The following is a 55,467-nucleotide window of genomic DNA, read 5'->3' on the forward strand; positions in this document are numbered from 1 at the left end:
GCGTGCTGGCGCCGGGAGAGTTGCCGTTGCGCAAGTTGTCGTGCCAATTGAGTGAATGCGTCGAGGTGGGTGGCGATGTATGGCGGGTGCGCCTGCGTGCACCGGCCGGCAAGGCGGTGCGTTACCACGCCGGGCAATACCTGATGATCGAACGCGAGAACGGCGAGAAGTCCGCGTTTTCCCTGGCCTCGGCCCCCCACGCCGGGCGCGAGCTGGAGCTGCATGTGCTGGCCCGCGAGGACAGCGCGCGCACGTTGCTGGAGCAGTTGCAACGCAACCAGATGGCCCGCATCGAGCTGCCATTTGGCGACACCCACCTGGCCGAGCTGCCGGATGGGCCGCTGGTGTTGATCGCTGCTGGCACCGGCATGGCGCAGATGCACAGCCTGATCGAACATTGCCGCGCGTCCGGCTTCAAGCACCCGGTGCACCTGTACTGGGGCGTGCGTCGCCCGGAAGATTTCTACCAGATCGAACACTGGGAGCAGTGGCTGCAACTGCCCAACCTGTTCCTGCACAAAGTCGTCAGTGACCTGTGCGGCTGGGAGGGGCGTTGCGGGTTGTTGCATGAAGCCGTGTGCGAAGACATCACCGACCTCAAGTCGGTACACGTCTACGCCAGCGGTTCACCGGCCATGATCTACGGCACGTTGGACGCATTGGTCGAGGCTGGTATGGATGCGCACCAGATGCGTGCCGATGTGTTTGCCTACGCGCCACGTCCCTAAAGACGAGACCCCTTTGTAGGAGCCGGCTTGCCGGCGATTGCGTCCTGATGAGTTGCGCAGTGCTCACTGGCCTCATCGCCGGCAAGCCGGCTCCTACAGGAGACAGTTTTAGAATCGTACGCCGGTCGTGACCATCGCCGCATTGAACCCCAGCAACACCAATTCCGCCGCCACTGGCCCGTAATGCGCGCCCACCGACGGAATGATCACCGGCGCCACGCCGAAACGGTTCAACGGGATCTTGTCGCGGTACTTGCCGCGATAACCCTGGATCGCCCCGCCCGTCAGCTTCAAATACACCGGATAGTCGGCCATGTCGTAGCGTTTTCCCACATACGCATAGTACGAGCGCTGCCGGAACGAGTTGCGGAACGTCGCCCCGCCATACACAAAACCTGAGGCTTCATTGCGCTCCAGGCCAATCAAGTCCTGGTTATTGTTGTGCTCGGGGTCGGGCGCAAAATGCCGGGTGTAGACGCTGGTTTGCGCGTACCAGAAGCCTTTGTCGTCTTCGGTGACCGGCGCTTCGCCTGCCAACGCGGTGGTGGCCTGGGCCAGGAACAGCAGGCCAGGCAATCGGAATTTTTTCATGGGTGCGACCTCGATAGTCGATGTGATGGGCGGCTAGGTGGGTCGTGATCTGTGCGCCATTTTGACGGCTAGGCGTGTTCCCAGGCTGAACCGGGGCTGAAAGTAGCGGGATTGGCCGATGCAATCCTGACGAATGGGCCGTTTTGCTTATGCATTCGCTTATGCTTTAAAGGTATTTAATTTGTTACATAAATATCCTTAAGCTATATCGCAACGGACTACCGACTCAATCACAACCACCAATAACTGACCGCCACCGCCCGCCAGCCGGATCGATCGTATGAACTCAGGACACGACGTTCTGGTTTTTGATTCAAGGGGAGCGGTATGGGGAGCTACAAGCAACACGCGCTGTACTCGGCGATTTTGTCGGCCAATTTGCTGACCGCCGTGAGTTTCAATCCAGTCTTCGCGGCCGAAACGCCCGCCACCGACGCACCCAAGCTCGACACCGTGATCGTTACCGGCACCCGCGCCCAAGAGCGCACGGCGAGTGCGTCGCTGTCGCCGATCGATGTGATTTCCGGCGACACCCTGCGCAGCACCGGCTCCGATGAGCTGGGGGCGGTGTTGGCGCGGCTGATTCCGTCGATCAACTTCCCGCGTCCGAGCCTGGTGGACGGCGCCGAACTGGTGCGCCCTGCGCAGTTGCGTGGGTTGTCGCCGGATCAGGTGCTGGTGTTGGTCAATGGCAAGCGCCGCCATACCAGTGCTTTCGTCAACCTGGGCGGGGCGGTGGGCCGTGGCTCGGCCCCGGCGGACTTGAATGCGATCCCGCTGTCGGCAGTCGACCATATCGAAGTGCTGCGCGATGGTGCGTCCGCGCGTTATGGCTCCGATGCGATTGCCGGGGTGATCAACGTGATCCTCAAACACGCCGACCATGGTGGTTCGATCTCCTCCAAGTTCGGCGAGTACAAGAAGGGCGACGGCATCCAGCGCAACCTCAGTGGCAATACCGGCGTGGCACTGGGTGACAACGGCTTTATCAACCTCTCGGCCGAAGGCGCCGACAACGACTACACCAACCGTGCCGGCAAGGATTTGCGCCCAGCCAGCGTAGGCTCCACGACCTACGGCCAGCAGGTGTTTCGCCAGGGCGAACCGGCCACCAATGAAGGCAAGTTCCAGTTCAACTCGGAATATTCCTTCAACGATGCGGCCGAGTTCTACACCTTCGGCGGCTACAGCAAGCGTCGCGGCGAGACGGCGGCGTTCTACCGGGCGAGCAATGCCTCCAACAATATTCCGGCGCTTAATCCCAATGGCTATCTGCCGCTGATCAAGGGCAACCTGGAAGACACTTCGCTGGTGGTGGGCCTGCGGGGGCTGTTGGCGTATGACTGGCATTACGACCTGTCGGCCAACTACGGCAAGAACCAGTACGAGCTGAGCACCGAAACCATCAACACGTCACTGGGCCTGGCCACGCCGCGCAAGTTCGACAACGGCACCCTGAGCAACGACCAGAAACAAGTCAGCCTGGACCTGTCCCGAGAATTCGACGTGGGCTTCCTGCCGTACCCGGTCTCCGTGGCTTTTGGCGGGGAATACCTGCGCCAGGGCTATGAGATTGAAGCGGGTGAGCCGGCGTCCTACTACCAGACCGGCAGTTCGGGCCTCGGTGGTTTCCGTGATGCCGACGCCGGCAGCAGTTCACGTCACAATTGGGCGCAGTACCTGGACCTGGAAACCAACTTCACCGAAAAACTCAGCGCTTCGGCTGCCGTACGGCATGAGGATTACAGTGACTTCGGTTCCAATGTCAGCGGCTCGCTGTCGGCCCGCTACGACTTCACCCCGCAGGTGGCCTTGCGCGGTAGTATTTCCAACGGTTTCCGCGCGCCGTCCCTGGCTCAGCAGAACTTCGCGTTTACGTCGTCGCAGTTGATCGGCAGCGACATCCGCGAGGCTGGTACTTTCCCAGCCTCCAGCCAGGTCGCACGCCTGCTGGGCGCAGAGGACCTGAAGGCCGAGAAGTCGCGTAACTACAGCCTTGGTCTGGTACTGGAGCCCGCCGACGACCTGACCGTAACGGTGGACGTGTACCGCATCGACATTCGTGATCGCATCAGCCTGTCGTCCAACCTCAACCTGGACCCGGCAACCCAGGCTTATCTGCGCGCCAATGGCGTGGGCAACATCAACTACACCACTGCCCGCTACTTTACCAACGCCACCGATACCAGCACTGACGGCGTCGACCTGGTGGCCAACTACCGTTACCAGTTCGATAACGGCATCCGCTGGAACAGCACCGTGGGCTACAACTACAACCACACCAAGGTCACGGACGTGAAGCCCAACCCGGCCATCCTCGACAGCCTGGGCGCCAATCTGGTGCGCGTGGACCGTCGCGAGAAGAGCGGTTTGCTGGGCGATACCACGCCTGAACACAAGCTGAGCCTGGGTAACGACTTCACCTTCGGCAATTGGGCGCTGCACAGCAACCTGGTGCGCTATGGTGAATTCACCAGCTACCAGGCCGACAAGGCCAACGACCAGACCTTCAAGGCGGCCTGGGTGTTGGATTTGTCGGCGGACTACAAGTTGAAGAACTGGACCTTCACCCTCGGCGGCGACAACGTCACCGATAAATACCCGGAAAAGGTCAATGCCTTCGCCAGCAGTGGTGGCAATTTGGCCTATAGCACTTTTTCGCCGTACGGTTACAGCGGCGCGTTCTATTACGGTAAAGTTGCCTATAACTGGTAATACACAGGAGACCTAAGCGATTTGCCATGACCGTCATTGAATCCGATCTTTTGCAATTGGCTTACCCTCCGCGGCTCGATCTTGGGCCGCAACTCACTCACGAACAGTTGATGAGCTCAATGCAGGCCACCATGGCCCAGCACAAGGGTGGGCCGGTCTGGCTTTTCGCTTATGGTTCGCTGATCTGGCGCCCTGAGTGTTCGTCCACCGAGCGGATGCGGGCACGGGTCCACGGTTATCACCGGGGCCTGTACCTGTGGTCCCATGAGCATCGTGGGACTCCGGAAATTCCAGGGTTGGTCTTTGGGCTGGATCGCGGCGGTTCCTGCAGCGGGTTTGCCTACCGCTTGCCGGAGGATCAGCTGGAGGCCTCGCTCTACGCCTTGTGGCAGCGCGAGATGCCTTATCCTTCTTACCGGCCGCATTGGCTCAGTTGCCGTCTCGAAGATGGCAGCACGGTGCAGGCGTTGGGATTTGTCTTGGAGCGGCACTTGCCCAGCTACGCCGGCAACTTGCCCGATATCGTGCTGAACCATGTGTTGCAGAGTGCTTGCGGGCGTTACGGTACCACTCGCGATTATGTCGAGCAGACCGTCAATGCCCTGCGTAGCCACGCCATGCCAGATAAGAACCTGGAGGCGCGGCTCAAGCGTTGTGCAAAGGGTGGCTCAGGCGCTTAACGCGCCGAGCTGACGCTGTTGGTGTGCCACAGCGTTGGGATCAGGAAGGCGATGGCCAAGATGCACGCGCCAATCAGCAGCACGAAACCGCCGTCCCAGCCGAAATGGTCCACGGTGTAGCCCATGGCCGCACTCGCCGCCACCGAACCGCCCAGATAGCCGAACAGACCGGTGAAGCCCGCAGCGGTGCCGGCGGCTTTCTTCGGTGCCAGTTCCAGCGCCTGCAGGCCGATCAGCATCACCGGGCCGTAGATCAGGAAGCCGATGGAGAACAGCGCGATCATGTCGACCATCGGGTTGCCTGGCGGGTTGAGCCAGTACACCAGGGTCGCCACGGTTACCAGCGCCATGAACACAATGCCGGTCAGGCCACGGTTGCCACGGAAGATCTTGTCCGACATCCAGCCGCACAGCAGTGTGCCTGGGATACCGGCCCATTCATAAAAGAAGTACGCCCACGAGGATTTATCCACGGTGAAGTGCTTGGCTTCTTTCAAGTAGGTCGGCGCCCAGTCCAGTACGCCGTAGCGCAGCAGGTAGACGAACACGTTGGCGAAGGCGATGTACCACAGCATTTTGTTGCGCAGCACGTACTTGACGAAGATTTCCTTGGCGCTGAATTCGTCTTCGTGGCTGGCGTCGTAGCCTTCCGGGTAGTCGTTCTTGTACTTCTCGATAGGCGGCAGGCCCACCGATTGTGGGGTGTCGCGCATGGTGATGAAGGCAAAGGCCGCCACCAGCAGGGCCACAGTGGCCGGTACGTAGAAGGCTGCGTGCCAGTCGTTGAACCAGGCCATGCCCAGCAGGAACAGCGGGCCGATCAGGCCGCCGCCGACGTTGTGCGCCACGTTCCATACCGAAACCACGCCGCCGCGTTCTTTCTGCGACCACCAGTGCACCATGGTGCGCCCACTTGGCGGCCAGCCCATGCCTTGGGCCCAGCCGTTGATGAACAGCAAAATGAACATCATGGTCACGCTGGACGTCGCCCAAGGTGCGAAACCGAAAATGAACATCACCCCGGCGGAAACCAGCAGGCCGAAGGGCAGGAAGTAGCGTGGGTTGGAGCGGTCGGACACCAGGCCCATGAGGAACTTGGACAGGCCGTAGGCAATCGCGATGGCCGACATCGCCAGGCCCAGCTCGCCGCGGGTGTAACCCTCGTCGATCAAGTAGGGCATGGCCAAGGAGAAGTTTTTGCGCAGCAGGTAGTAACCGGCGTAGCCGAAGAAAATACCGGCGAAGATCTGCCAGCGCAGACGTCGGTAGGTACTGTCTATTTTTTCTTCAGGCAGGGGCGCCTGATGGGCGGCAGGACGAAAGAAAGCAAACATTCAAGAGCTCCAAATTTCTTGTTTTGACTGCGGATGCGAATGTTACAGTTTCGTTACCGAAAATAGCATCGCCTCTTATCTGCAAACACAGGAAATGAGAGCAATTGCATGTTCTCTTACGAACATGTCGCGAATAGATAAGTGATGGTCGTAAATAGATCTGTAGGAGCGGGCTTGCCGGCAAGCCGGCTCCTACAGGGGAAGGTCAGCGAGTCTGGACGACGACCTTGCCCACAGCCCGCCGCTGCCCCAGGTCATTGATCGCCTGGGCGGCTTGTTCCAGCGGATACACCTGCGACACCAGCGGCTTGAGCTTGCCTTCACCATACCAACTGAACAACTGCTGGAAATTCGCCGCATTATCCTGCGGCTGGCGCTGGGCAAACGAACCCCAGAACACCCCGACCACCGCCGCACCCTTGAGCAGCGCCAGGTTCACCGGCAGCTCCGGTATGCGCCCGCTGGCAAAACCCACCACCAGCAGGCGGCCGTTCCAGGCAATGGCACGGATGGCCTGGTCAAACAGGTCGCCACCCACTGGGTCGTAGATCACATCGGCGCCGTTGCCGTCGGTGAGGCGCTTGATCTCGTCTTTCAGGCTGGCTTCGCTGTAGTTGATCAGCTCATCGGCGCCGGCGGCCTTGGCCACTGCGAGTTTGTCGGCACTACTGGCGGCGGCGATTACCCGCGCGCCCATGGCTTTGCCGATTTCTACGGCGGCCAGGCCCACGCCACCGGAGGCGCCGAGCACCAGCAGGGTTTCGCCGGGTTGCAGGTTGGCGCGTTGTTTCAGCGCGTGCATGGAGGTGCCGTAGGTCATGCTGAAGGCGGCTGCGGTGTTGAAGTCCATGCTCGGCGGGATCGGCAGCACGTTGTAGCCGGGCACCGCGACCTGCTCGGCAAAACTGCCCCAGCCGGTCAGCGCCATCACCCGGTCACCGACTTTGAGGTGGCTGACCTTTTCCCCGACTTCACTGACCACGCCCGCCGCCTCACCACCCGGCGAAAACGGGAAAGGCGGCTTGAACTGGTACTTGCCCTCGATGATCAGCGTGTCCGGGAAGTTGACCCCGGCGGCATGCACGTCCAGCAGGATTTCGTTCTTCTTGATCGCCGGGCTGGCGATCTCTTCCAGCACCAGGGTTTCGGCGGGGCCGAAGGCTTTGCACAGCACAGCTTTCATCGGACTATTCCTTTTGGCGTCGTGGCCGATAAGTGTAGGAGGGTACGCTCGTGGGTCAACGAGCATGCCCGGGCCTGATAAGCCGCCATAAGCTTGTGCTCTGCCTTGCTAGCGTTATGCTACCCGGCAACCGAATGTGAGGAATGAACTGTGAAAGCGTGGATCCTGTTGATGCTGGCCCTGACGTTGCCGATGGCGGCCCAAGCCGAAGAAGCCAAAGAAGGCGAGGCGCCGAAGGTCAGCTATATCAGCCTGAGCCCGCCATTTGTGGGCAACTACGGCCTGGATGGCACGGCGAAACTCAAGGTGTTCAAGGCCGACATCGCCCTGCGCGTGACCGGCACCGAAGCGGCTGCTGCCGTCAAAGCCAACGACGCGTTGATCCGTAATCAGCTGGTGGCGCTGTTCACCCAGCAGACCAACGAGGCCATGAGCACCGTTGAAGGGAAAGAAAAACTGCGCCAGGAAGCCCTCAAGCAAACCCAGCAAGTGATGAATGACGAGACCGGCAAACCGGTGGTGGAAGATCTGCTGTTCAACAACTTGATCATCCAGTAATCACCAATAGGGTGCGGTTTCAGGAAGCCAGGCTCTTCCTGAACCGCGCCAGTGCCACTGCAAAGAACACCAACCCAATCCCCGCCAGCGCCAGCAAGTCCGGCCACACCACGCTCACGCCCGCATCGCGGAACAGAATCGCCGCGCTCAAACTCACAAAATGCGTCGACGGCGAGCCCTGCATCACCCACTGCAACCACTCGGGCATGCTGTCCAACGGCGTACTGCCGCCGGAGAGCAGCAGCATCGGGATGATCACCGGGATTGCCAGCAGGCCGAACTGCGGCGTCGAGCGGGCGAGGGTGGCGAGGAAGATGCCCAGTGCGGTGCTGGCAAACAAGTACAGCGCCGTCACCAACAGAAACAAACTCAGTGACCCGGCCAGCGGCACGCCGAGCAAACCTTTGACCACCACTTCCAGTGACAGCCAAGTGCACAGCACCACCACCAGCATGTTGCTCCAGATTTTCGCCAGCATGATTTCCAGCGCTGTCAGCGGCAATACCAGCAGATGGTCGAGGGTGCCGTGTTCGCGTTCACGCAGCAGCGCGGTGCCGGTCAGGATAATGGCGAGGATGGTGATGTTGTTGACGATCTGGATCACCGCCAAAAACCAGCCACCCTCCAGGTTGGTGTTGAACAGCGCGCGAGTCGTGAGCAGGGCGGGCGTCTGGCTGGCGGCGGCTTGCCCGCTGTAGGTCAGCAATTCCCGCTGGAAAATCCGCCCGATGTAGCCCGCGCCCATGAACGCCTGGCTCATGGCCGTGGCGTCCACGTTCACCTGCACGCCGGGTTGGCGACCGGCCAACAGGTCAGCCTGGAAGTTCGCCGGCACATTGATCACGAAGGTGTATTCGCCGCTGTCCATGACCCTGTCCAACTGGTCATAGGCCAACGGCGTGGGGGTTTGAAACTCGGGCGGCTGCAGCGCCTCGGCCAGTTGCCGCGACAGCGAACTGTGGTCTTCATCGACAAACGCCACGCTGGCGTTATGCACGCCGATCACCGAGCCGGCGGCGGGCATATAGATGGCGACGGTGAAGGCGTAGAACAGAAACAGCAGCAATACGCTGTCATGGCGCAGGCTGGTCAGTTCCTTGATCCCCAGGCGCAGGATATGCGCGAACTTATGCATCAGGCCTCCTGCTTCTTGAGCATGACCAGGCTTAGCCCGGTAAACCCGACAAAGAACCCGAACAGCGCCAGGCATTGCGGCCACAACTGACGCAGGTCCAAGGCCTTGGTGAAGGTGCCCACGGCGACATCCAGGAAGTGCCCCGCCGGAAACAGCATGCCCATCAACGCCGCTGCGCCTTCCAGGGACGAGCGTGGCACGATCAGTCCGGAGAATTGAATGGTCGGCAGGCTGGTGATGATCATGGTGCCGAGGATCGCCGCGATCTGAGTGCGGGTGAACGCCGAAATCAGCAGGCCCATGCTGGTGGTCGCCAGCACATAGAGCAGGCCGCCGAACGCCAGCGTCAGGCCGCTGCCCTTGAACGGCACGCCGAACAGCCAGCGGTTCATCGCCACCAGTACTGCCAGGTTGACCAGGCTCACGGCCAGGTACGGCGCCTGTTTGCCGAGCAGAAATTCCAGGCGCGTCAGGGGCGTGGCGTAGAAGTTGGTGATCGAGCCCAGTTCCTTCTCGCGCACGATGCCGAGGGCGGTGAGCATCGCCGGGATAAACGCCAGGATCAGCGCCATCACACCGGGGCCGATGGCATTCACGCTGACCACGTCTTGGTTATAGCGAAAGCGCGTTTCCAGCTTGGCGGCCGCTGGGTTGTTGCGCGGCAGGCTGCTCAATTCGGCCAGTTGCTGCAGGTTTTCCTGGTGCACGGCCTCGACATAGTTGCGGCTGGTTTCCGCGCGAAACGGCATCCCGCCATCGAGCCAGGCGGCCACGCTGGGCTGGCGGCCGGCGTAGAGATCGCGGCCAAAGCCGGGTGGTATCTCCAGGGCCAGTTTGATTTCCGAACGTTGCAGGCGCCGGTGCAATTCAGTTGAGTCCTGAATCGGCGGCTGCTCGGCGAAATAGCGTGAACTGCGAAATGCCTCCAGGTAGGCGCGGCTTTGCGGGGTCTGGTCCTGGTCGTAGACGGCGAAGGCGAGTTTTTCCACATCCAGGGAAATGCCGTAGCCGAAGATCACCATCATGAACATCGCGCCCAGCAACGCGAAGGCCATGCGCACCTTATCGCGCAGCAGCTCTTTGCCTTCGCGGCTGGCCACGGCCAATAGGCGGGCCAGGCTGAAGCCGCGTTTGCTCACGGGAGGGGCACTGGTTTCGCTGACGGTGGCGGCGGGCGCAGTGGGCTCCGGTTCACCCTGTGCTTGCTCCAGGCAGGTGACGAACGCGGCTTCCAAGGTGTCGCCCTGGAACTGCCGCTGCAACGCATCCGGCGTATCGCAGGCGAGCACCTTGCCCGCGTGCATCAGGGAAATGCGGTCGCAGCGCTGGGCTTCGTTCATAAAGTGCGTGGACAGGAAAATCGTCACACCTTGTTCGCGGGACAGCTCGATCAGCAATCGCCAGAAGTCATCCCGCGCCGCCGGGTCGACGCCCGACGTAGGTTCGTCGAGGATCAGCACTTCCGGGCGATGCAGCACCGCCACGGCCAATGACAAACGCTGACGCAAGCCGAGCGGCAGCTCGCCGGACGGTTGTTCGGCCACGTCACCGAGGTCGAAACGCTGGATCAGCTCATCAATGCGCGGGCCGCTGTCTGCCTTGGGCAGGTCGAACAATTGCGCATGCAGCACCAGGTTCTGGCGCACGCTGAGTTCGCCATACAACGAGAAGCTTTGCGACATGAAACCCACGCGCTTGCGGGTCGCGAGGTCCTTGGCGTCCACCGGATTGCCCAGCAGCGTCGCACTGCCCTCGGTGGCGGGCATCAGGCCGGTGAGCACCTTCATGGTGGTGGTCTTGCCGCAGCCGTTGGAGCCGAGGAAGCCGAATATCTCGCCGCGGCCAATGGCGAAGCTGACCTTGTTCACGGCGGTGAAATCGCCGAAACGCAGGGTCAGGTCGTGAGCTTCGATGGCGATATCGGCGTTGTCGCTTTGCCTCGCTGGAATCACCAGCGGCTGGTTATCGTGGGCGCTGTCGCCCTGGAAGTGGGTGAAGGCTTCGTCCAGTTTGCCGCTGGCTGTCGCGCCCGCCAATTCACGGCTCAGGCCGTCCGCAATCAGCTTGCCGCGATCGAGCATCAGGCAATGTTCGAATTGCTCGGCTTCTTCCATGTAGGCCGTGGCCACCAGCAGTGTCAGTTGCGGGCGTTCGCTGCGTACGCTTTCGACCAGCTCCCAGAAGCGCCGACGTGACAGTGGGTCGACGCCGGTGGTGGGCTCGTCGAGGATCAACAGGTCCGGGTCGTGGATCAGCGCGCAACACAGGCCGAGTTTCTGCTTCATCCCACCGGAGAGCTTGCCCGCCGGGCGTTCGGCGAAGCGCGCAAGGTCGGTGGCCAGCAGCAGGTTGTGCATGCGTTGGTCGCAGTCGGCTTTCGACAGGCCGAACAGCGTGGCAAAGAAACGGATGTTTTCGCTGATGGACAACTCAGGATACAAGTTGCCGCCCAACCCTTGAGGCATGAAGGCGATGCGCGGGTACAGGCTGTTGCGGTGGCGGCGGTCTTCAATCGCACCGCCAAGCACTTGCAGTTGGCCGTCCTGAAGCTTTTTAACCCCTGCGATCAACCCCAGCAGGCTCGACTTGCCCGCGCCATCCGGTCCGATCAACCCGCAACGCGTCCCGGCTGGCAGGCTGAACGTGATGTCGACCAGGGCCTGTTGCTTGCCGTAGCGATGGTTGATCGCTGTGGCTTGCAGCGCCAGGGCGCTCATCGCAGGTTGGCCGGCCAGTCGATATCAGCCGTGCGCACGTAGCCGGCGCCGGGCATGCCGGGTTTGGCTTGGGGCACGGCGCTGGGTTGGGTCAGGCGCAGTTTGACCCGGAACACCAGTTTCTGGCGTTCGTCTCGGGTTTCCACTTCCTTGGGGGTGAACTGGGATTTGGCGGCGACAAAGCTGATCTTGGCCGGCAGCGGTTGGTCGGGCAGGGCGTCGAGCAGAATGCGCGCATCGCTGCCGACGGTGAGCCGGCCGGTGACGGAGGCCGGCAGGTAGAGGTTCATGTATTGGTCGTTGGGATCGATCAGCAACAGGACACGGCCGCCCGCGCCGAGTACTTCGCCCGGCTCGGCCAGGCGCAGTTGGATAATCCCGTCGATGGGCGCGCGCAGGCTGCTGTCGTCGATCTCGCTGGTGAGCTGGGCGACCTGGGCCTCGGCGGCACCGATCGCAGCCTTCACCGAGTTGACTTGGGCTTGTGCCGCGATCACGGCCGCATTGCCGGTGTTCTGCCGCGCCTGCTGTTGGTCAATCAACTGGCTGCTGGCGAAGCCGCGTTTGTACAGCTCCTGGGTGCGCTTGAGTTCCTGGTTGGCCAGCAGTTGCTCGCTCTGGCGCAATTGCACGTTGGCCTCGGCGGCAGCGAAGTTTTCCTTGGCGCGCAGCACTTCGGCTTCGGCCTGGGCGCGCTGGGCTTCCAGCGTGCGGGTGTCCATGCGTGCGAGCAGTTGACCTTTGAGGACCTTGTCGCCTTCGTCCACCCGCACCTCTGCCAGGCGCCCTGGGATCTTGGCGGCGATCTGCACTTCGGTGGATTCCAGGCGGCCGTTGCCCATGCTCAGGCCTTCGGGCAAGCGGTCCTGGGTGGAGCGCCAGTAACCGAAGCCACCGGCACCCAACAACAGGGCGATGAGGGCGATAGCGAAAAGACGGGAGGTGTGGTGGTTCGTCGACATGGCTGCTTCCTGCGGCGTTAGCGTTCCAGTGTGACCGGTTTGCCCTAAGAGGGCCTTGATACCGGTCAGTTAAAGCAAATTGATCACGGCGGCCCATTGCTCGGGCGTGACGCCCATCACCGAAAGCCGGCTACCTTTTTGCACCAAAGGCAGTTCGGCGAGGGCGGTTTGCTGTTTCAGGTAGCCCAGGCCCAGCACCTTGGGGAACGTCTGGACATGCGCGACGTTGATCGCGCTCCACGGATTTTTTTCCGGGGTGGCCTTGGCGTCGAAGTAGTGGCTTTCGGGCTCCAGCGCGGTGGGGTCCGCGTAGGCCGCCTCGACGATTTTGCCGATGCCGGCAATGCCCGGCTCCGGGCAGCTGGAGTGGTAGAAGAAAAATTGGTCACCCACTGCCATGGCACGCAGGAAGTTGCGTGCCTGGTAGTTACGCACCCCGTCCCAGCGCGCTTCGCCGAGCTTTTCCAGGCCTTTGATAGAGAGTTCGTCGGGCTCGGATTTCATCAGCCAGTAGGCCATTTTGGGGCTCCTGAAAAAGGCAGTGGGCAAGTTGTCAGGCAATTTGATGACAAACCGACAGTCGGTTGGCGTCAAGGTTTGCGTGTTGGTTCACGTTACCGCAGAATGCCGGCTTTTAAAGCTTGACGCAGCTGCAACGGACTACTTTGGAACGTTGTTGTCATCGTGTACGAGGTGCCTGCAGGGGGGCAATCGATGCAACGTAAACCGGATTTACTATGGATTTTGGTGATTTTGTTTGGTCTGGGCGTCGTGACCACCGGGTATGCCCAAAGCTTATGGTCGAACAAGACCGATGCGCCCGTTGAACTGGCTCAGCAGCAGCCGCAACCGTTCAAACGCTGACCCGTCTTCAAGGCGCCGCTGACTCCAGTGGCGTCTTCGCAATATACCAATGCTTATCAGTGACGGTGCCCGCCAACGGCACATCCCAGCTTGCCTGTGCCAACCGATCAACCTTCTGACATTCATGGGCCAGGCCCAGTAGCGTCGGCTTGCGCCAGCTCTGGCGGCGCGACAGGTAGGCCAGGCTGCGATCGTAGAACCCGCCGCCCATGCCCAGGCGTCCACCCGCATCATCGAACCCCACCAACGGCAGCAGCACCAGGTCCAGCGCCCAGACTTTGCGTTGGCGGTTGATGTTCACCCGGGGTTCCAGGATACGAAAACGATTGGGCAGTAGCTTTTCCCCAGGCCTGACGCGCTGGAACACCATCTTGGTCCGTGGCCAGGCGCTGAGCACTGGCAGGTAAGTGGCCTTGCCCCGGCGCTGGGCGGCGCGCAGCAGCAGGCGCGGATCAATTTCACCGTCCGTCGGTAGATACAAAGAGATATGTTTGGCCCGGCGAAACAGCGGGTGCTGTGCCAGTTGCCGATACAGGCCGTGGGCGGCCTTGCGCTGCTCGCTCGGCGTGAGGGCGCGGCGGGCTTTACGCAACATGCGTCGAAGTTGCGGACGGGAAAGCGGCGCAGGTTCGGTCATGGTTTCGGCTCATAAAACAATGCCAGTCCGAGGACTGGCATTGAGTTTTGGAATTCAGGCTCCCCGACAGAGCCGCTGTCGACTTAGCCCTTGAACCCGAAAGTTCAAGGTGGAAGATGCAGTAGGCTTTAAGGCTTTCCGTCTAGCGGACATGCACACCAGCCCAACGTGCAACTTCCAGGGTAGTGCGAATCGGCTCAGGGACATCGCCGACTGGCAAACACGCCAGGGAGTGGGGCGAGTATACCTTAAACAGTCGCGGCAATCAGCCCTTGGGTGCGTCTGAATCGCTGGAAAGCACCAGATCGACACGCTCCAGCAGGTCACGCACCTGCTCACGCGTCGAGCCGCTGGCCTGTACGTCAGGGCGTTCCTGCTTATGCAGCAAATCGTGGGTAATGTTCAGCGCGGCCATCACGGCGATACGGTCGGCGCCGATCACTTTGCCGCTGCTGCGGATTTCACGCATCTTGCCATCCAGGTAGCGGGCGGCGCTCACCAGGTTGTTGCGCTCTTCCTGGGGGCAGATGATCGAATATTCTTTATCCAGGATCTGCACGGTGACGCTATTGCTTGAACTCATGAGTCTTGCTCCAAGGCCTTCAGGCGCGAAATCATCGATTCGACCTTACGCCGGGCGATTTCGTTTTTTTCAATGAGGTGAGCGCGTTCCTCGCGCCAGGTCTTTTCCTGAGCTAATAGGAGTCCGTTTTGACTCTTTAGTTGCTCGACCCGGGTAATTAGCAATTCGAGTCTGGCCATCAGCGCTTGCAGGTCGGTGTCTTCCATTGGGTTCCACTGGATTTGTCTGATGAATGGCAACTGCAGGATAAACGATCTGACGCCCTTGATAGTCTTGGTACGTCTGCCGGTGCTAGGATACAGCGCTCCATTCTAGACATTGCGCCGTCTGGCGCCTAGCTCACCATGCCTATTCAGAACTCCCCGTACGACGCTTTTTCCAAACTGCTGAGCACCAGCGGCCACCCTTGCTCGCCTGCCGAACTGCACGGCGTGCTGTTGGGTCGCAGCTGCACTGGCGTTGGCTTTGATGCCGACAACTGGCTGGCCGACGTGGCCGAGCTGCTGGAAACCGAACCGACCGAGAACGTGCGTAACGCACTGATCGGCCTGCAAGAGATGGTCAAGGGCGAGCTGACCGGTGATGACGTCACCGTGGTCCTGCTGTTGCCGACCGACGACGCGCCGCTCACCGAGCGCGCTGCCGCCCTGGGCCAATGGTGCCAGGGTTTCCTCCACGGTTTCGGCGTCAACGCCGGCGGCCTGGAACTGAGCACCGACGCCCAGGAAGTGTTGCAGGATCTGGCGGCGATCTCCCAGGTGCAAGACGCCCTGGAAGAGTCCGAAGATGGCGAAGGCGACTACATGGAAGTCATGGAATACCTGCGCGTCGCGCCGTTGCTGCTGTTCACCGAGACCCGAAAGTCCGCTGAACCCGCCGCTCTTAAACCGTCGTTGCACTAAGGCCTTCGCCGCACTAAGAAAGGAAGTCCATCTGCCCATGATCCATATCCCCCGAGCGGAATACACCCGACGCCGCAAGGCGCTCATGGCGCAGATGGAACCCAACAGCATCGCGATCCTGCCGGCTGCCGCCGTGGCGATCCGCAACCGTGATGTCGAGCACGTGTACCGCCAGGACAGTGACTTCCAGTACCTGAGCGGTTTCCCCGAGCCGGAAGCGGTGATCGTGTTGATGCCCGGTCGCCAGCACGGCGAGTACGTGCTGTTCTGCCGCGAGCGCAACGCCGAACGCGAACTGTGGGACGGCCTGCGCGCCGGCACCGAAGGCGCGATCCGCGACTTTGGCGCCGACGACGCGTTTCCTATCACCGATATCGACGACATCCTGCCTGGCCTCATCGAAGGCCGCGACCGGGTGTACTCGGCCATGGGCAGCAATGCCGAGTTCGACCGGCACCTGATGGAATGGATCAACGTGATCCGCTCCAAGGCCCACCTGGGCGCCCAGCCACCGAACGAATTCGTTGCCCTGGATCATCTGCTCCACGACATGCGCCTGTATAAATCGGCTGCGGAAGTGAAGGTGATGCGCGAGGCTGCGCGAATCTCCTGCGCCGCTCACGTGAAGGCGATGCAGGCCAGCCGTGCCGGTCTCCATGAGTTCAGCCTGGAAGCCGAGCTGGATTATGAATTCCGCAAAGGCGGCGCGAAAATGCCAGCCTACGGCTCCATCGTCGCCGCCGGGCGCAACAGCTGCATCCTGCATTACCAGCAGAATGACGCGGTGCTCAAGGACGGTGATCTGGTGCTGATCGACGCCGGCTGTGAGATCGACTGCTACGCCAGCGACATCACCCGCACCTGGCCGGTCAATGGCAGGTTTTCGCCGGAACAGAAGGCGATCTACGAAATTGTGCTGGCTTCCCAGGAAGCCGCGTTTGCCGAGATCGCCCCGGACAAGCATTGGAACCAGGCGCATGAGGCAACCGTGCAGGTGATCACTGCCGGGTTGGTGAAGCTGGGATTGTTGCAGGGTGACGTCGACGAGTTGATCGCCACCGAAGCCTATAAAGCCTTCTACATGCACCGCGCCGGCCACTGGTTGGGCATGGATGTGCATGACGTGGGCGAGTACAAAGTGGGGGGTGAATGGCGGGTGCTGGAAGTTGGCATGGCGTTGACCGTGGAGCCGGGCATCTACATTTCGCCGGACAACCCGAACGTGGCAAAGAAATGGCGTGGCATTGGCGTACGCATCGAGGACGACGTGGTAGTGACCAAGCAAGGCTGTGAAATCCTGACCGGTGGCGTGCCCAAGACCGTCGCTGAAATTGAAGCGCTGATGGCGGCTGCCCGATGAGCCGGGTCAACCTGGCAATCATTGGCGGCGGCCTGGTCGGCGCCAGCCTGGCGCTGGCGTTGCAGGCTGGGGCCAAAGCGCGCGGTTGGAAGATCGTGCTGATCGAGCCCTTTGCGCCGGGCGACAGCTACCAGCCGAGCTACGATGCGCGTTCTTCGGCGCTCTCCTACGGCGCCCGGCAGATTTATCAGCGCCTGGGCCTGTGGCAGGACATTTCGCGCCGTGCCGAACCGATCAAGCAGATCCACGTGTCTGACCGTGGGCGTTTCTCTACCGCGCGCTTGTCTGCCATGGAAGAGGGCGTGCCGGCCCTCGGCTACGTGGTGGAGAACGCCTGGCTGGGCCAATGCCTGTGGCAGGGCCTGGACAAAGACGTGGTCAGCTGGCGTTGCCCGGCCGAAGTCACACGCATGGAGCCGCTGCCCGACGGCTACCGCCTGACCCTCAACGATGAAACCGTGCTGGAATGCGACCTCGCCGTGCTGGCTGACGGTGGCCGTTCCGGCTTGCGCGAGCAATTGGGCATCGGCGTGAAAACCCGCCCGTACAACCAGAGCGCGTTGATCGCCAACATCACGCCAAGCGAATCCCATAACGGCGAAGCCTTCGAACGTTTCACCGATGAAGGCCCGATGGCCCTGTTGCCGCTGCCGGACAACCGCTGCGCACTGGTGTGGACGCGCATCGGCATGGACGCCCAGCGCCTGGCCAATCTCGATGAGCGCAGCTTCTTGAGTGAATTGCAGGGCGTGTTCGGCTACCGCCTGGGCACGCTTAAGCAAGTGGGCGCCCGTCATCTGTACCCGCTGACATTGGTGGAAGCCGAGGAGCAAGTACGCTCGCACTTGGCGATTCTCGGCAATGCCGCTCACAGCTTGCACCCGATTGCCGGGCAGGGCTTCAACCTGTCCCTGCGCGATGCGAATGCGCTGGCCGAGGCCTTGCTGGCCGGACCGCAAGTGCCAGGTGACCTGGCGACCTTGCAAGGCTATCGCGAGCGTCAGCGCCTGGACCAGAAACTCACCGTGGGCTTCTCCGACCAGGTCACGCGCCTGTTCGGCAGCGCCCAGCCGCTGGTCGCCCTGGGCCGCAATATGGGTCTGCTGGGCCTGGACTTGCTGCCGCCGGCCAAGCGCTGGTTCGCCCGTCAGGCCATGGGCCTGGGCACGCGTCCCGATGCGTAAGTGGTTGATCGAGCGCCTGGGCAAGGCGCGGTTGTTGCGTTGGATCATGACCTTGTATCCGCCCTACTTGGGTGCGGGAGTGAGCGTGCGGCACATGAGCGCCGATTTTCGTCACGTCAAAGTGCGCATGGGCCTGGGCTGGTACAACCGCAACTATGTCGGCACGCAGTTCGGCGGTAGCCTGTATTCGATGGTTGATCCGTTCTACATGCTGATGCTGATGGAGAACCTGGGCCGCGATTACATCGTGTGGGACAAGGCCGCGAGTATCGACTTCATTTCGCCGGGCAAAGGCCCGGTGTACGCGGAGTTCTCCATCGACGACGCCTTGCTCGATGAGGTCCGCCGGCAGACCGAAGGAGGCGAGAAGTACTTGCCCCACCTGAAGGTCCAGATTCATGACGGCTCCGGCACCCTGGTGGCGCAGGTCGATAAAACCCTTTACGTGCGGCGTAAGCCGCCAGTGAGACAGGCTTAAAGCATGGACATGCGCGCAGATGTGCTGATTGTCGGGGCCGGAATGGTCGGAAGCGCCCTGGCGCTGGCGTTGCAGGGCAGTGGCCTGCAGGTGCTGCTGCTCGACGGCAGCCCGCTGAGCGTCAAGCCGTTCGACCGCGAGGCCGCATTTGAACCCCGCGTGAGCGCCTTGTCGGCCGCCAGCCAGCGCATCCTCGAGCGCCTGGGCGTGTGGGACGGCATTGTGTCGCGCCGCGCCAGCCCTTACGGCGAGATGCAGGTGTGGGACGGCAGCGGCACCGGTCAGATTCACTTTTCGGCCGCCAGTGTGCATGCCGAGGTGCTGGGGCATATCGTCGAGAACCGCGTGGTGCAGGATGCGCTACTCGACCGTCTGCACGACTGCGACCTGGGCCTGTTGGCCAATGCGCGCCTGGAACAGATGCGCCGTTCCGGCGATGATTGGCTGCTGACCCTGGCTGACGGCCGCACGTTGCGCGCGCCGCTGGTGGTGGCGGCCGATGGCGCCAACTCCGCCGTGCGCCGCCTGACCGGCACCGCGACCCGCGAATGGGATTACCTGCATAACGCCATCGTCACCAGCGTGCGCAGCAGCCAGCCGCACCAGCGCACTGCGTGGCAACGCTTTACCGACACCGGCCCGTTGGCGTTCTTACCGCTGGTGCGCGATGGTCAGGAGGATTGGTGTTCGATCGTCTGGTCGACCACGCCTGCTGAGTCCGAGCGCCTGATGGCCCTGGATGATGCAAGCTTCTGCCGTGAGCTGGAGCGCGCCTTCGAAGGGCGGCTCGGTACGGTGCTGAGCGCCGACCCGCGCGTCTGCGTGCCACTGCGCCAGCGCCACGCCAAGCGCTATGTGGCCGAAGGCCTGGCGTTGATTGGCGACGCGGCTCACGTCATCCATCCCTTGGCGGGGCAGGGTGTGAACCTGGGTTTCCTGGATGCGGCGACATTGGCTGAAGTCTTGTTGTCGGCAACCGAGCGCGGCGAGCGCCTGGCCGATGTGAAGGTGTTGAGCCGCTACGAGCGTCGACGCATGCCGCATAACCTGGCATTGATGGCGGCAATGGAAGGGTTTGAGCGACTGTTCCAGGCCGATCAACTGCCGCTGCGCTGGTTGCGTAATGCCGGATTGAAGATGGTCGACCAAATGCCCGAAGCCAAGGCCGTGTTTGTGCGCCAGGCGCTCGGGCTGAGCGGGGATCTGCCGGAGCTGGCCAAGCCCTGACATTGAAATACGATCCCTGTGTGAGCTGGGCTTGTCCGCGATGAGGCCATAAGCCGCACTGCAAATCCCGGCCATGCAACATCTGGTAACGCCTCCATCGAGCGCTACCAAATGTGAGTCCTTATCATTTGCCCACTTTTTGCAAATGAGAGACCGCACCCATGTTGGCACCCAAGCGCCTCCTGACTGCCCTGGCACTCACCCTGATCGGCAGCACCACCGTGCAGGCCGCCGACGAAGTGGTGGTCTACTCCTCGCGCATCGACGAACTGATCAAGCCGGTGTTCGATGCCTACACCAAAAAAACCGGCGTGCAGGTGAAGTTCATCACCGACAAGGAAGCCCCGCTGATGCAGCGCATCAAGGCCGAGGGCGAAAACGCCACCGCCGACTTGCTGCTCACCGTCGATGCCGGCAACCTCTGGCAGGCTGAGCAAATGGGCATCCTGCAACCGTTCACCTCCCCGGTGATCGACAAAAACATCCCCCTGCAATACCGCTCTTCCAAACACACCTGGACCGGCCTGAGCCTGCGCGCGCGGACCATCGCCTATTCCACCGACCGGGTAAAACCGGGTGACCTCACCACCTACGAAGCCTTGGCCGACAAGCAGTGGGAAGGCCGCCTGTGCCTGCGCACGGCGAAAAAGGTCTACAACCAGTCGCTGACCGCCACCCTGATCGAAACCCATGGCGCGGCCAAGACCGAAGAGATCGTCAAGGGTTGGGTGAACAACCTGTCCACCGACGTGTTCTCCGATGACATCGCCGTGCTGGAGGCCATTAACGCCGGGCAATGCGACGTGGGCATCGTCAACACCTACTACTATGGCCGCCTGCACAAACAGAAGCCGGACCTGGCGGTAAAACTGTTCTGGCCGAACCAGGGCGACCGTGGTGTGCACGTGAACCTGTCGGGCATCGGCCTGACTCAACACGCTCCGCACCCGGAAGCCGCCAAGGCGCTGGTGGAGTGGATGACCACGCCTGAGGCGCAGAAGATCTTTGCCGACGTGAACCAGGAATTCCCGGCCAATCCGGCGGTACAGCCGTCGGCCGAAGTGGCGAGTTGGGGCAAGTTCGTGGCGGACACCTTGCCGGTGGAAGTGGCGGGCAAGCGCCAGGCTGAGGCGATCCGGTTGATGGATCGAGCTGGCTGGAACTGACACACTACAGGTCAAAATGTGGGAGGGGGCTTGCTGTGGTGAGCGGGCTTGCCCCGCGCTGGGCTGCGCAGCAGCCCCCTCCCAGATTCGATTGTGGTGTTTTCAAGCTATTCACTCACTGAGAACTGACTTTGGCCCACCCCGCCCAACGCCGCTGGTACCTGCCGGTCTTCACCGTCGCCGCCCTGGTGCTGCTGCCGCTGAGCGTGTTGTTGCTGTCCTGGCAAAGTATCGACGCACAAATCTGGTCCCACCTCTGGGAAACCCAGATGCCGCGCCTGCTGGGCAACACCCTGACTCTGGTGTTGGGTGTCGGTGTCGGTGTGACCCTGCTGGGCGTGAGCCTGGCCTGGCTGACCAGCCTCTGTGAGTTCCCCGGTCGGCGTTGGCTCGACTGGGCGTTGATGCTGCCGTTTGCCATTCCTGCGTACGTCCTGGCTTTTGTGTTTGTCGGCTTGCTGGATTTCTCCGGCCCGGTGCAAACCCTGCTGCGTGAATGGTTCGGCACCGGGCTGCGCCTGCCACGGGTGCGTTCCACCAGCGGTGTGATCATCGTGTTGGTGCTGGTGTTCTACCCCTACGTTTACCTCCTGGCGCGCAGCGCATTCCTGGCCCAGGGCAAAGGCCTGATGGAAGCGGCGCGGGTGTTGGGGCAATCGCCGTGGCGAGCGTTCTGGCATGTGGCCCTGCCCATGGCGCGGCCAGCGATTGGGGCCGGGGTGGCCCTGGCATTGATGGAAACCCTGGCGGATTTCGGGGCGGTCTCGGTGTTCAACTTCGATACCTTTACCACTGCCATCTACAAGACCTGGTACGGCTTTTTCAGCCTATCCAGCGCCGCCCAGTTGGCCAGCCTGTTGCTGCTGGTGGTGATGCTGGTGCTGTATGGCGAGCGCCGAGCACGGGGCGCCAGCCGGCCAAGCAACGAGCGGCCACGGGGCAAGGCGCTGTATCACCTGCGCGGGTTCAAGGCGGCGGCGGCCAGTGGTTGGTGTGGGCTGGTGTTCGCCTGCGCTTTTGTCATCCCGATGCTGCAACTGGTCGCCTGGTTCTGGCAGCGCGGTCGCTTCGATCTGGATGAGCGCTACTCCGGCTTGATAGCTCACACGCTTTATCTGGGCGGGATCGCCGCCTTGATCACGGTCAGTGTGGCGCTGGTGCTGGCCTTCGCCAATCGGCTGGCACCGACGCGGGCGATCCGCTCCGGCATTAGCCTGGCCAATGTCGGTTATGCCTTGCCGGGTTCGGTGCTGGCGGTGTCGATCATGTTGGCGTTCAGCTATCTGGACCGTGAACTGGTGGTGCCGTTGTCCGGCTGGCTCGGCGGCGCGGGCAAGCCATTGCTGCTGGGTAGCCTGTCGGCGCTGGTGCTGGCGTATCTGGTGCGATTCCTGGCGGTGGCCTATGGGCCGCTGGAAAACAGCCTGGCGCGCATCCGGCCCTCGTTGCCGGAGGCAGCGCGCAGCCTTGGCGTCAGCGGCCCACGACTGTTTTGCAAAGTGTATCTGCCGTTGCTGCTGCCGGGGACCTTGAGCGCAGCGCTGTTGGTCTTCGTCGATGTACTCAAGGAAATGCCCGCGACCCTGCTGATGCGCCCGTTCGGCTGGGACACGCTGGCGGTGCGGATCTTTGAAATGACCAGTGAAGGCGAATGGGCACGGGCTTCTCTGCCCGCGTTGACACTGGTGCTGGTCGGCCTGTTGCCGGTGATCGGGCTGATTCGACGCTCCGCCCGGCAAATCGGTTAGGTGCCAGTCCTACAGCTTGCGGCTACAATGCGCGGCATTCGGTGCGCTTCGTCTTTCGGAGCGGGTCGCTGGGCGTGGCTGCAGGCCTTGTAATTCAAGGCGCTCAGCACGAACAGTAGCTCCGCGCACCTTCGCCACGCCCGGAAGGAGAAACCCATGGGACAGCGTACGCCTCTGTATGACCTGCATCTCGCCCTCGGCGCGAAAATGGTCGATTTTGGCGGTTGGGATATGCCTCTGCACTACGGCTCGCAAGTTGAAGAACACCATCAGGTGCGACGCGACTGCGGGGTGTTCGATGTATCTCATATGACCGTGATCGATGTCACCGGCCCCCAGGCCAAGGAATGGCTCCAGTACCTGCTGGCCAATGATGTCGAACGCCTGCATGGCTGCGGCCGTGCGTTGTACAGCGCCATGCTCAACGAAAAGGGCGGCGTGGTGGACGACATGATTGTCTACCGCACCGAGTCCGCTTATCGGCTGGTGGTGAATGCTGCTACCCGTGACCAAGACATGGCCTGGATGCAGGCGCAACTGGGCAATTACCAAGTGCAGCTGCATGAACGCCCTGAGTTGGCCATGCTCGCCATCCAAGGCCCCCACGCCCGGCAGAAGATTGCCGAGCTGGTGACCCAGTCTCGCAGCACGCTGATTCACCAGCTCAAGCCCTTCGAAGGCCAGGCCGATGGCGATTGGTTTATCGCACGCACGGGTTACACCGGCGAAGATGGCCTGGAGATTGTCCTGCCGGCTGATCAGGCGCCAGGCTTTTTCAACGATCTGGTAGGCGCCGGTATTTCCCCCATTGGCCTCGGTGCTCGCGATACTCTGCGCCTGGAAGCCGGTATGAACCTCTACGGCCAGGACATCCATCAGGAGGTTTCGCCGTTGGCATCGAACATGGCCTGGAGCATTGCCTGGGAGCCGGCCGAGCGCAATTTCATCGGCCGCGCCGCGCTGGAGGCGGAAAAAACGGCGGGTGTGCAGTTCAAACTGGTCGGGTTGGTACTGGAAGAACGTGGGGTTTTACGCGCTCACCAGGTGGTTCGTATCGCCAATATTGGCGAAGGGGAGATCACCAGTGGTAGTTTCTCTCCTACGCTGAGCAAATCCATTGCCCTGGCGCGAGTACCGACGGCAACCGCTGATCGGGCCGAAGTGGAAATCCGCGGCAAGTGGTACCCGGTTCGAGTGGTCAAACCGACCTTCGTGCGCCATGGCAAAACCTTGATCTAACCTATTTCCGGCAGGCCAATGGCCGCTGACATTACTTCTTGAGGACACAGATTATGAGCGATATCCCTGCCGACCTGCGATTTGCCGAAAGCCACGAATGGGCACGCCTGGAAGCTGACGGCACCGTGACCGTCGGTATCTCCGACCATGCTCAAGAAGCGTTGGGTGATGTGGTGTTTGTTGAGTTGGCCGAAGTGGGCGCGCAGTTCGACGCTGCTGGCCAAGCGGGTGTGGTTGAGTCGGTGAAGGCCGCCTCGGACATCTACGCTCCGGTTGCAGGCGAAGTGATTGCCGTCAATGAAGAGCTGAGCGGTAGCCCTGAGCTGCTGAACTCCGACCCGTACGGCGCGTGGATCTTCAAGCTCAAGCCAAGCAACCTGGATGATCTAAAAAACCTGCTGGATGCTGCCGGCTACAAAGCCGCTATCGGCGAGTAACACCGCAATCTACTGTAGGAGCCGGCAAGGACTGGGCGTCCCCCCCGGCTCCTACAGGGTCAGCGTTTCAATACCGCTTTTACGGCCGCTACCGACCGCTCCACATCCGCCTCCGTCATCGCCGTGAACATCGGCAACGACACGATCAAACGACCGACTTTTTCCGCCACCGGGAACATGCCTTCCTTGAACCCCTGTGCCCGATAAAGACTCAGCAGGTGGATCGGCGGGTAGTGATAGCCAATGCCGACTCCCTGGACCTGCATCTGCTCCATGAAGGTGGCGCGGGCCGGCAGGCCGTCCTGGCGTTCCGGCAGCACCAGTTGGAACAGGTGCCAGTTGCTGTTTTCGAAGTCGGCCGGTGGCAGTTGTGCGCCGTACTGCTCTTCAAAATCACTGCCAAAGCATTTGAAATAGTGTCGCGCCAGGTTCTGGCGATGCGCGGTGATCTGCTCGATATGGGCAAACTGCCCCAGGCCAATGGCGGCGGCGATGTCGGTCATGTTGAATTTGCCGCCCAGCACATCCACATCCAAGCCATCGAAGCCAGTGCGGGTCACGCCTTGCAGGCGATACTTCTCCGCCAGCCGCGCTTCCTCGGCGTTGTTCAAGACCAGGCAACCGCCCTCGGAAGAGGTGATGTTCTTGTTGGCCTGAAAGCTGAACGACACAAAATCACCGGTGGCGCCAATGCGTTCGCCATCCCAGCTCGACCCCAGTGCCTGGGCCGCGTCTTCGACGATGCGCAGGTTGTACTTGTTCGCCAGTGCATACAGCATCGGCATGTCCAGAGGCAGGCCGGCCAGGTAAACCGGGATGATCGCCTTGGTGCGCGGGGTAATCGCGGCTTCCAACTGGGCCAAGTCGATGTTGCGGGTGACCGGGTCGATATCGGCAAACACCGGCGTGGCGCCGACTTCCAGGATTACGTTGGCCGTGGCAACCCAGGAGATCGGCGTGGTGATGACTTCATCGCCAGGCCCGATCCCTGCAATGCGCAAGGCAATCTCCATGGTGCAGGTGCCCGAGTTGAAGGTGCGCACCGGCCGGCCGCCAAAGTATTCCGAAAGCTGAGCTTCGAATGCCTGCACTTTCGGCCCGCTGGTGATCCAGCCCGAGCGCAGTACATCGCCGACCGCCGAGATGGTGGCTTCATCAATGGTGGGTTTGGAGAACGGCAGGAAGGGCTGTTGGCTCATGACGACGAAGGCATCCGTTTCAGATTGGCGATGAGTAGGCGAGGTATCAGTACCAGCATGGTTGCACGGCTTGACTGAATATAGCCTGTCGTCTGTGAATGAATCGTCACCGTCCGGGCAAAAAAATGCCGCTTCAACAGCGGCATTCTTTACCGGGTTTTAGAAGGCGTAGCGCGCTTCCAGGAACACATTTTGTTCCTTGAGCTTGCCTTTGAGTTGTTCATCCCTGGCGTTCACACGGTTTGCGAAGGTGTTGTAGCCGGTTTCAACATCGCCCATGGCGATATAACGATAACCAGCCCCCAGTGTGATTTGCTCACTGACCTTGGCTTCCAGCCCCATGCCTACACTGTAGGCAAAGTTGTGTTGGCGATTATTGGCAAAGCGACGGGTCTCGTTGGTTTGATAGCCTTCGGCCTCAATGCGAGCGACACCCACACCGGCCATACCGTAAAACGACAGCCACTGGTTTATAGGGATGTCTTTATAGCCATTGAGCATCAGGCGTTGGCTCTGGACGTGCAGGCTGTTGACGTTGGCATTAAAGGGGGCCCAGTAGGATTTGAATGTCGAGTTGTTCGGCATTGTGTATTCCCCTTCCACGCGCCAGCCATTCTCAAAGGCGTAACCAGCGGCGAAAGAGGCCACGGATGACTTGCTGCTATCCGGCGCGTCCACCCGTTCAGTCACACGAGGGCTGGTGAGCAGTGAACTGGAGAGGTTCTGGCGGGAGCTGTTGAATTTGGCCGATCCGTACCAGCTTTCTGCCTGGGCGTAGGCGGTAGCAAAGACAGAGAGCAGCAGTGCGTAGGCAATCTTGTGCATGGGCAGTGATTCGCTTTATTTAAAAAGGAATCTTTAGCTTGTTGCCTGGCAGGATGAGGCTCGACAGGACTTATCTGTAGTCAGCTGTGAAAGCAGGAATGCTTACGTAGTGCTCAGCCGCGATGATCGTAGGAATTGAAGACAAAAAAATACCGCTGTTCAAAGCGGTATTTTTTACTAAACCCGAGTTATTCGGTAACGGCGTTTTTCGCGAGGATGGCGTTGGCCAGTTCCATGTCCGTGGCTTGCAAGCCAGGGTTGTCGGCGCGGACTTTCTGCATGGCGGCTTCCAGGTACGGGCCACGGATGCCGCCGTCGCTGGCAACAAAGCTGCCTGCGTCGTCTTGCGCGGCGACCACCAGCTTATGGTCCTTGAAGGTCAGGTACGTCGAGCCGGTGGTGGCGCCCGACGAGATGACATTGCGCCAGAAACTGTCGGCCATGGCTGAACCGACTGGGAGGGAAAGCACAGCAAGGGTTGCGACAGCATATTTGAGACGCATGATGGGTGACTCCGGGTGGGTTATCTGTACTTTATGATTGTAGTTAACCCAACCGAGTTCCATCACTGACTAAACAGTTTCAACCCTTAACACCACGCCATCCTGGCCAACCACCCGGACTTGAGCGCCTACGGGACTGTCTGGACCCGTCACCATCCACACGCCGTCACCGACTTTTACCTTGCCCCGGCCATCCACAATCGCTTGATGCACCATGAAGGTGCGGCCGATCAGTTCCGAACCGCGTTCGTTGAGGCCCGGCTGGTCGCTGGCTTTGGCACTGCTGCGCTGGCGCTTCCACCAATACACGGCTGTCAGGATCGACAACACGGCAAACAACAGAAGTTGCCACTCCAGCCCTAAAGGCGGCACCAGGAACTTGATCACGCCCACGGCTGCCGCGGCGATGCCCATCCACAGCAGGTAACCACCGGCGCCGAATACTTCAAGAATCAACAGGACCGTACCCAGCGCCAGCCAATCCCAAAACGACAGATGCTGCAGGAAATCCCACATGGCGCTGGCCTCAGCCTTTCTTGTTGTCGAACGTTGCCTTGACGATTTCGCCGATACCGCCGACCGCACCGATCACCTGGCTGGCTTCCAGCGGCATCAGGATGACCTTGCTGTTGTTGGCCGATGCCAGCTTGCCCAGCGCATCGATGTATTTCTGCGCGACAAAGTAATTGACCGCCTGCACGTTGCCCGACGCAATCGCTTCCGACACCACCTGGGTCGCGCGGGCTTCGGCTTCGGCCTGACGCTCACGGGCTTCGGACTCAAGGAATGCCGCCTGTCGGCTACCTTCGGCCTCCAGGATCTGCGCCTGCTTCTTGCCTTCGGCGGTCAGGATTGCCGACGCTCGCAGGCCTTCAGCTTCAAGGATTTGCGCACGCTTGATGCGTTCGGCTTTCATCTGGCCCGACATGGCGGCCATCAGGTCGGCAGGCGGGCTGATGTCCTTGATCTCGATACGGGTGATCTTGATGCCCCACGGTGCGGTGGCTTCGTCCACGGTTTTCAGGAGTTTTTCGTTGATGCCGTCACGCTGGCTGAGCATGGCATCCAGCTCCATGGAACCGAGCACGGTACGGATGTTGGTTTGCAGCAAGTTGCGGATGGCGTGTTCGAGGTTGTTGACCTCGTACGCGGCCTGGGCGGTGTTGACCACCTGGAAGAAGCACACGGCGTCGATCTGCACGGTGGCGTTGTCGGCGGTGATGACTTCCTGGGGCGGGATATCCAGCACGCTTTCCATCACGTTGATCTTGCGACCGATGCGGTCCATGACCGGGATGATGATGTTCAGGCCAGGCTTGAGGGTGTTGGTGTAGCGGCCGAAACGCTCGACTGTCCACTGGTAACCCTGGGGGACGACCTTGAAGCCCATGAACAGGATGGCGATGGCCAAGCCCACGAAAAGAAGCAGTACGGTTCCGATCTGCATAGCGATTCCCTATCTGAATGTGTCAGTGAAACGACGTTGGGCCGATTGTAACGGTGTTGTCACCGATAAGAACGGTTTCACTGCTCATCAAACAAAGGATTTGTTACCGAATCCCCAGGTGTCACTCGTAATACTTCCGCCATCGTGGTCAGCCCCGTCTCGACCTTATGCAGGCCAGCCATGCGCAGGCTGCACATGCCTTGGGCAATCGCCGCCTGGCGCAAGGCCTGTACATCGGCGCCGGGTGTGATCAGCATCTTGAGCGCTTGGTTCAGCACCATGATTTCGTAAACACCCGCTCGGCCCCGATAACCGCTGTGTCGACATTCCACGCATCCGACCGCCTCATGGACCTCACCCAGCGTCCGCTTGCAGTGAGGACACAGAACCCGCACCAACCGCTGCGCCATCACCCCCAATAACGTGGCCTTGATCAAATAGTGAGCAATGCCCAGTTCTTGCAAACGGCTGATGGCGCTGGGTGCGTCGTTGGTATGCAGGGTCGACAGCACCAGATGCCCGGTCAGTGCGGCCTGGATCGCCATTTCGGCGGTCTCCTGGTCGCGGATCTCGCCGATCATGATGATGTCCGGGTCCTGGCGCAGCAGGGCGCGGATGCCGCTGGCGAAGGTCAGGTCGATGTTGTGCTGCACCTGCATCTGGTTGAACGCCGGCTCGACCATTTCGATCGGGTCTTCCACGGTGCATAGGTTGACCTCCCGGGTCGCCAGTTGCCTGAGCGTGGTGTAGAGCGTGCTGGTCTTGCCCGAACCGGTCGGGCCGGTCACCAGGATGATGCCGTGGGTCTGGCGCGTCATGGATTGCCAGCGTTGCTGGTCATCAGCCGACAAACCCAGCTGGTCAAAGCCCTTGAGCAGGACCTGCGGGTCGAAAATCCGCATTACCAGCTTCTCGCCAAACGCCGTGGGCAAGGTGGAAAGGCGCAGCTCAACTTCCGCGCCCGCCGGGCTTTTGGTCTTGACCCGTCCGTCCTGGGGCCTGCGTTTTTCTGCCACGTTCATGCGACCCAGGCTTTTCAGGCGGCTGACGACGGCCATCGTCACCTGGGGCGGAAATTGATAGACGTCGTGCAGCAGCCCGTCGATGCGAAACCGCACACGCCCTTGTTCACGGCAGGGTTCGACATGGATATCACTGGCGCGCTGGGCGAACGCGTACTGCAGCAGCCAATCGACGATATTAACGATGTGCGCGTCGTTGGCATCCGGTTCCTGGTCGCTGGCGCCAAGGTTGAGCAGGTCGACATGGCCAGGCGCCGTGACCTTTTGATCGGCGCTGCTGACGGATTTCGCCAGTCGGTAGAACTCATCGATACAGCGCGTAATATCCTGGGGATTGGCGACCACGCGTTTGATCGAGCGCTTGAGCACCTGCGCAAGCCCGGCTTCCCAACTCGTGACATGGGGCTGGGCGCTGGCGATGGTAACGGTTTGCGCATCCACCGCCACCGCGAGGATGGCGTGGCGCTGGGCGAATGCGTGGGACATCAGCGGCACCACTGTCGCCACGTCGATCTTCAACGGGTCGATGCGCAGATAAGGTTGCCTGGCCTGCTGAGCGAGCCATTCGGTCAGGGTTTCCAGGCATGCGCCTTGGGCTGCGATGCTCTCTAGTGGATGCTGGGTGTTGCTGGCCGGCAGCGCCGACAAGCGGTGGGCGAGTTCAGGCGTGATCAGCCGCCCTTCGACCAAAGCCGGCAACAGCTGATGCAGTTCCAATCGTTGATCAACCGGCATGAAGGTTTTCCTGGGTGGCAGTGGGTGTAAATCCCAGGCTAGCCAGCCCCTGAATATCTGCCTCCCAGCGTGTATTGCAGGCTTTTACTGGGCGACCGCCGCCACCGCTTGAGGCCCTATGCAGTCGGCCGACCACATATCCAGCGTGCACACGCTAATCAGGTTTCGAATTTTTTCACCGATCACTTGCGCGCGGTGCCAGCTCAGGCCGTCCATCATGATGTCGATATTCAGCAGGTCACCTTCCCGGTTCACCATGACCTGTCGCGGCGTGAGGAATTGCAGCGCGAAATAGTTGAGGACCCGGCACAAAACATCAGGCTCCGCCTCGGCAACGATCCGGTAATGCGCCTGGCAATGAACGCTGGTGACGGCCCACGCATCGACGCGGGTAACAGGGTGGGTGGTTTCAACGGCGTGCATGGGAAAGCTCCAGATTCGACTGTAGAAATTTTTACATTCGCCAACGGAGATTTCTTATCTAAGATGAGGCCGTTTCAGGATTAATCGAATTGATCAATTCAAGATAAGCACCATTCAGGGTATTTATATGCACAGTGAGTTGGACGCCTACGACCGCCGCATCCTGGCCTTGCTGCAAGAGGACGCCTCGCTGTCCAGTGCTCAGATCGCCGAGCAGGTCGGCTTATCCCAGTCACCGTGCTGGCGGCGTATTCAACGTCTCAAGGAAGAGGGGGTGATTCGCGGCCAGGTGACGTTACTGGACCGCAAGAAGATCGGCCTCAACACGCAGATCTTTGCCGAGGTCAAACTCAACGCCCACGGCCGCTCCAACTTCACCGAGTTCACCGACGCGATTCGCGGGTTTCCGGAAGTGCTGGAGTGTTATGTGCTGATGGGGGCGGTGGATTTTCTATTGCGTATCGTCACCTCGGACATCGAGGCGTACGAGCGGTTTTTCTTCGAGAAGTTGTCGATGGTGCCGGGGATTCAGGAGGTCAATTCGATTGTGGCGTTGTCGGAGATCAAGTCCACCACCAGCCTGCCAGTGTTGCGCTAACAGGCTGGACGTAGCGATTTTACAGGCGCAGCAGCGTCTTCCACGCACGGTTCTGGTACACCGCAATCGCCTGATGCATCCGCGCATCCAGCGACTCATCGGTAATCGGCTGGTTAGCCAGTTGTGCCAACTTGTTGAGCTCGCCGTACAGACGGTCCAGTTCCGGGATGTCCACCACATGACGCGCATGGTGCAGCCAGGCCTGGATGCGTTCGATGCGTGGCAGTTGCTCGGCCAGGTCTTCCGGCTGTTGCTGGTAGCGCGGCAGTTGCAGGGCGACGGCGTCTTCGGCCAGCAGGCGTGGCAACCAGTTGGTGATTTGTGCAGCGCCCTGGCGGTTGCCACGCACGTTGCGGTCGGCGGTCCAGGTACGGGCCAGCAGCCAGCGCGAAGCGTTCAGTGAGAACAGGCCCCAGCGCACGTCTTCCAGTTCTTCGGCGAACTGTTCCGGCGCGGCTTTGCGGATGTCTTCGTCGTCGTCACCGGCTTGCACCAGTGGGCGCCAGTCTTCCAGCAGGGCATCCAGTGCGCTGCGCAGTTCGCTGGTGGATTGACGTGGTGCAGCCTGGCCGAGGCTGCCGACCAAGGCGCGCAGTTCGCCGAGGTTGTCGACCCAGTCTTGCAGCAGGCGCCAGTGGCCATTGAAGCGGTATTGCTCGGCCAGGCGTTGGCTGCTGCCCAGCAGGTGCCACATGATCGCGGCGAAGGCATCGTCCAGCGGCATTTCGGCGTGGATCTGCGGCGCCGGCAGGCTCAGGGAGTAGCTGCTGGCGTCGTACAGGCGGTAGCCACGCTCGGCCTTGCTGATATCGCACGGCATCAGGGCCAGGGTGGCGGCCAGTTCGGCGGCCAGCTCCAGCAGTGCAGCCGGCTCGCCTTCGCGCAGTTCCAGTTCCAGCTCGCAGATTTCTTCTTTCTGCTTGCCGACTACCACGTCGCCCAGGTCCAGGGCAGCTTCGATGACCACCTTGGTCTTGCCACGGCCCCAGGCGATTTCGGCGCGTTCACGCACGAAGTCGGTGGTGAAGATCGGCTTGAGGGTCTTTTTGTCCAGCTCGGCCAGTTGCTCGGGCCAGCATTCGCCGTCGAGTTTTTTCACGTCGAGCTTGGCTTTGGGTAATTCCCAATTGTATTCGTTACGTTCCGACAAGCCGGCGACGCTCTGGCCACGGGTCTTGAGAGTCTGGATGATGTCGTCACCGTCCTTGCGCAGGCGCAGGGCGACTTTGGCCTGGGCCAGGTCGCGCTCGGGGGTGTCGAAATACTGGTTCATCAACTCACGGCGTTCCCAGCCACTTTTGTTGCGTTTTTTCAGCAGCGGGTGCTCACGCAGCGCGGCGAGGGTCTCGCGGCTGACGCGAAGCTTGATTTCAGTTTCTTTTTGCATGGCCGGTACATCCAGGATCGGGAGCGCAGCCGGGGAAAAGAGTGGCTGCCAAGGTCGTGCAGTGTACAGGACTGAGCCCGGCAACGTGCCGCAACGGTTTATTGTGTCGTGCAGATGGCTCTATAGTGAGGCTCATCCGGGAAGTCGAGAGGCCGCGCATGCCATTACCGTCCATGAAAGAGCAGTTCGCCGCGCTGATTGCCGCGCCGTCGGTCAGTTGTACCCAGGCGTCTCTCGACCAGACCAACCGCCCGGTGATCGATTTGCTCGCCAGTTGGCTGGGCGACCTGGGTTTCTCCATCGACATCCAACAAGTCAGCCCCGGCAAGTTCAATCTCCTGGCCAGTTACGGCAGCGGCCCCGGCGGGCTGGTGCTGGCAGGCCATAGCGATACCGTTCCCTATGACGCCGCGTTGTGGAAGACCGATCCGCTCAAGCTGACGGAAGTCGATGGTCGTTGGGTAGGACTGGGCAGTTGCGACATGAAAGGCTTTTTCGCCCTGGCCATCGAGGCGGTGCTGCCGTTGTTGGATCAGCCGTTCAAGCAGCCGCTGCTGATTCTCGCGACCTGCGATGAAGAAAGCTCCATGTCCGGCGCTCGCGCATTGGCAGAGGCAGGGCGCCCGTTGGGCCGCGCAGCGGTGATTGGCGAGCCAACCGGGCTCAAGCCGATCCGTCTGCACAAAGGCGTAATGATGGAACGCATCGACATTCTTGGCCAAAGCGGCCATTCGTCGGATCCCAGCCTTGGGCACAGCGCCCTCGAAGCCATGCACGACGCCATTGGCGAACTGCGCGGCTTGCGCCTGGCCTGGCAGCGCGAATACCGCAACCCGCAATTCAGCGTGCCGCAACCGACCCTGAACTTCGGCTGCATCCACGGCGGCGACAACCCCAACCGCATCTGCGGCCAGTGTTCCCTGGAGTTCGACCTGCGCCCTCTGCCCGGCATGGACCCGCAAGTGCTGCGCGACGCCATCCGGCAAAAGCTCGTCCCCTTGGCCGAACGCCATCAGGTCAAGATCGATTACGCGCCGCTGTTCCCCGAAGTGCCGCCTTTCGAGCAGCCCGAAGATGCCGAACTGGTGCGGGTCGCGGAACGATTGACTGGCCATCGTGCCGAAGCAGTAGCGTTCGGCACCGAAGCGCCTTATCTTCAGCGCCTTGGGTGTGAAACCCTGGTGCTCGGCCCTGGCGACATCGCCTGCGCTCACCAACCCGGCGAGTACCTCGAAATGTCACGCTTGACGCCTACAGTGCGTCTATTGCGGGAACTGATCGACCATTACTGCCTGAAACCTGCATAAATTAACCCCAACCTGTTCGTACATAGAAAGGAGAGTGAGCGTGTCGCCAAGCCTGTTCCGACGATAACCATCAGCCCGCTGTGCGCTTTCACGATTCATCCTTTTTCGGCTGCTTTTTATTACAGGCCCAGGTGTTATGCCCGACTACGTTAATTGGCTTCGTCACGCGTCCCCTTACATCAACGCCCACCGCGACTGCACCTTTGTGGTCATGCTGCCCGGCGATGGTGTGGAACATCCCAACTTCGGCAATATCGTCCACGACCTGGTGCTGCTGCACAGCCTGGGCGTGCGCTTGGTGTTGGTCCACGGTTCGCGGCCACAGATCGAAGTGCGCCTTGAAGCGCGTGGCCTGATCCCGACTTACCACGAAGGCATGCGCATCACTGACGCGGCGACGCTGGAGTGTGTGATCGACGCGGTCGGCCACCTGCGCATCGCCATTGAAGCGCGCCTGTCGATGGACATGGCCTCGTCGCCGATGCAGGGCTCGCGCTTGCGTGTAACCAGCGGTAATTTCGTGACCGCACGCCCCATCGGTGTATTGGACGGCGTGGACTACCACCACACCGGCGAAGTGCGCCGTGTCGACCGCAAGGGCATCAACCGCCTGCTGGACGAGCGCTCCATCGTGCTGCTGTCGCCGTTGGGCTACTCGCCGACCGGTGAAATCTTCAACCTGGCCTGCGAAGACGTCGCCACCCGCGCCGCCATCGACCTGGGTGCCGACAAGCTGCTGCTGTTCGGTGCCGACATGGGCCTGCTCGATGAAAACGGTCGCCTGGTGCGCGAACTGCGCCCGCAACAAGTGCCGGCTCACTTGCAGCGCTTGGGCAACAGCAACTATCAGGCTGAATTGCTCGATGCGGCTGCCGAAGCGTGCCGGGGTGGGGTAGGGCGCAGTCATATTGTCAGCTACGCCGAAGACGGTGCCTTGCTTACCGAACTGTTCACCCGGGACGGCGGCGGTACGCTGGTGGCCCAAGAACAATTTGAGCAGGTGCGTGAAGCGGCGATTGAAGACGTGGGCGGCTTGCTCGACCTGATCAGCCCGTTGGAAGAGCAGGGCATCCTGGTGCGCCGTTCGCGGGAAGTGCTGGAGCGTGAGATCGAACAGTTCAGTGTGGTGGAGCGCGAAGGCATGATCATCGCCTGTGCGGCGCTGTACCAGATCGCAGATTCGGACGCAGGTGAGCTGGCGTGCCTGGCGGTGAATCCGGAATACCGTCATGGCGCGCGGGGCGATGTGTTGTTGGAGCGCATCCAGGCCCGCGCTCGTGCGCAGGGGTTGAAGACTTTGTTTGTGCTCACCACCCGCACCGCCCACTGGTTCCGTGAGCGGGGGTTTGTGCCGAGTAGCGTGGATCGTCTGCCGTCGGCGCGGGCGTCGCTGTACAACTATCAGCGTAATTCGAAGATTTTCGAGAAGGCTCTCTGACTTAACGCAAGGCTGGCTCTTGTGGGAGCTGGCTTGCCTGCGATTGCATCACCTCGGTTATTTGCAAGACCGAGTCGCTAGCATCGCCGGTAAGCCGGCTCCTACAGGGTCAGGGCTTGACGAATTTATCGGTCACGTACGCTGAATAGTCTGGCAACACTGCCTCAACCTTCCCCTGTTCCTTCAAGAACTTCGCCGTCTCCCCAATCGCCTTCGCCGTGCCGCCCTTTAGCAGCGCGTCAGTTTGCTGTGCCTGCGCATCCGGGAAGGTCGTACCAGCCAACAGTTCAGGAATGTCCGCAGCATTTGAACCTGTCAGTTTCGCGATTTTCTGCACCGGCTCGGAGTCCACCGTCCAACCGTCCTTATGGGTCGCATACTCGGCAAACGAATCCAGGGTGACCTTGGCAAACTTGGCCACTACGTCAGGATGTTTTTCCGCGAAATCCTTACGCGCCACCCATACTTCAAAGGTCGGTGCGCCCCACTGACCCACCTGGGCCGCGTCTGTCAGGGTCTTGCCGGTCTTGCGGATTTCGCCCAGGGCCGGCGACCACACGAATGCGCCGTCGATATCGCCGCGTTTCCACGCGGCTGCAATTTCTGCCGGTTGCAGGTTCACCACCTTGACTTGCCTGGTGTCCAGTCCCCAGTGCTTCAGCGCACCGAGCAGGCTGTAATGCGAGGTTGAGACAAATGGCGTGGCGATGGTTTTGCCGATCAGATCCTTGGGTGCGTCAATGTGGCTGCCGTTACGCACCACTAATGCTTCAGAAGTATTGATCTGGGCCGATACGATGAACGCGACGATGGGTAGATTGCGAGAAGCCGCTGCCGCGAGGGGGCTGGAACCGAGGTTGCCAATCTGCACATCGCCTGAGGCGATAGCGGTTACGACTTCCGGCCCACTGTTGAACCGGCGCCAGGCGATTTTTTCACCGATGGCCTTCTCATAGACGCCGTCGGCCTGTGGGACTTTGCTGGGGTCAATGCCGGTTTGGTAGCCGATGGTTAAATCGGCGGCTTTGACACCAAAAGAAAGTATTAGTGACACAAAAACTGTAACAAATTGACGGGAGGATGTGCGTTTGGCCATGATGGCGTCGCCTTTTTGATCGTGGGTGACGTATGCAACAGTACGGCCACACTAATCGATCTAAAAAAGCGCTAACAAATACCCTTTAGGAATTAGCTTATGGAGCGGTTTGTCTACCCTGACTTGTCCGCATCATGGAAAGCCTTATTCCCGAATCGTATGAAAAAGAATGAAACAATTCTTTTTGGGTGTATGAAAAACTCATTACCCTGCAGGGACCAAATCAACTGCGATTAGACGAAGGTAGTAGACACACAAGGTTACGATTGACTTGGTAGTCACTATCTGGCGCTAATCGCGCATCTGTGGATCGAGGGCGTCAGACCCGAGACCAAAGAAATACAAAAATTAGAAATGAGAGGAGCGGTACATGAAGAAGTCCACCTTGGCACTGGCTGTAGCCCTGGGCGCAATCGCTCAGCAAGCAGGCGCTGCCGGTTTTATCGAAGACAGCAAAGTAACACTGGGTCTGCGTAACTTTTACATCAACACTGACAACCGTGACTCGGCTGCTGGCACTGCTGCCAACAAGCGCGCCGGTGTTCAGAGCAAGCAAGAAGAGTGGGGCCAAGGCTTCGACCTGCGCTTCATCTCCGGTTACACCCAAGGCACCGTAGGTTTCGGCCTTGACGCAATCGGCCTGCTGGGTGTTCGCCTGGATTCCGGCGGCGGCACCAACGGCGCCACTGCTTCCTCGTACGGCGGCACTGTGTTCCCGAGCAAGTCCAATGGCGAAGCCGTTGATAACTACTCGAGCCTGGGCCTGACTGCCAAAGCCAAGATCTCCCAGACCGAACTGAAGCTGGGTACTCTGCAGCCTAAACTGCCGGTAATCGTGACCAACGATGGTCGTCTGCTGCCGCAGACCTTCCAAGGTGGCCAGATCACTACCAACGATCTCAACAAAGACCTGACGCTGGTTGCGGGTCAGATCGAAAAAGCCAAAGGTCGTAACTCCAGCAACGTCGACAATCTGTCGATCTCGGGTGCCAACTCCCGTGGCGCCGCCTGGCGTGACAGCAACAAGTTCTACTATGCCGGTGGTGACTACAAGATCACCAAGGATCTGACCGCCCAGTACTACTACGGCAACCTGGAAGATTTCTACAAGCAACACTTCCTGGGCCTGACTCACAACTGGGCAATCGGCCCGGGCGTGCTGAAGTCTGACCTGCGTTACTTCAACAGCTCCGACGACGGTAAGAACGGTCACGAATCCGCCTACTTCTCGTCGGGCAACTACAGCGGTGTCAACTCCGGTCGCGGCAAGGTTGATAACAACCTGTACAGCGGTCTGTTCCTGTACACCGTTGCCGGTCACACCTTCGGTGGTGGTTATCAAGTCAGCAACGGTAGCAGTGACTTCCCTTGGTTGAACCAAGGCGACGGTTCGTCCGCTTACCTGACCACTGACATGCAGATCGCCAAGTTCGCCCGTGCTGGCGAACGTACCTGGCAAGCTCGCTACTCCTACGACTTCGCCAAGGTTGGCGTTCCTGGCCTGACCGCTGGTGTTGTGTACCTCAAAGGCACTGACATCGACACCGTCAACGGTAGCCGCGCTGAGTTCACCGGCCAGTCCGAGTGGGAGCGTGACATCACTGTTGCCTACGTCGTGCCAGAAGGTCTGTTCAAAAACGTCGGTGTTGCCTGGAAAAACGCTATGTGGCGCAACGATGTTGCTGCCGCGCGCGATCAAGACGAAAACCGCGTCATCGTAAGCTACACCTACGCGTTCAAGTAACTGCGTAAAACCTTGCCCGGTGCAACACCGGGCAAGGTGTCTTGCTTTCAAGTCGGGCTAAACCCCCGCAAGCCCTTCCTGAACCCCTCTGTGTACAGCGTCTCAAGGCCTTCTCGAACCTTGGAAACGATGGTGCTCCTCGCCTTCGAATACGTCCAATGAACAGATTTTTAATATTCCTTTATCGTCTAGATAAATCGATATTTATTCTTTTTAAATAATCCACAATCCATGCACAGTGGGCTCCATAAGCACTCACCAGGAGCCACACCATGAGCCTAAGACTGGGCGATATCGCCCCCGACTTCGAACAGGATTCCAGCGCCGGCAAAATTCGTTTCCACGAATGGCTGGGCGATAGCTGGGGTGTGCTGTTTTCCCACCCGGCGGACTTCACCCCGGTGTGCACCACCGAGCTGGGCTTCACTGCCAAGCTCAAGGACGAATTCGCCCAGCGTGGCGTCAAGGCCATCGCCCTGTCGGTCGACCCGGTGGACTCGCATCACAAGTGGATCGAAGACATCAACGAAACCCAGAACACCATCGTCAACTTCCCGATCCTGGCCGACGCCGATCGCAAGGTGTCCGACCTCTACGACCTGATTCACCCCAACGCCAGTGACACGCTCACCGTGCGCTCCTTGTTCGTGATCGACCCGAACAAGAAGATCCGCCTGACCATCACCTACCCGGCCAGCACCGGGCGCAATTTCCACGAAATCCTGCGGGTCATCGACTCGTTGCAACTGACCGACAACCACAAGGTCGCCACGCCCGCCAACTGGCAGGACGGTGATGAAGTGGTGATCGTGCCGTCGCTCAAGGACGAGGAGGAAATCAAGAAACGCTTTCCGAAGGGTTACCGGGCGGTGAAGCCTTACCTGCGGCTCACCCCTCAGCCCAACCGTTGATGCTGAGATCGCCATCGCGGGCAAGCCCGGCTCCCACAGGGGAATACGGTCAACTGTGGGAGCCGGGCTTGCCCGCGATGGCGGCGGTGCATGTACCACAGAATTGAGATGTAAACCGAATCACATAGCAGGGGTTTTCAGGCCGTTTTAACGGCCTTTTTTTTCGCCTGGGATTTGATAGCTTTCATATGCATTTAAGGAATAAATACATGAAAAAATAAGATTTAAAGATATATAAATCTGCTGATAAGGTCTGTTCCATCTTGGCGCCATCGCCACACAGCGAACCGCCGACACCTGCTCAAGGAATTCCTGCATGTTGGTCGTAACACTTGGAGGCAGTCCCAGCCAGCGTTCCCGCTCCGGGGTGTTGCTGGATAAAACCCGTCAGTGGTTGCAAGACAAAGGCGTAGAAGTGGTGAGTTACCAGATACGGGACTTCCAGGCTGAAGACTTGCTGCATGCGCGCTTCGACAGCCCCAAGGTCATCGACCTGCTGCAACAAGTGGCTAACGCTGATGGCCTGGTGATCGCTACGCCGGTCTACAAGGCTTCGTTTTCCGGAGCGCTGAAAACCGTGCTGGACCTGCTGCCCGAACGCGCACTGGCCCACAAGATCGTATTGCCGATGGCCACCGGTGGCAGCATCGCCCACATGCTGGCGGTGGACTACGCCCTGAAGCCGGTACTGTCGGCGCTGAAGGCCCAGGAGTTGCTCCACGGCATCTTCGCCGAAGACAGCCAGATCGCGTACGGCGAAGGCAGCGCTCAGGCGCAACTGGTGCCGGTACTTGAACACCGTTTGCACGAGGCCCTGGAAACGCTGTATGGCGCCATGGCCCGTCGCCCGAAACCGCTGGACCCTCATGTGTTGAATGAACGTTTGTTGAGTGCTCGCTGGAGCATTTAAGCCACACCGAAATGTAAAAAACTCACCTTACTCAGCCGCCAACGGCCAAGCAGGTGCAGCCAACCCCCTGAACGCACTATTTGGAGAGAGCGCCATGCGCACTGTCATCTTGCGTCGTGGTCTGGTCGCACTGTTTGCTGCGGCTGTGTCCTTCGGCGCCATTGTTCAAGCCCAAGCCGCCGAGACCCTGCGGATCGGTTATCAGAAGTACGGCACGCTGGTGCTGCTCAAAGCCAAGGGCACCTTGGAGAAACGCCTGGCTGCCCAAGGCGTGAACGTGCAGTGGACCGAGTTTCCTGGCGGCCCGCAATTGCTGGAAGGCCTGAACGTCGGCTCCATCGACTTCGGTGTGACTGGCGAAACCCCACCGGTCTTCGCTCAGGCCGCTGGCGCCGATTTGCTCTACGTGGCCTACGAGCCACCCGCGCCGACCAGCGAAGCGATCCTGGTGCCGAAAGATTCGCCGATCAAATCCGTGGCCGAGCTCAAGGGCAAGAAAATCGTCCTGAACAAAGGCTCCAACGTGCATTACCTGCTGGTACGTGCCCTGGAAGACGCCGGCCTGAAATACACCGACGTGCAGACCGTGTTCCTGCCGCCCGCCGATGCGCGTGCCGCCTTCGAGCGTGGCAGCGTGGACGCCTGGGTCATCTGGGACCCGTACCAGGCCGCCGCCGAGAAACAACTGCAAGCCCGCACCCTGCGTGACGGTACTGGCATTGCCGACAACCACCAGTTTTATCTCGCGACCAAGCCTTACGCTGAAAAACACCCTGAAGTGGTCAAGGCGCTGATCGAAGAGGTGCGCGCCGTGGGCGAGTGGTCCAAGGCCAACCCGCAGGAAGTGACTGAACAAGTTGCCCCGCTGCTCGGCCTGCCGGCTGACATCACCCTGACCTCGGTGAAACGCCAAGGCTACGGCGCGCTGTTCCTGACCCCGGAAGTGGTCGCCGCCCAGCAGAAAATCGCCGACAGCTTTTACCAGCTCAAATTGATCCCAAAACCCTTGAACATCAAGGACGTGATCTGGACACCCCCCGCCGCCGTTGCCAAAGCGCCGTAATCCGACTTCTTCAGGAGACAACTCCATGAGCCTCAATATTTTCTGGTTCCTGCCTACCCACGGCGACGGCCATTACCTTGGCACCGCCGAAGGCGCTCGCGCCGTTGACCACGGTTACCTGCAGCAAGTGGCCCAAGCCGCTGACCGTCTGGGTTTCGGCGGGGTGCTGATCCCTACCGGTCGCTCCTGCGAAGACTCGTGGCTGGTGGCCGCCTCACTGATCCCGGTGACCCAGCGCCTGAAATTCCTGGTCGCCCTGCGCCCCGGGATTATTTCGCCGACGGTGGCGGCGCGTCAGGCTGCGACCCTGGATCGTCTGTCCGGCGGGCGTGCCTTGTTCAACCTGGTCACCGGCGGTGACCCGGAAGAATTGGCCGGTGACGGCTTGTTCCTCAGTCATGAAGAGCGTTACCAGGCCTCGGTGGAATTTACCCGCATCTGGCGCCGTGTGCTGGAAGGCGAAACCGTGGACTACGACGGCGAACACATCAGCGTCAAAGGCGCCAAGCTGCTGTATCCGCCGATCCAGCAACCGCGTCCGCCACTGTACTTCGGCGGTTCCTCCGAGGCGGCCCAGGACCTGGCGGCCGAGCAGGTGGAGATGGTGCTGACGTGGGGTGAGCCACCGGCAGCGGTTGCGGAAAAAATCGAACAGGTTCGCGCCAAGGCCGCGAAGCTTGGGCGCACCGTGCGTTTCGGCATTCGTTTGCATGTGATCGTGCGTGAAACCAACGACGAAGCGTGGAAAGCCGCCGACAAACTGATCTCCCACCTGGACGATGACACCATCGCCCGTGCCCAGGCTTCCCTGGCGCGGTTCGATTCCGTCGGCCAGCAACGTATGGCGGCGCTGCATGGTGGCAACCGCGACAACCTCGAAGTCAGCCCCAACCTGTGGGCCGGCGTCGGCCTGGTGCGTGGTGGCGCAGGCACCGCGCTGGTGGGCGATGGCCCCACCGTGGCGGAACGCGTGAAGGAATACGCCGCGCTGGGCATCGACACTTTTATCTTCTCCGGTTATCCACACCTGGAAGAGTCATATCGCGTCGCGGAACTGCTGTTCCCCCACCTGGATATCGAACGTCCCGAGTTGCCGAAAAGCGCCGGCTACGTCAGCCCGTTCGGCGAAATGGTCGCCAACGACATCCTTCCCAAAGCTGCGTCGGCGAGCTGAGGCAGCCCATGAACTATGAAAAATTGAGCCATCGGATAGCGCCCTGGGTACTCCCGATTTTGTTACTCGCGGTGTGGCAGTTGTCGGTCTCGGCGGGTTGGTTGTCGACGCGCATTCTGCCAGCGCCGAGTGCCGTAATCGCAGCCGGTGTCCACTTGGTCGCCAGTGGCGAAATCTGGACTCACCTAGCCATCAGTGGCTGGCGTGCGGGTTTGGGCTTCGTGATTGGTGGCAGCATCGGCCTGGCCCTGGGCTTTATCACCGGCCTGTCGAAGTGGGGCGAACGCCTGCTGGACAGCTCGGTGCAGATGATCCGCAACGTGCCGCATTTGGCGCTGATTCCGCTGGTGATCCTGTGGTTCGGCATTGATGAGACTGCGAAGATTTTCCTGGTCGCCCTCGGCACGCTGTTTCCGATTTACCTCAACACCTACCACGGCATTCGCAACGTCGACCCGGCGCTGGTGGAAATGTCGCGCAGCTACGGCTTGTCCGGGTTCAGCCTGTTCCGGCAGGTGATCCTGCCGGGCGCGCTGCCATCGATTTTGGTGGGCGTGCGCTTTGCCCTGGGTTTCATGTGGCTGACGCTGATCGTGGCAGAAACCATCTCCGCCAGCTCCGGTATTGGCTACCTGGCGATGAACGCCCGCGAATTCCTGCAAACCGATGTGGTGGTACTGGCCATCGTCATGTACGCGATCCTCGGCAAGCTCGCGGACCTGGCGGCTCGCGGTCTGGAACGTGTGTGGCTGCGCTGGCACCCGGCGTATCAAGTGAATAAAGGAGGTGCGGCATGACAGCTCAACAACCCCCGCGCCTGCTCAAGGGCATTCCCCTTGCAGTACGCAAGCTACGCAAGGCCTTTGGCGCGCGCGAAGTGCTCAAGGACATCGACCTGCACATCCCCGCCGGTCAATTCGTTGCGGTGGTCGGGCGCAGCGGTTGCGGCAAAAGTACGTTGCTGCGCCTGCTGGCCGGCCTGGATAAAGCCAGCGGCGGCGAACTGCTGGCCGGTTCCGCGCCGCTCAGTGAAGCGATTGAAGACACGCGGTTGATGTTCCAGGAAGCGCGTCTGCTGCCGTGGAAAAAGATCATCGACAACGTCGGCCTGGGCCTTAAAGGCAACTGGCGCCCCAAAGCGTTGGAAGCCCTGGAAGCGGTCGGCCTGGCTGAGCGCGCCAATGAATGGCCGGCGGCGCTGTCCGGCGGGCAGAAGCAACGCGTGGCGCTGGCCCGTGCGCTGATCCACCAACCGCGCTTGTTGCTGCTGGATGAGCCGTTGGGTGCGCTGGATGCCTTGACCCGTATCGAGATGCAGCAACTGATCGAAAACCTGTGGCAGAAGCACGGTTTCACCGTGTTGCTGGTCACCCACGACGTCAGCGAAGCCGTGGCGATTGCCGACCGGGTGATCCTGATCGAGGACGGTGAAATCGGCTTGGACCTGATCGTCGACCTGCCACGCCCACGGGCCCGCGGCTCACATCGCCTGGCCGCACTGGAAGCTGAAGTGCTCAACCGTGTGTTGTCCCTGCCGGGGTCGCCGCCGGAACCCGAACCTGTTTCACCGCTGCCTACGCAACTGCGCTGGGCTCAATAAACGAAGGAAGAACATCATGACTATTAAAGCCATCAACGTGCGTAACCAGTTCAAAGGCACCATCAAGGAAATCGTCGAAGGCGACGTGCTGTCGGAAATCGATGTGCAGACTGCATCCGGCATCGTGACGTCCGTGATCACCACCCGCTCGGTCAAAGAGCTGGAGCTGGTGATTGGCAGCGAAGTGATTGCCTTTGTGAAATCCACCGAGGTGTCGATCGCCAAGTTGTGATCGTTCTTGAGGTCGCCATCGGGGGCAAGCCCCCTCTCACATTTGATAGGCGGCGCGGTCAACATGTGGGAGGGGGCTTGCCCCCGATGAGGCCATCCCTGTCACCCAAGAAATCAGCGCTTGGGCAGATAGGCCGGCAAATACAGCCCCACATACGCATCAAACACCCGCATCCCTTCATCCGCCATGCGCGGCGTGATCAGCCCATGCTGATGCACCGAGCGCGCATACACGCGGTCGCTCAGTTCCAACGCCAGGGCAAACACGTCTACATCGCTGGGCAGTGTCGGCACTTCGAAGTGGCGATTGAACACTTCCAGCATCAGGTTTCCCAACTCCAGATCATGCTGGCGATCCGCCTGGGTCACTTCAGTAAGCCCATGTTGGGCCAGGATCAACTGGCGTGCAGCGGCATCCTGGTCGTAGATGGCGAGCATGCGTTGCTCGACAATGCAGGACAGGTCGCGCCAGTGCTTGAGTGAGTCGTGCTCAATGGGCGCCTGGATCGCAGCCCGGAAGGCCGCGTGGACGTCTGCCGTGAGTGCCTCCAGCAAGGCCGGTACGCTGGCGAAGAAGTGATACACCGACGACGGTGGAATCTGCGCACGCTCGGCCACGCTGTAGATCGACAAACCCGCCACGCCTTCGGCGGCCAGCAAAGTGCGGGCGGCGTCGAGGATCGCGTCGATCCGGGCCTGGCTGCGGGCGCGGGGTTTGCGAGGGGCGGCGGGGCGGGTGGTCATGGAGGTCTCCTACAAGGCAGGGGGCATTGTACGCAGAGCCTGAGGATGATCCATACCTAGCGCGAGGGCTTTTGTGGTGAGCGGGCTTGCTGTGGTGAGCGGGCTTGCCCCGCGCTGGGCTGCGAAGCGGCCCCAATAAAAACGCCGCATTCTGTCAGGCAGAATGCGGGGTCTGTTTTTAGGGCGGCTTCGCCACCCAGCGCGGGGCAAGCCCGCTCACCACAGCAAGCCTGCCCACCACATTACGGCAGCAACCGCTTACACGGTATGCAAGTACCAGTTGTACTCAAGGTCGGAGATGGAGTGTTCGAACTCTTCCAGCTCACTTTCCTTACAGGCGACGAAGATATCGATGTATTTAGGATCGATGTACTTGGCCATCACCTCGCTGTCGTCCAACTCGCGCAATGCATCGCGCAGGTTGTTCGGCAGGCTTTGCTCGTTTTGCTCGTAGCTGTTGCCTTCCACCGGTGCATTAGGCTCGATCTTGTTGGTCAGGCCGTGGTGCACGCCTGCCAGGACCGAAGCCATCAGCAGGTAAGGGTTGGCGTCGGCACCGGCAACACGGTGTTCGATACGTACGGCATCGGACGAGCCAGTCGGTACGCGGATCGCCACGGTGCGGTTATCCAGGCCCCAGCACGGCGAGTTCGGCACGTAGAACTGTGCGCCGAAACGACGGTAGGAGTTGACGTTGGGGCACAGGAACGCCATTTGGGCGGGCAGGGTCTCGAGCACACCGCCGATCGCGTGACGCAATGCGGCGTTCTGCTCGGGATCCTCGCTGGCAAAGATGTTCTTGCCGTCCTTGTCCAGAATGGAGATGTGTACGTGCAAACCGTTGCCTGCCTGGCCTGGGTAAGGCTTGGCCATGAAGGTGGTGTCCATCTCATGGTCGTAGGCGATGTTCTTGATCAGGCGCTTGAGCAGTACCGCGTAGTCGCAAGCCTTGATCGGGTCGGCCACGTGGTGCAGGTTCACTTCGAACTGCGCCGGGGCACTTTCCTTGACGATGGCGTCGGCCGGGATGCCTTGCTCTTTGGCACCTTCCAGAATGTCCTGGAGGCAGTCGACGTATTCGTCGAGGTCGTCGATCAGGTAGACCTGTGTCGAATGCGGGCGTTTGCCGGAGATCGGCGAGCGGGGCGGTTGTGGGCGGCCGTTCACGTTCTCCTGGTCGATCAGGTAGAACTCAAGTTCGAAGGCAGCGCAGATGGTCAGACCGAGGTCGTCGAATTTGGTTACAACTTGGCGGAGCACTTCGCGCGGATCGGCGAAGAAAGGTTCACCTTCAAGTTCGTGCATGGTCATCAGCAGTTGCGCGGTGGGGCGCTTTTGCCAGGGTTCATTGCACAGGGTATCGGGGATTGGATAACAGATTCGGTCAGCATCACCGATGTCCAGACCCAGGCCGGTGCTTTCCACCGTCGAGCCGTTGATATCCAGGGCAAATAAAGAGGCAGGCAGGTTAATGCCCTTCTCGTAAACCTTGTGGAGGCTGGTGCGTTCGATGCGCTTGCCGCGCACCACACCATTCATATCCGCAATTAGAAGGTCTACGTACAGAACCTCAGGATGATCCTTAAGGAACGCGTTCGCTTCGTTAAGCTGAACGGCACGCGGGGGTACCGACATGATGCAACACCTTTGTTGTTAAAAATATCAATCATTGATCTTTTCTGGTTTCAGTCAACCCGAACGGCATGCCGAAGTCAAGCGAGGCCTTTTTTGCCCTAAAAAAGCGCTGCGATGGCTTTTTTGGGGCTTTTTGGGGCGGTTTTTTGGGTTTGAAGGTCTTGGGACTAGCAGGCTTGAGCGGCCCGTGTTGTATTTTTTACGGGGGTGTTGTGTAAAAAAATGAACAAGGCTAAGCTCGATTCAAACCCATAACAGCAATAATACCGGGGTGCTTCATGTTTCACCTGCCGCCCAACGGCGTCTTGGCCTGCTTCAGCCAGGCTGTGTCATCCGTCCATTCCTCCCGCGTGAATGCCCGCGCACCGGCCAATATTCTTGACGCCCGGGCCAGCCTCTTTTTTGCCTCCTCATTTGCCACCGAACGGCATGCGCCCCGCATGCTGCTCAAGATTGCGCACAACTTTGGCGTGAGGAATGCAACGCAGCAGCAAATGGCAGGTAAGCTCCTACCCTGAATGAAAAAACGACGCGGATGCTGCGTCAACCAACGCCTGGCCTTTAATGGATGCCAGGAAACCCAGCCCAGAGGCATTTATGAGTAACAACCTCGACCAGCTCACCGATTGGTTGAAAGACCACAAGATCACAGAAGTCGAATGCATGATTGGCGACCTCACCGGTATCACCCGGGGCAAGATCTCGCCGACCAACAAGTTCATCGCCGAAAAAGGCATGCGCCTGCCCGAGAGCGTGCTGTTGCAGACCGTGACCGGCGACTATGTCGAAGACGACATCTATTACGAATTGCTCGACCCGGCCGACATCGACATGATCTGCCGCCCTGACCAGAACGCTGTGTACCTGGTGCCCTGGGCCATCGAGCCCACCGCCCAGGTGATCCACGACACCTACGACAAGCAAGGCAACCCGATCGAGCTGTCGCCGCGCAACGTACTCAAGAAAGTCCTCAAGCTCTACGCCGACAGGGGCTGGCAGCCCATCGTGGCGCCGGAGATGGAGTTCTACCTGACCAAGCGCTGCGAAGACCCGGACTTCCCGCTGCAACCGCCGATTGGTCGTTCCGGTCGCCCGGAAACCGGTCGCCAGTCCTTCTCTATAGAAGCGGCCAACGAATTCGACCCGTTGTTCGAAGACGTCTACGACTGGTGCGAACTGCAGGAGCTGGACCTCGACACCCTGATCCACGAAGACGGCACCGCGCAGATGGAAATCAACTTCCGTCACGGCGATGCGCTGTCCCTGGCCGACCAGATCCTGGTGTTCAAGCGCACCATGCGTGAAGCCGCGCTCAAGCACAACGTGGCCGCCACCTTCATGGCCAAGCCCATGACCGGCGAGCCCGGCAGCGCGATGCACCTGCACCAGAGCATCATCGACATCGCCACCGGCAAGAATGTCTTCTCCAATGAAGACGGGACCATGAGCCAGCTGTTCCTCAACCACATTGGCGGCCTGCAGAAATTCATCCCTGAATTGCTGCCGCTGTTTGCCCCCAACGTGAACTCGTTCCGCCGCTTCCTGCCCGACACCTCGGCGCCGGTGAACGTGGAGTGGGGCGAAGAAAACCGCACCGTGGGCTTGCGTGTTCCGGATGCCGGCCCGCAGAACCGTCGTGTGGAAAACCGCCTGCCAGGTGCCGATGCCAACCCGTACCTGGCGATTGCCGCCAGCCTGCTGTGTGGCTACATCGGCATGGTCGAAGGCCACAACCCGAGCGCGCCGGTGGTTGGCCGTGGTTACGAGCGACGCAACCTGCGCCTGCCGTTGACCATCGAAGACGCCCTGGAACGCATGGAAAACAGCAAGACCATCGAGAAATACCTGGGTCAAAAATTCATCACGGGCTACGTCGCGGTCAAGCGGGCCGAGCATGAAAACTTCAAGCGCGTGATCAGTTCGTGGGAGCGGGAATTCCTGCTCTTCGCCGTCTGATGCGCCGGGCGCGCCCTTTAAGCGGCGCGCCCTTCACTGAAAAGTCTAGGAGATTGGTATGTCCAGCAACAACCCGCAAACCCGTGAATGGCAAGCCTTGAGCAGTGATCACCACCTGGCGCCGTTCAGCGACTTCAAGCAATTGAAAGAGAAAGGCCCGCGCATCATTACCAAAGCCCACGGCGTTTACCTGTGGGACAGCGAAGGCAACAAGATCCTCGACGGCATGGCTGGCCTGTGGTGCGTGGCGATCGGTTACGGTCGCGATGAACTGGCTGACGCCGCTGCCAAGCAGATGAAAGAACTGCCGTACTACAACCTGTTCTTCCAGACCGCTCACCCGCCGGTGCTGGAACTGGCCAAGGCCATTTCCGACATCGCGCCTGCCGGCATGAACCACGTGTTCTTCACCGGTTCCGGCTCCGAAGGCAACGACACCATGTTGCGCATGGTTCGCCACTACTGGGCGATCAAGGGCCAGCCAAACAAGAAAACCATCATCAGCCGCAAGAATGGTTATCACGGCTCCACCGTGGCCGGCGCCAGCCTGGGCGGCATGACGTATATGCATGAGCAGGGCGACTTGCCGATCCCTGGCATCACCCACATCGCCCAGCCTTACTGGTTTGGCGAAGGCGGCGACATGAGCCCCGAAGAATTCGGCGTGTGGGCTGCCAACCAGTTGGAAGAAAAGATTCTGGAGCTGGGCGTGGACAACGTCGGTGCCTTTATTGCCGAGCCGATCCAGGGTGCCGGCGGCGTGATCGTTCCGCCTGCCACCTACTGGCCGCGCATTAAGGAAATCCTCGCCAAGTACGACATCCTGTTCATTGCCGACGAAGTCATCTGCGGTTTCGGTCGCACCGGTGAGTGGTTCGGTAGCGACTTCTACGACCTCAAACCGCACATGATGACCATCGCCAAGGGCCTGACCTCGGGCTACATCCCCATGGGCGGCCTGATCGTGCGCGATGAAGTGGTGGACGTCCTTAACGAAGGCGGTGATTTCAACCACGGCTTCACCTACTCCGGTCACCCGGTGGCGGCGGCAGTGGCGCTGGAAAACATCCGCATCATGCGCGATGAAAAAATCGTTAACCGGGTCCACGACGAAACGGCACCGTATTTGCAGAAACGTCTGAGGGAATTGGCGGATCATCCGCTGGTGGGCGAAGTGCGCGGTGTGGGTATGCTCGGTGCCATCGAACTGGTGCAGGACAAAGCCACCCGCAAGCGTTACGAAGGCAAGGGTGTCGGCATGATCTGCCGCACGTTCTGCTTCGAAAATGGCCTGATCATGCGCGCCGTGGGCGACACCATGATCATTTCGCCACCGCTGGTGATCAGCAAGGCAGAAATCGACGAGCTGGTCACTAAGGCTCGCCAGTGCCTGGACCTGACTTTGGCGGCATTGCAGGGCTAAGTGCTAGGCTCAGAACGCAGCGCCTTCGGGCGCTGCGTCTGAGTGGTTATAAAAATGGGGGCATTGGTTGAAAGCCGGCCCTCGAACTTGCCAGACTGTCGCCCTGTTTTGTTGCCCTTTGGCTGGGCCTCGAAACATATAAAGCTTGTGGCCCAAAAAAGAAAAAATTGGAGCATCACCAAATGAAGGCATTAGGTTTGAAGAACGCTGGCAAGACCCTCCTCGCCTTGTCCCTGATGGGCGCAATGGCGGGCGCGGCCCAGGCCGACGATAAAGTGCTGCACGTCTACAACTGGTCCGACTACATTGCACCGGACACCATCGCCAACTTTGAAAAAGAGTCTGGCATCAAGGTGGTGTACGACGTTTTCGATAGCAACGAAACCCTGGAAGCCAAGTTGCTGGCAGGCAAGTCCGGTTACGACATCGTCGTACCGTCGAACAACTTCCTCGCCAAGCAGATCAAGGCCGGTGTCTACCAGGAGCTGGACAAGTCCAAGCTATCCAACTACGACAACCTGAACAAATCCCTGCTTAAAGCCGTGTCGGTCAGCGACCCGGACAACAAGCACGCCTTCCCGTACATGTGGGGCTCCATCGGCATCGGCTACAACCCGGAGAAGGTCAAGGCCGCGCTGGGCGTGGACAAGATCGATTCGTGGGACGTGCTGCTCAAGCCAGAGAACATCGCCAAGCTGAAAAGCTGCGGCGTGAGCTTCCTCGACTCGCCAACCGAAATGCTGCCGGTGGCGCTGCATTACCTGGGCCTGCCGACCGACACCCAGAAGAAGGCCGACCTCAAGCAGGCTGAAGACCTGTTCCTGAAAATCCGTCCTTCGATCGGCTACTTCCACTCGTCCAAATACATCTCCGACCTGGCCAACGGCAACATCTGCGTGGCCGTGGGTTACTCGGGTGACATCGAACAGGCCAAGTCCCGCGCGGCTGAAGCCGGTGGCAAGGTCAAGGTGGCCTACGATATTCCGAAAGAAGGCGCTGGCAGCTTCTTTGACATGGTCGCCATCCCTAAAGATGCCGAGAACGTCGACGCCGCCTACAAGTTCATGAACTACCTGCTCAAACCGGAAGTCATGGCTGAAATCACCAACAGCGTTCACTTCCCGAACGGTAACGAGAAGGCTACCGCACTGGTCGACAAAGAAATCACCAGCGACCCGGGCATCTACCCGCCAGCGGACGTGCAGGCCAAGCTCTACGCCATTGCTGACCTGCCGGCTGCGACCCAGCGTGAAATGACACGCAGCTGGACCAAGATCAAGTCGGGTAAGTAAGCCCTGAAACCGGTGGAGGGGCAGTTTGACTGCCCCTCTCACAAATTAAATAACAGAAAGTTTTGCCGGATCGGTTTATCGAGGGTAAGTTGCGCGCCGGTTTTGTTGCCGGGCAACAACTTTGGGCCCAACTATTTAAGAGGACCTCCACTTGCCAATTTCTTTATTTCGCAAAGCCATGCTGGTGGGTGCAGGTATCACGCTGACGTTGAGCGTGCAGGCCGCACCGACGGTGCATATTTATAACTGGTCGGATTACATCGGCACCGACACCCTGGCCAACTTCGAAAAGGCCAGCGGCATCAAGCCCGTGTATGACGTGTTTGACTCCAACGAAACCCTGGAAGGCAAGCTGCTGGCCGGGCGTACCGGTTACGACGTGGTGGTGCCGTCCAACCACTTCCTGGGCAAGCAGATCAAAGCCGGGGCGTTCCAGAAGCTCGACAAGTCATTGCTGACGAATTACGCCAACCTTGACCCGGCGCTGCTCAAGCGCCTGGAAAAGAACGACCCGGGTAACCAGTACGCCGTGCCGTACCTGTGGGGCACCAATGGCATTGGTTACAACGTCGATAAAGTGAAGGAAGTGCTGGGCGTCGACCATATCGACTCCTGGGCGGTGCTGTTCGAGCCTGAGAACATGAAGAAGCTGGCGACGTGCGGCGTGTCGTTCATGGACTCGGCGGATGAAATGTTGCCGGCAGTGCTCAACTACATGGGCCTGAACCCCAACAGTACGAACCCGGATGACTACAAGAAGGCCGAAGAGAAGCTGCTGAAAGTGCGGCCGTACGTGACCTACTTCCATTCTTCCAAATACATCTCGGACCTGGCCAACGGCAACATCTGTGTGGCGGCGGGTTTCTCCGGTGATGTGTTCCAGGCCAAGGCCCGTGCAGCCGAGGCTGGCAAGGGCGTGAACATCGCCTACGCGATTCCGAAAGAAGGCGGCAACCTGTGGTTCGACGTGCTGGCCATCCCCAAGGATGCCGCCAACGTCAAAGAGGCCCATGCCTTCATCAACTATTTGCTGCAACCTGAGGTGATCGCCCAGGTCAGTGATTACGTCGGTTACGCCAACCCTAACCCTGGGGCGGACAAACTGATGGAGCAATCGATACGCACGGACGAAGCGGTTTACCCACCGCAGGCGGTACTCGACAGGACCTTTGTCAACTTCGAGCTACCCCCGAAAGTGCAACGTTTGATGACCCGTAGCTGGACCAAGGTCAAGACGGGCAAATAAAGCTTTAAAGCTCAAACTATCCTGGGTTCGCCTGCATCGGGCGAACAGCAATTTTGTTGGGAGTTTCGTAAATGGCAGTTGCCTCCGGCGCCTATAAGAAAGCCCTCGAAGGGGACCAGACACCGAAGAAGGTGCTGGTCAAAATCGACCGGGTCACGAAGAAGTTCGACGAGACGATTGCCGTGGACGATGTGTCCCTGGAAATCAAGAAAGGCGAGATCTTCGCCCTGCTCGGCGGTTCGGGTTCGGGCAAGTCCACCTTGCTGCGCATGCTCGCAGGTTTCGAGCGCCCGACTGAAGGGCGCATCTACCTCGACGGCGAAGACATCACTGACATGCCGCCCTACGAGCGGCCGATCAACATGATGTTCCAGTCCTACGCTTTATTCCCACACATGACCGTGGCGCAGAACATCGCGTTCGGCCTGCAACAGGACAAGATCCCCAAGGCCGAGATCGACGCCCGTGTGGCCGAGATGCTCAAGCTGGTGCAGATGAGCCAGTACGCCAAGCGCAAACCGCACCAGTTATCCGGTGGCCAGCGTCAGCGTGTGGCCCTGGCCCGTTCCCTGGCCAAGCGCCCGAAACTGCTGCTGCTCGATGAGCCCATGGGCGCCCTCGACAAGAAACTGCGTTCGCAGATGCAGCTGGAACTGGTAGAAATCATCGAGCGCGTCGGCGTGACCTGCGTGATGGTGACCCACGACCAGGAAGAGGCCATGACCATGGCCGAGCGCATCGCGATCATGCACCTAGGCTGGATCGCCCAGATCGGCAGCCCGATCGACATCTACGAAACGCCTACCAGCCGCCTGGTGTGCGAGTTCATCGGCAACGTCAACATCTTCGACACCCAGGTGGTGGATGACGCCGAAGGCCATGCGGTGCTCAAGTGCGCTGACCTGGACCGCGACATCTACGTGGGTTACGGCATCGCCACGTCGGTGGAAGACAAGTCGGTGACCTACGCGATTCGCCCGGAAAAACTGCTGGTTACCACCGAAATGCCGACCTGCGAGCACAACTGGTCCAGCGGCAAGGTGCACGACATCGCCTACCTGGGCGGCCACTCGGTGTTCTACGTGGAGCTGCCGAGCGGCAAGCTGGTGCAGTCCTTCGTGGCCAACGCCGAGCGCCGTGGCCAGCGGCCAACCTGGGGTGACCAGGTTTACGTGTGGTGGGAAGACGACAGCGGCGTGGTACTTCGCTCATGAACATGAAGAAGCTCAAGCGCCGCCTGCAACGAATAACGCCCAGTGGCCGTCATGCGGTCATTGGCATTCCCTTCCTGTGGCTGTTCCTGTTCTTCATGCTGCCGTTCTTCATCGTCCTGAAGATCAGTTTTGCCGAAGCCGACGTTGCGATCCCGCCGTACACCGAGATCTACACCTTCGTTGAGCAGAAACTGCAGTTGGTGCTCAACCTGGGCAACTACGCGATGCTCGGCGACGACGAGTTGTACATCGCCGCGTACCTGGGCTCGCTGAAAATGGCGTTCTTCAGCACGCTGCTGTGCCTGCTGATCGGCTATCCGATGGCCTACGCCATTGCCAGTGCGCGCAAAGAGATGCAGACCGTGCTGGTGCTGCTGATCATGATGCCGACCTGGACCGCGATTCTGATCCGCGTCTATGCGTGGATGGGCATCCTCAGCAATAACGGCTTGCTCAATGGCTTCCTGATGTCCATCGGGCTGATCAACGAGCCGCTGCAGATCCTCAACACCAACATTGCGGTGTATATCGGCGTGGTCTATTCGTACTTGCCGTTCATGATCCTGCCGTTGTACGCCAACCTGGTGAAACACGACCAGAGCCTGCTGGAAGCCGCATCCGACTTGGGGTCGAGCACCTTCAACAGTTTCTGGAAGATCACCGTGCCGCTGTCCAAGAACGGCATCATCGCGGGGTGCATGCTGGTGTTCATTCCGGTGGTGGGTGAGTTTGTGATCCCGGAACTGCTGGGCGGCCCGGAAACCCTGATGATCGGTAAAGTGTTGTGGCAAGAATTCTTCAACAACCGTGACTGGCCGGTGGCGTCTGCCCTGGCGGTGGTGATGCTGGCGATCCTGATCGTGCCGATTATCCTGTTCAACCGCAGCCAAGCCAAAGAGATGGAGGGCAAGATATGAAGCGCTTCAGATTCTCCAGCTTTATGCTGGTGGCGGGGTTGTTGTTCATCTACCTGCCGATGCTGATCCTGGTCATCTACTCGTTCAACGAATCCAAGCTGGTGACAGTGTGGGGTGGTTGGTCGATCAAGTGGTACGTGGGCCTGCTGGACAACACCCAGTTGATGGGCTCGGTGGCGCGCTCCCTGGAAATCGCCTGCTACACGGCGGTGGCCGCGGTGGCGCTGGGTACGCTCGCGGCCTTCGTGCTGACGCGCATCAGCCAGTTCAAGGGCCGCACGTTGTTCGGTGGCCTGGTGACTGCGCCGTTGGTCATGCCCGAAGTGATCACCGGTCTTTCGCTGTTGCTGCTGTTTGTGGCCATGGCGCAAATGATCGGCTGGCCACAGGAGCGTGGCATCGTCACCATCTGGATCGCCCACACCACGTTCTGTGCGGCGTATGTGGCGGTGGTGGTGTCAGCGCGACTGCGTGAGCTGGACTTGTCGATCGAAGAAGCGGCGATGGACCTGGGCGCACGGCCGTGGAAGGTGTTCTTCCTGATCACCATCCCGATGATCGCGCCGTCGTTGGCGGCGGGCGGCATGATGTCGTTCGCACTGTCGCTGGATGACCTGGTATTGGCCAGCTTCGTGTCGGGGCCGGGTTCGACCACCTTGCCGATGGAAGTGTTCTCGGCAGTGCGCCTTGGGGTTAAACCCGAGATCAACGCCGTGGCCAGCCTGATCCTGTTGGCGGTGTCGCTGGTGACCTTCCTGGTGTGGTTCTTCAGCCGTCGTGCCGAAGAGCACCGCAAGAAAGCCATCCAGCAAGCCATTGAAGAAGCCGCCGCCGATGGCTGGCAGCAGCCGGACAAGCGTCGGGCACCTGCACCGGTCTAACTGACGGAATGCGGTAAAGAAGTGGGAGCTGGCTTGCCTGCGATAGCGGTCTATCAGTCGACAGATGAGTCGACTGGCAGGGCCTCATCGCAGGCAAGCCAGCTCCCACAGTTGATTG

The 55,467-nt window shown here is 60.3% G+C and carries 54 protein-coding genes and 1 other RNA gene (1 of these 55 only partly in view); 33 read left to right on the forward strand and 22 right to left on the reverse strand.

Annotation, left to right across the window (positions count from 1 at the left end; all coding sequences use genetic code 11):
• Window positions 1–728 carry the 3' portion of a CDP-6-deoxy-delta-3,4-glucoseen reductase gene (locus tag EJ576_RS01825; RefSeq protein ID WP_126569474.1) on the forward strand. The gene continues 241 nt to the left of window position 1, outside the view, so only the last 728 of its 969 coding nucleotides appear in the window; the start codon falls outside the window, past its left edge; it ends in the stop codon at window positions 726–728.
• A 108-nt stretch (window positions 729–836) separates the two neighbouring features.
• On the opposite strand, the gene EJ576_RS01835 is transcribed toward EJ576_RS01825, so the two are convergent.
• Window positions 837–1,319, reverse strand: coding sequence for a sn-glycerol-3-phosphate transporter (locus tag EJ576_RS01835; RefSeq protein ID WP_122729796.1), 483 nt, complete (start codon window positions 1,317–1,319; stop codon window positions 837–839).
• A 327-nt stretch (window positions 1,320–1,646) separates the two neighbouring features.
• Here EJ576_RS01835 and EJ576_RS01840 point away from each other — a divergent pair, with 327 nt between their 5' ends.
• Entirely contained in the window at window positions 1,647–4,034 is a 2,388-nt protein-coding gene (locus EJ576_RS01840; RefSeq protein ID WP_126569475.1) for a TonB-dependent siderophore receptor, read from the forward strand.
• Window positions 4,035–4,060: 26 nt separating this feature from the next.
• Complete coding sequence (locus EJ576_RS01845) at window positions 4,061–4,714, forward strand: gamma-glutamylcyclotransferase (RefSeq protein ID WP_028618401.1); 654 nt, start codon at window positions 4,061–4,063, stop codon at window positions 4,712–4,714.
• Here EJ576_RS01845 and glpT read toward each other — a convergent pair.
• Together glpT and EJ576_RS01855 are read right to left on the reverse strand one after the other, a co-directional pair.
• Window positions 4,711–6,048, reverse strand: coding sequence for a glycerol-3-phosphate transporter (glpT, locus tag EJ576_RS01850; protein WP_016978960.1), 1,338 nt, complete (start codon window positions 6,046–6,048; stop codon window positions 4,711–4,713). The genes EJ576_RS01845 and glpT overlap by 4 nt on opposite strands.
• Window positions 6,049–6,253: 205 nt before the next feature.
• Complete coding sequence (locus tag EJ576_RS01855; protein ID WP_068935477.1) at window positions 6,254–7,231, reverse strand: NADPH:quinone oxidoreductase family protein; 978 nt, start codon at window positions 7,229–7,231, stop codon at window positions 6,254–6,256.
• Between the two features lie 150 nt (window positions 7,232–7,381).
• Between EJ576_RS01855 and EJ576_RS01860 the strand changes: the two genes are divergently transcribed.
• Window positions 7,382–7,789 (forward strand): flagellar basal body-associated protein FliL, encoded by a 408-nt coding sequence (locus tag EJ576_RS01860; RefSeq protein WP_032884296.1) that lies wholly within the window; start codon window positions 7,382–7,384, stop codon window positions 7,787–7,789.
• A gap of 19 nt (window positions 7,790–7,808) precedes the next feature.
• Here EJ576_RS01860 and EJ576_RS01865 read toward each other — a convergent pair whose 3' ends face one another.
• The 4 genes from EJ576_RS01865 to EJ576_RS01880 form a co-directional block, all read right to left on the reverse strand.
• A complete protein-coding gene (locus EJ576_RS01865; protein ID WP_068935479.1) occupies window positions 7,809–8,924 on the reverse strand; it encodes an ABC transporter permease in 1,116 nt (371 codons plus the stop codon).
• Window positions 8,924–11,641 (reverse strand): ribosome-associated ATPase/putative transporter RbbA, encoded by a 2,718-nt coding sequence (gene rbbA, locus EJ576_RS01870; protein ID WP_126569476.1) that lies wholly within the window; start codon window positions 11,639–11,641, stop codon window positions 8,924–8,926. Before rbbA ends, EJ576_RS01865 begins: the two co-directional genes overlap by 1 nt.
• Window positions 11,638–12,603 (reverse strand): HlyD family secretion protein, encoded by a 966-nt coding sequence (locus EJ576_RS01875; RefSeq protein ID WP_126569477.1) that lies wholly within the window; start codon window positions 12,601–12,603, stop codon window positions 11,638–11,640. Before EJ576_RS01875 ends, rbbA begins: the two co-directional genes overlap by 4 nt.
• 69 nt (window positions 12,604–12,672) lie before the next feature.
• The gene (locus tag EJ576_RS01880; RefSeq protein ID WP_126569478.1) at window positions 12,673–13,122 is read right to left on the reverse strand and encodes an EVE domain-containing protein; all 450 of its coding nucleotides are present in this window, start codon (window positions 13,120–13,122) and stop codon (window positions 12,673–12,675) included.
• Window positions 13,123–13,317: 195 nt separating this feature from the next.
• On the opposite strand from EJ576_RS01880, the gene EJ576_RS29730 reads away from it, so the two are divergent.
• Entirely contained in the window at window positions 13,318–13,467 is a 150-nt protein-coding gene (locus EJ576_RS29730) for a hypothetical protein (RefSeq protein ID WP_010207387.1), read from the forward strand.
• 7 nt (window positions 13,468–13,474) lie between these two features.
• Here the strand turns inward: EJ576_RS29730 and EJ576_RS01885 are convergent, their stop codons facing one another.
• The 4 genes from EJ576_RS01885 to EJ576_RS01900 all read right to left on the reverse strand — a co-directional run bounded on the left by EJ576_RS01885 (window position 13,475) and on the right by EJ576_RS01900 (window position 14,893).
• On the reverse strand, window positions 13,475–14,104 hold the full coding sequence (locus EJ576_RS01885) for a 5-formyltetrahydrofolate cyclo-ligase (protein WP_122729784.1): 630 nt from the start codon (window positions 14,102–14,104) through the stop codon (window positions 13,475–13,477).
• Window positions 14,105–14,160: 56 nt separating this feature from the next.
• A non-coding RNA gene (ssrS, locus tag EJ576_RS01890) (6S RNA) lies at window positions 14,161–14,339 on the reverse strand.
• Window positions 14,340–14,369: 30 nt separating this feature from the next.
• Complete coding sequence (locus tag EJ576_RS01895; RefSeq protein ID WP_003176812.1) at window positions 14,370–14,687, reverse strand: cell division protein ZapA; 318 nt, start codon at window positions 14,685–14,687, stop codon at window positions 14,370–14,372.
• Entirely contained in the window at window positions 14,684–14,893 is a 210-nt protein-coding gene (locus tag EJ576_RS01900; protein WP_007982902.1) for a TIGR02449 family protein, read from the reverse strand. Before EJ576_RS01900 ends, EJ576_RS01895 begins: the two co-directional genes overlap by 4 nt.
• Before the next feature lie 138 nt (window positions 14,894–15,031).
• On the opposite strand from EJ576_RS01900, the gene EJ576_RS01905 reads away from it, so the two are divergent.
• From EJ576_RS01905 to gcvH, 9 genes are all read left to right on the forward strand, one after another.
• Window positions 15,032–15,589, forward strand: coding sequence for a YecA family protein (locus EJ576_RS01905; RefSeq protein ID WP_126569479.1), 558 nt, complete (start codon window positions 15,032–15,034; stop codon window positions 15,587–15,589).
• A gap of 37 nt (window positions 15,590–15,626) precedes the next feature.
• Complete coding sequence (pepP, locus tag EJ576_RS01910; RefSeq protein ID WP_126569480.1) at window positions 15,627–16,949, forward strand: Xaa-Pro aminopeptidase; 1,323 nt, start codon at window positions 15,627–15,629, stop codon at window positions 16,947–16,949.
• Entirely contained in the window at window positions 16,946–18,133 is a 1,188-nt protein-coding gene (gene ubiH / locus EJ576_RS01915; RefSeq protein WP_068931510.1) for a 2-octaprenyl-6-methoxyphenyl hydroxylase, read from the forward strand. Before pepP ends, ubiH begins: the two co-directional genes overlap by 4 nt.
• Window positions 18,126–18,611 (forward strand): DUF4442 domain-containing protein, encoded by a 486-nt coding sequence (locus tag EJ576_RS01920; RefSeq protein WP_028618390.1) that lies wholly within the window; start codon window positions 18,126–18,128, stop codon window positions 18,609–18,611. The genes ubiH and EJ576_RS01920 overlap by 8 nt, the downstream gene beginning before the upstream one ends.
• 9 nt (window positions 18,612–18,620) lie before the next feature.
• On the forward strand, window positions 18,621–19,838 hold the full coding sequence (locus EJ576_RS01925) for a 2-octaprenyl-3-methyl-6-methoxy-1,4-benzoquinol hydroxylase (RefSeq protein WP_164393881.1): 1,218 nt from the start codon (window positions 18,621–18,623) through the stop codon (window positions 19,836–19,838).
• Between the two features lie 161 nt (window positions 19,839–19,999).
• The gene (locus EJ576_RS01930; protein WP_122729776.1) at window positions 20,000–21,004 is read left to right on the forward strand and encodes an extracellular solute-binding protein; all 1,005 of its coding nucleotides are present in this window, start codon (window positions 20,000–20,002) and stop codon (window positions 21,002–21,004) included.
• A gap of 131 nt (window positions 21,005–21,135) precedes the next feature.
• Window positions 21,136–22,752, forward strand: a complete 1,617-nt coding sequence (locus tag EJ576_RS01935) for an iron ABC transporter permease (protein ID WP_122729774.1) — start codon at window positions 21,136–21,138, stop codon at window positions 22,750–22,752.
• 156 nt (window positions 22,753–22,908) lie between these two features.
• Entirely contained in the window at window positions 22,909–23,991 is a 1,083-nt protein-coding gene (gcvT, locus tag EJ576_RS01940) for a glycine cleavage system aminomethyltransferase GcvT (protein WP_126569481.1), read from the forward strand.
• 53 nt (window positions 23,992–24,044) lie between these two features.
• Window positions 24,045–24,428: a glycine cleavage system protein GcvH gene (gcvH, locus tag EJ576_RS01945; RefSeq protein WP_126569482.1), complete on the forward strand. Its 384-nt coding sequence runs from the start codon at window positions 24,045–24,047 to the stop codon at window positions 24,426–24,428.
• Window positions 24,429–24,487: 59 nt separating this feature from the next.
• Here gcvH and EJ576_RS01950 read toward each other — a convergent pair whose 3' ends face one another.
• From EJ576_RS01950 to EJ576_RS01980, 7 genes are all read right to left on the reverse strand, one after another.
• Complete coding sequence (locus EJ576_RS01950) at window positions 24,488–25,627, reverse strand: DegT/DnrJ/EryC1/StrS aminotransferase family protein (protein ID WP_126569483.1); 1,140 nt, start codon at window positions 25,625–25,627, stop codon at window positions 24,488–24,490.
• A 159-nt stretch (window positions 25,628–25,786) separates the two neighbouring features.
• Window positions 25,787–26,452, reverse strand: coding sequence for an outer membrane protein (locus EJ576_RS01955; RefSeq protein ID WP_122729766.1), 666 nt, complete (start codon window positions 26,450–26,452; stop codon window positions 25,787–25,789).
• 188 nt (window positions 26,453–26,640) lie between these two features.
• Complete coding sequence (locus EJ576_RS01960) at window positions 26,641–26,955, reverse strand: DUF2388 domain-containing protein (protein WP_003176799.1); 315 nt, start codon at window positions 26,953–26,955, stop codon at window positions 26,641–26,643.
• Window positions 26,956–27,024: 69 nt separating this feature from the next.
• Complete coding sequence (locus tag EJ576_RS01965) at window positions 27,025–27,471, reverse strand: NfeD family protein (protein ID WP_016978979.1); 447 nt, start codon at window positions 27,469–27,471, stop codon at window positions 27,025–27,027.
• A 10-nt stretch (window positions 27,472–27,481) separates the two neighbouring features.
• Window positions 27,482–28,402, reverse strand: a complete 921-nt coding sequence (locus EJ576_RS01970) for an SPFH domain-containing protein (protein WP_010207363.1) — start codon at window positions 28,400–28,402, stop codon at window positions 27,482–27,484.
• Window positions 28,403–28,479: 77 nt separating this feature from the next.
• Window positions 28,480–30,159 carry a GspE/PulE family protein gene (locus tag EJ576_RS01975; RefSeq protein WP_122729764.1) on the reverse strand — a complete coding sequence of 560 codons (1,680 nt, stop codon included), beginning with the start codon at window positions 30,157–30,159 and terminating at the stop codon, window positions 28,480–28,482.
• An 84-nt stretch (window positions 30,160–30,243) separates the two neighbouring features.
• Complete coding sequence (locus EJ576_RS01980; RefSeq protein WP_122729762.1) at window positions 30,244–30,582, reverse strand: hypothetical protein; 339 nt, start codon at window positions 30,580–30,582, stop codon at window positions 30,244–30,246.
• A 127-nt stretch (window positions 30,583–30,709) separates the two neighbouring features.
• Between EJ576_RS01980 and EJ576_RS01985 the strand changes: the two genes are divergently transcribed.
• Complete coding sequence (locus EJ576_RS01985; RefSeq protein ID WP_010207358.1) at window positions 30,710–31,180, forward strand: Lrp/AsnC family transcriptional regulator; 471 nt, start codon at window positions 30,710–30,712, stop codon at window positions 31,178–31,180.
• 19 nt (window positions 31,181–31,199) lie between these two features.
• On the opposite strand, the gene EJ576_RS01990 is transcribed toward EJ576_RS01985, so the two are convergent.
• The gene (locus tag EJ576_RS01990; RefSeq protein ID WP_126569484.1) at window positions 31,200–32,567 is read right to left on the reverse strand and encodes an inorganic triphosphatase; all 1,368 of its coding nucleotides are present in this window, start codon (window positions 32,565–32,567) and stop codon (window positions 31,200–31,202) included.
• A 158-nt stretch (window positions 32,568–32,725) separates the two neighbouring features.
• Here EJ576_RS01990 and argE point away from each other — a divergent pair, with 158 nt between their 5' ends.
• Complete coding sequence (gene argE / locus EJ576_RS01995; RefSeq protein WP_126569485.1) at window positions 32,726–33,874, forward strand: acetylornithine deacetylase; 1,149 nt, start codon at window positions 32,726–32,728, stop codon at window positions 33,872–33,874.
• A 136-nt stretch (window positions 33,875–34,010) separates the two neighbouring features.
• Window positions 34,011–35,312, forward strand: coding sequence for an amino-acid N-acetyltransferase (gene argA, locus EJ576_RS02000; RefSeq protein WP_068937307.1), 1,302 nt, complete (start codon window positions 34,011–34,013; stop codon window positions 35,310–35,312).
• Window positions 35,313–35,421: 109 nt separating this feature from the next.
• Here argA and tauA read toward each other — a convergent pair whose 3' ends face one another.
• Window positions 35,422–36,408 (reverse strand): taurine ABC transporter substrate-binding protein, encoded by a 987-nt coding sequence (tauA, locus tag EJ576_RS02005; protein WP_123474851.1) that lies wholly within the window; start codon window positions 36,406–36,408, stop codon window positions 35,422–35,424.
• 370 nt (window positions 36,409–36,778) lie between these two features.
• On the opposite strand from tauA, the gene EJ576_RS02010 reads away from it, so the two are divergent.
• The 8 genes from EJ576_RS02010 to EJ576_RS02045 all read left to right on the forward strand — a co-directional run bounded on the left by EJ576_RS02010 (window position 36,779) and on the right by EJ576_RS02045 (window position 44,042).
• On the forward strand, window positions 36,779–38,152 hold the full coding sequence (locus tag EJ576_RS02010) for an OprD family porin (protein WP_028618377.1): 1,374 nt from the start codon (window positions 36,779–36,781) through the stop codon (window positions 38,150–38,152).
• Window positions 38,153–38,424: 272 nt separating this feature from the next.
• Complete coding sequence (locus EJ576_RS02015; RefSeq protein ID WP_016978988.1) at window positions 38,425–39,063, forward strand: peroxiredoxin; 639 nt, start codon at window positions 38,425–38,427, stop codon at window positions 39,061–39,063.
• A gap of 316 nt (window positions 39,064–39,379) precedes the next feature.
• Window positions 39,380–39,973, forward strand: a complete 594-nt coding sequence (gene ssuE, locus EJ576_RS02020; protein WP_126569486.1) for an NADPH-dependent FMN reductase — start codon at window positions 39,380–39,382, stop codon at window positions 39,971–39,973.
• 94 nt (window positions 39,974–40,067) lie between these two features.
• Entirely contained in the window at window positions 40,068–41,036 is a 969-nt protein-coding gene (locus tag EJ576_RS02025) for a sulfonate ABC transporter substrate-binding protein (RefSeq protein ID WP_016978990.1), read from the forward strand.
• Window positions 41,037–41,061: 25 nt separating this feature from the next.
• The gene (gene ssuD, locus EJ576_RS02030; RefSeq protein ID WP_028618375.1) at window positions 41,062–42,210 is read left to right on the forward strand and encodes an FMNH2-dependent alkanesulfonate monooxygenase; all 1,149 of its coding nucleotides are present in this window, start codon (window positions 41,062–41,064) and stop codon (window positions 42,208–42,210) included.
• An 8-nt stretch (window positions 42,211–42,218) separates the two neighbouring features.
• Entirely contained in the window at window positions 42,219–43,007 is a 789-nt protein-coding gene (gene ssuC, locus EJ576_RS02035) for an aliphatic sulfonate ABC transporter permease SsuC (RefSeq protein WP_028618374.1), read from the forward strand.
• Window positions 43,004–43,810, forward strand: a complete 807-nt coding sequence (ssuB, locus tag EJ576_RS02040) for an aliphatic sulfonates ABC transporter ATP-binding protein (RefSeq protein ID WP_016978995.1) — start codon at window positions 43,004–43,006, stop codon at window positions 43,808–43,810. Before ssuC ends, ssuB begins: the two co-directional genes overlap by 4 nt.
• Before the next feature lie 16 nt (window positions 43,811–43,826).
• On the forward strand, window positions 43,827–44,042 hold the full coding sequence (locus EJ576_RS02045) for a molybdopterin-binding protein (protein ID WP_003213899.1): 216 nt from the start codon (window positions 43,827–43,829) through the stop codon (window positions 44,040–44,042).
• A gap of 113 nt (window positions 44,043–44,155) precedes the next feature.
• On the opposite strand, the gene EJ576_RS02050 is transcribed toward EJ576_RS02045, so the two are convergent.
• Window positions 44,156–44,785 (reverse strand): TetR/AcrR family transcriptional regulator, encoded by a 630-nt coding sequence (locus EJ576_RS02050; protein ID WP_122729753.1) that lies wholly within the window; start codon window positions 44,783–44,785, stop codon window positions 44,156–44,158.
• A gap of 258 nt (window positions 44,786–45,043) precedes the next feature.
• Window positions 45,044–46,420, reverse strand: coding sequence for a glutamine synthetase family protein (locus EJ576_RS02060; protein ID WP_003195252.1), 1,377 nt, complete (start codon window positions 46,418–46,420; stop codon window positions 45,044–45,046).
• Window positions 46,421–46,698: 278 nt separating this feature from the next.
• On the opposite strand from EJ576_RS02060, the gene EJ576_RS02065 reads away from it, so the two are divergent.
• From EJ576_RS02065 to EJ576_RS02100, 8 genes are all read left to right on the forward strand, one after another.
• Window positions 46,699–46,938: a hypothetical protein gene (locus EJ576_RS02065; RefSeq protein ID WP_122729751.1), complete on the forward strand. Its 240-nt coding sequence runs from the start codon at window positions 46,699–46,701 to the stop codon at window positions 46,936–46,938.
• A gap of 79 nt (window positions 46,939–47,017) precedes the next feature.
• Complete coding sequence (locus EJ576_RS02070; protein ID WP_028618371.1) at window positions 47,018–48,376, forward strand: glutamine synthetase family protein; 1,359 nt, start codon at window positions 47,018–47,020, stop codon at window positions 48,374–48,376.
• A gap of 58 nt (window positions 48,377–48,434) precedes the next feature.
• On the forward strand, window positions 48,435–49,799 hold the full coding sequence (locus EJ576_RS02075) for an aspartate aminotransferase family protein (protein WP_016978998.1): 1,365 nt from the start codon (window positions 48,435–48,437) through the stop codon (window positions 49,797–49,799).
• A gap of 197 nt (window positions 49,800–49,996) precedes the next feature.
• Entirely contained in the window at window positions 49,997–51,091 is a 1,095-nt protein-coding gene (locus tag EJ576_RS02080; protein WP_028618369.1) for a polyamine ABC transporter substrate-binding protein, read from the forward strand.
• A 151-nt stretch (window positions 51,092–51,242) separates the two neighbouring features.
• Entirely contained in the window at window positions 51,243–52,337 is a 1,095-nt protein-coding gene (locus tag EJ576_RS02085) for a polyamine ABC transporter substrate-binding protein (protein WP_122729749.1), read from the forward strand.
• 71 nt (window positions 52,338–52,408) lie between these two features.
• Complete coding sequence (locus EJ576_RS02090) at window positions 52,409–53,551, forward strand: ABC transporter ATP-binding protein (RefSeq protein WP_016973037.1); 1,143 nt, start codon at window positions 52,409–52,411, stop codon at window positions 53,549–53,551.
• Window positions 53,548–54,468 (forward strand): ABC transporter permease subunit, encoded by a 921-nt coding sequence (locus EJ576_RS02095; RefSeq protein WP_016979002.1) that lies wholly within the window; start codon window positions 53,548–53,550, stop codon window positions 54,466–54,468. The genes EJ576_RS02090 and EJ576_RS02095 overlap by 4 nt, the downstream gene beginning before the upstream one ends.
• Window positions 54,465–55,349, forward strand: a complete 885-nt coding sequence (locus EJ576_RS02100) for an ABC transporter permease subunit (protein ID WP_003195236.1) — start codon at window positions 54,465–54,467, stop codon at window positions 55,347–55,349. Before EJ576_RS02095 ends, EJ576_RS02100 begins: the two co-directional genes overlap by 4 nt.
• Window positions 55,350–55,467: the final 118 nt, after the last annotated feature.

The sequence above is a fragment of the Pseudomonas sp. C 49-2 genome (assembly GCF_003970195.1).
Taxonomy (GTDB): domain Bacteria; phylum Pseudomonadota; class Gammaproteobacteria; order Pseudomonadales; family Pseudomonadaceae; genus Aquipseudomonas; species Aquipseudomonas canadensis.

Bases quoted from the DNA above. Each gene is read 5' to 3' on its own strand.
- EJ576_RS01835 (WP_122729796.1), bottom strand. From the start codon at position 1,319: ATGAAAAAATTCCGATTGCCTGGCCTGCTGTTCCTGGCCCAGGCCACC.
- EJ576_RS01840 (WP_126569475.1), top strand. From the start codon at position 1,647: ATGGGGAGCTACAAGCAACACGCGCTGTACTCGGCGATTTTGTCGGCC.
- EJ576_RS01845 (WP_028618401.1), top strand. From the start codon at position 4,061: ATGACCGTCATTGAATCCGATCTTTTGCAATTGGCTTACCCTCCGCGG.
- glpT (WP_016978960.1), bottom strand. From the start codon at position 6,048: ATGTTTGCTTTCTTTCGTCCTGCCGCCCATCAGGCGCCCCTGCCTGAA.
- EJ576_RS01855 (WP_068935477.1), bottom strand. From the start codon at position 7,231: ATGAAAGCTGTGCTGTGCAAAGCCTTCGGCCCCGCCGAAACCCTGGTG.
- EJ576_RS01865 (WP_068935479.1), bottom strand. From the start codon at position 8,924: ATGCATAAGTTCGCGCATATCCTGCGCCTGGGGATCAAGGAACTGACC.
- rbbA (WP_126569476.1), bottom strand. From the start codon at position 11,641: ATGAGCGCCCTGGCGCTGCAAGCCACAGCGATCAACCATCGCTACGGC.
- EJ576_RS01875 (WP_126569477.1), bottom strand. From the start codon at position 12,603: ATGTCGACGAACCACCACACCTCCCGTCTTTTCGCTATCGCCCTCATC.
- EJ576_RS01880 (WP_126569478.1), bottom strand. From the start codon at position 13,122: ATGGCCTACTGGCTGATGAAATCCGAGCCCGACGAACTCTCTATCAAA.
- EJ576_RS29730 (WP_010207387.1), top strand. From the start codon at position 13,318: ATGCAACGTAAACCGGATTTACTATGGATTTTGGTGATTTTGTTTGGT.
- EJ576_RS01885 (WP_122729784.1), bottom strand. From the start codon at position 14,104: ATGACCGAACCTGCGCCGCTTTCCCGTCCGCAACTTCGACGCATGTTG.
- EJ576_RS01895 (WP_003176812.1), bottom strand. From the start codon at position 14,687: ATGAGTTCAAGCAATAGCGTCACCGTGCAGATCCTGGATAAAGAATAT.
- EJ576_RS01900 (WP_007982902.1), bottom strand. From the start codon at position 14,893: ATGGAAGACACCGACCTGCAAGCGCTGATGGCCAGACTCGAATTGCTA.
- EJ576_RS01905 (WP_126569479.1), top strand. From the start codon at position 15,032: ATGCCTATTCAGAACTCCCCGTACGACGCTTTTTCCAAACTGCTGAGC.
- pepP (WP_126569480.1), top strand. From the start codon at position 15,627: ATGATCCATATCCCCCGAGCGGAATACACCCGACGCCGCAAGGCGCTC.
- ubiH (WP_068931510.1), top strand. From the start codon at position 16,946: ATGAGCCGGGTCAACCTGGCAATCATTGGCGGCGGCCTGGTCGGCGCC.
- EJ576_RS01920 (WP_028618390.1), top strand. From the start codon at position 18,126: ATGCGTAAGTGGTTGATCGAGCGCCTGGGCAAGGCGCGGTTGTTGCGT.
- EJ576_RS01925 (WP_164393881.1), top strand. From the start codon at position 18,621: ATGCGCGCAGATGTGCTGATTGTCGGGGCCGGAATGGTCGGAAGCGCC.
- EJ576_RS01930 (WP_122729776.1), top strand. From the start codon at position 20,000: ATGTTGGCACCCAAGCGCCTCCTGACTGCCCTGGCACTCACCCTGATC.
- gcvT (WP_126569481.1), top strand. From the start codon at position 22,909: ATGGGACAGCGTACGCCTCTGTATGACCTGCATCTCGCCCTCGGCGCG.
- gcvH (WP_126569482.1), top strand. From the start codon at position 24,045: ATGAGCGATATCCCTGCCGACCTGCGATTTGCCGAAAGCCACGAATGG.
- EJ576_RS01950 (WP_126569483.1), bottom strand. From the start codon at position 25,627: ATGAGCCAACAGCCCTTCCTGCCGTTCTCCAAACCCACCATTGATGAA.
- EJ576_RS01955 (WP_122729766.1), bottom strand. From the start codon at position 26,452: ATGCACAAGATTGCCTACGCACTGCTGCTCTCTGTCTTTGCTACCGCC.
- EJ576_RS01960 (WP_003176799.1), bottom strand. From the start codon at position 26,955: ATGCGTCTCAAATATGCTGTCGCAACCCTTGCTGTGCTTTCCCTCCCA.
- EJ576_RS01965 (WP_016978979.1), bottom strand. From the start codon at position 27,471: ATGTGGGATTTCCTGCAGCATCTGTCGTTTTGGGATTGGCTGGCGCTG.
- EJ576_RS01970 (WP_010207363.1), bottom strand. From the start codon at position 28,402: ATGCAGATCGGAACCGTACTGCTTCTTTTCGTGGGCTTGGCCATCGCC.
- EJ576_RS01975 (WP_122729764.1), bottom strand. From the start codon at position 30,159: ATGCCGGTTGATCAACGATTGGAACTGCATCAGCTGTTGCCGGCTTTG.
- EJ576_RS01980 (WP_122729762.1), bottom strand. From the start codon at position 30,582: ATGCACGCCGTTGAAACCACCCACCCTGTTACCCGCGTCGATGCGTGG.
- EJ576_RS01985 (WP_010207358.1), top strand. From the start codon at position 30,710: ATGCACAGTGAGTTGGACGCCTACGACCGCCGCATCCTGGCCTTGCTG.
- EJ576_RS01990 (WP_126569484.1), bottom strand. From the start codon at position 32,567: ATGCAAAAAGAAACTGAAATCAAGCTTCGCGTCAGCCGCGAGACCCTC.
- argE (WP_126569485.1), top strand. From the start codon at position 32,726: ATGCCATTACCGTCCATGAAAGAGCAGTTCGCCGCGCTGATTGCCGCG.
- argA (WP_068937307.1), top strand. From the start codon at position 34,011: ATGCCCGACTACGTTAATTGGCTTCGTCACGCGTCCCCTTACATCAAC.
- tauA (WP_123474851.1), bottom strand. From the start codon at position 36,408: ATGGCCAAACGCACATCCTCCCGTCAATTTGTTACAGTTTTTGTGTCA.
- EJ576_RS02010 (WP_028618377.1), top strand. From the start codon at position 36,779: ATGAAGAAGTCCACCTTGGCACTGGCTGTAGCCCTGGGCGCAATCGCT.
- EJ576_RS02015 (WP_016978988.1), top strand. From the start codon at position 38,425: ATGAGCCTAAGACTGGGCGATATCGCCCCCGACTTCGAACAGGATTCC.
- ssuE (WP_126569486.1), top strand. From the start codon at position 39,380: ATGTTGGTCGTAACACTTGGAGGCAGTCCCAGCCAGCGTTCCCGCTCC.
- EJ576_RS02025 (WP_016978990.1), top strand. From the start codon at position 40,068: ATGCGCACTGTCATCTTGCGTCGTGGTCTGGTCGCACTGTTTGCTGCG.
- ssuD (WP_028618375.1), top strand. From the start codon at position 41,062: ATGAGCCTCAATATTTTCTGGTTCCTGCCTACCCACGGCGACGGCCAT.
- ssuC (WP_028618374.1), top strand. From the start codon at position 42,219: ATGAACTATGAAAAATTGAGCCATCGGATAGCGCCCTGGGTACTCCCG.
- ssuB (WP_016978995.1), top strand. From the start codon at position 43,004: ATGACAGCTCAACAACCCCCGCGCCTGCTCAAGGGCATTCCCCTTGCA.
- EJ576_RS02045 (WP_003213899.1), top strand. From the start codon at position 43,827: ATGACTATTAAAGCCATCAACGTGCGTAACCAGTTCAAAGGCACCATC.
- EJ576_RS02050 (WP_122729753.1), bottom strand. From the start codon at position 44,785: ATGACCACCCGCCCCGCCGCCCCTCGCAAACCCCGCGCCCGCAGCCAG.
- EJ576_RS02060 (WP_003195252.1), bottom strand. From the start codon at position 46,420: ATGTCGGTACCCCCGCGTGCCGTTCAGCTTAACGAAGCGAACGCGTTC.
- EJ576_RS02065 (WP_122729751.1), top strand. From the start codon at position 46,699: ATGTTTCACCTGCCGCCCAACGGCGTCTTGGCCTGCTTCAGCCAGGCT.
- EJ576_RS02070 (WP_028618371.1), top strand. From the start codon at position 47,018: ATGAGTAACAACCTCGACCAGCTCACCGATTGGTTGAAAGACCACAAG.
- EJ576_RS02075 (WP_016978998.1), top strand. From the start codon at position 48,435: ATGTCCAGCAACAACCCGCAAACCCGTGAATGGCAAGCCTTGAGCAGT.
- EJ576_RS02090 (WP_016973037.1), top strand. From the start codon at position 52,409: ATGGCAGTTGCCTCCGGCGCCTATAAGAAAGCCCTCGAAGGGGACCAG.
- EJ576_RS02095 (WP_016979002.1), top strand. From the start codon at position 53,548: ATGAACATGAAGAAGCTCAAGCGCCGCCTGCAACGAATAACGCCCAGT.
- EJ576_RS02100 (WP_003195236.1), top strand. From the start codon at position 54,465: ATGAAGCGCTTCAGATTCTCCAGCTTTATGCTGGTGGCGGGGTTGTTG.